Genomic DNA, 57,671 nt, shown 5'->3' on the forward strand with positions numbered 1-57,671 from the left:
AGGTCGCGATAAGACTTTTGAGGAGCAATTAAGGTGGAACCACGGTCTAACGTCCTTTTGGGATGTTGGGCTTTTTTTATTGTTTAGGTTTCGCTGTATCCACTAAGATATTGTGGAATATATTGGAGGAGAAAATGATAGTAAGATTACCAGATGGTTCAGAAAGAAAATATGATTCAGAAAAAACTGTAAAAGAATTAATTCTTGATATTTCAGAAGGACTTGAAAGAGCAGCAGTTGGTGCAGTTGTAAATGGCGAAGTTAGAGGAAAACTTGAAGTTGTAAATGAAGATTGTGATTTTAAAGTTGTAAAATTTGAAGATAAAGAGGGAAAACAAATTTTCTGGCACACAACTTCTCACGTTATGGCTTATGCAATACAAAGATTGTATCCGGATTCAAAATTTGCAATAGGACCTGCAATAGACAATGGATTCTACTATGATATAGATGTTGAGCATAGATTTGTACCTGAAGATTTAGAAAAAATAGAAGCTGAAATGAAGAAGATTGTAAAAGAAGCTTACGAAGTTGAAAAATTGTCATTGCCAAGAGCAGAAGCAATTGAAATGTTCGAAAAAGCTGGACAAGATTACAAACTTGAATTAATTGAAGGCTTAGAAGATGAAAATATAACTCTTTACAAAATAGGAGATTTCTACGACCTATGTAAAGGACCACACCTTGATACAGTAAAGAATATCAAGGCTATAAAATTAAATTCAATTGCCGGTGCATACTGGAGAGGCGACGAGAACAATAAGATGCTTCAAAGAATTTATGGTATTTCATTTGAAAAGAAAAAACAACTTGATGAATACATTGAGAGAATGGAAGAAGCTGAAAAGAGAGATCACAGAAAGCTTGGAAAAGAGCTTGAACTTTTCACAATGCACGAAGAAGGTCCAGGATTCCCATTTTTCCACCCAAATGGAATGTTAGTTAGAAATATACTTTTGAACTGGTGGAGAGATGAACTTCTACAAAATGGATATGGAGAAATTTTGACTCCAATAATTCTAAATGAAGAATTGTGGCACAAGAGCGGACATTGGGATCACTACAAAGAAAATATGTACTTTACTAAAATAGATGGTGGCGATTATGCAGTAAAACCTATGAACTGTCCAGGTTCTACAATAGTTTATGCATCAAGTCCACACTCTTACAGAGAACTTCCAATCAGACTTGCAGAGTACGGTCAAGTACACAGACATGAACTTTCAGGAGCGCTACACGGACTATTCAGAGTAAGAACATTTACTCAAGATGATGCCCATGTATACTGTCTGCCATCTCAAATCGAAGAAGAAGTCTTTAAGTTAATTGATTTAGCAGATAAATTATATGGAACTTTTGGATTTAAATACACAGTAGAGCTTTCAACAAGACCTGATGACTTTATGGGTGATATAGAGTCTTGGAACAAAGCAGAAGCAGCTCTTGAAGCAGCTTTGAAAGATAGAGGAATGGAATATACTATAAACGAAGGAGACGGTGCATTCTACGGTCCTAAGATTGACTTCCACCTTGAAGATGCAATTGGAAGAACATGGCAATGTGGTACAATCCAACTTGATTTCCAAATGCCTATTAACTTTGACTTAACTTATATAAATGAAAATGGAGAAAAGGCAAGACCTGTAATGCTACACAGAGCATTATTCGGTTCAATAGAAAGATTCCTTGGAATTTTAATTGAACACTTTGCAGGTAAATTCCCACTATGGCTAGCTCCAGTACAAGTTGCAGTAATACCTGTATCAGACAAATTTGCAGAAGGTGCAAACAAAGTTGCTGATAAGTTAAGAGCAGCCGGATTAAGAGTTAAATTGGATGGAAGAGCAGAAAAGGTAGGCTACAAGATACGTGAAGCACAAGTTAAGAAAATTAACTATATGCTTGTAGTTGGAGAACAAGAAATTCAAAGTGGAAAACTTTCTGTAAGAAAGAGAAACGGAGAAGAAATCAAAGACGTTGAAGTTGAAGATTTCATAGCTGACTTACAAAAAGAAATTGCAGAAAAAACAATAACTGAATAAGATTTCAAACCTACTGTTTTAAGAGTGATTTAGAATAGTAGGTTTTTTGTTGGAAATTTTAAAAAAGTATTTTTTTTTTTTTTTTTTTTGCGGTGATATAATGTATATATAATTTAGTAATTGGGTAACGTAAAACATTGATGGTTTAAAGTAATATCTATAAGGAGAGTGTTGTTAGATGAGTATTATAAAGAGAAAATCAAAATTAATTTTGATTAGTATTGCCGTTGCATTACTTGGAACATTGATTGTTGGATGGAATTTTATAAATCGAGAATATGTTGTTGAATCAAGTCAACTATTGGGGGTAGCATGTCCTAACCCTATTGCAAAAGCAGAGTTTAAATTGATTAGAGACATAGAGGTAAAAAGCTCGGAATTTAACAAAGAAGCAACAATCTATTTTTTAGATAATTATGGAGCAATATTAGGCGAACAGATGGATATAAAGCTAGGGGAAAAGATATTGGCAAAAATGCCAAAAACATATTCCAGCAAGAGTTTTTATGTTAAAGCTACTCCAAAAAACATCATTGATGATTCTATTATGTACAATTTTGAAGTAACTTTTAAGTAAGATATAGAGGGGGAGAATTAAATTTCTTCTCCTTTTTTGTTGACTTAAACAAAGTTTTAAATGAACTAATTTAACTGAATAAGGTTTGTATTTTTATTTGTATTGCGTTAGTATAATAAATATAGAGAAAATATAATATATATTGTAATTGGTGGAGGAGTTATGAGCAAAAAAGTTAAAATTTTCTTTATAGCTTTGATTGTTTTTTTATTATATAGAGGATATTTAAATTTAAAGAATGAAATAATTTCATTGAACGACCAAATAGTAAATAATAATCTTAGATTAAGCGAAATACAATCGCAGTTGCATCAATTAAAAGAAGGAAATAAATCAATTTTAATGAAAAAAGATATTTCATTCAATAATTTGAACATAGAGAATAATACAGTAGAGTGCACAGTTAGTTTGACTTTAAAAAGGAGTTTTAATAATTCAAAAGTTTTGATTAATGTAAATGGTATTGAAAAAAATACTGAATTAGAAAATGGAAGTTATATATATAGGGATGTTTTACCAATAAATAGCAATTTAAAATTAGGTTTACTTAGTATTTACAATGAGTCTGTTAAAGAGGTAGAAAATCTGAATTATGAAGCAAGTGTTTTAAATACTGTTTTAGGTGAATGTTATATTAATGTTCCATGGGAATATAGTTTTTTTGAAGAAAAAGATAAAGGTGATGTTTTTGAAATGGACTTTGATGGTGGAATATATACTACTTTTCAAGGTGAATGGAGAAAAATACCGAAAAAAATTGATTTTGTATTGTTAGTAAATGATAGAGAAAAATATAGGCACTCAATTATACCAACTGATAAGGGAACAAACTATATGAGGGGAGATATAAAGAGTAGAAAGTACAAATTTTTAAAGAATGATAGAGTGCTAGTTAATTTTGAAGTGGAAGATGAGCATGGATATATACACGTTATTCCTAAGCTATATAGGGTCATAGGAGATAAAGATTCTTCAAATAAAATTGAGCTTATACAAACGGTAAAAGATAAAAATGGAAATTTAATTTAAAAACTGTTGCAAAAATATTTTTCATCATTTATAATAAGTAAAAGTTAAAAAATACTGATATGGAAGAGTAGATAAAGTGAGTTTTAAAGAGATGTGTCGGTTGGTGCGAGACACAATACAAGTTTTATTGAAAATCGCCATTGAGTAATGATACTGAAAGAGGAGTAAGTATTGTCGGGATCTCCCGTTATAGAGATATTCATTGTTGAATTGAGAGCATCATTTTAAAGATGAAGAAGAGTGGTACCGCGGAAAATAGTTTATATATCTTTCGTCTCTTCACAAATGTGAAAGGACGGAAGATTTTTTTATGTCCTTAATTTATAATTTGATATTTACTGATATGGAAGAGTAAATAAAATGAGTCTTAAAGAGATGTGTCGGTTGGTGCGAGACACAATACAAGTTTTATTGAAAATCGCCATTGAGTAATGATACTGAAAGAGGAGTAAGTATTGTCGGGATCTCCCGTTATAGAGATATTCATTGTTGAATTGAGAGCATCATTTTAAAGATGAAGAAGAGTGGTACCGCGGAAAATAGTTTATATATCTTTCGTCTCTTCACAAATGTGGAAAGACGGAAGATTTTTTTATTTTAGGATTTAGGAGGAGAAAGTTATGGAAACAAAAGTTTATGCAAATTTATTACAAGGTATGGATTCTTTTTTGAGAATCGCAATGACACTCAGACGAAGAGAGTTAAAGCTTAAATCACTAAGTATGTCGACTGATTGTAATGAGATGGTGATAGTTTTGAATGAACAGGAAACTTCTTCTCAATCTGTGCTAAATCATATGCAAAAGTTATGTGATGTTGGAAATGTAAGAGTTGTAGTAGGATAAATTTTTAGTAGGAGGAATAAAATGGCAAAGATGTATTATGATAAGGATGTAAATTTAGATTCGTTAAAGAGCAAGAAAGTGGCAGTGGTTGGTTATGGTAGCCAAGGTCATGCTCATGCTCAAAATTTAAGAGATAGTGGCTGTGATGTTGTAATAGCACTATATGAAGGAAGCAAGTCTGCTGAAGTTGCAAAGGCAGATGGCTTTGATGTACTTAGCGTTGCAGACGCAACTAAGCAAGCTGATGTTTTGGTTATGCTAATCCCTGATGAAAAACAAAAAAAGGTATATGAAAATGAAATTGAACCTAATTTGAGAGAAGGTCAAACTTTGGTGTTTGCACATGGATTCAATATTCACTTTGGACAAATAAAACCTCCTACGAATGTCAATGTTATTATGGTAGCGCCTAAAGGACCGGGGCATTTAGTTAGAAGAGTGTTTGTTGATAACAGCGGTGTTCCGGCTGTGTTCGCAGTTGAAAATAATTACACAGGGGATGCTGAGAGTTTAGTTTTACAATATGCAAAAGGAATTGGAGCGACAAGAGCAGGTGTGCTTGAAACAAGTTTTAAAGAGGAAACTGAAACAGATTTATTTGGAGAACAAGCGGTCTTGTGTGGTGGGGTTAATGCTTTGATGAAAGCTGGTTTTGAAATTCTTGTTGCAGCTGGATATCAAAAGGAAGTAGCATATTTTGAATGTCTTCATGAAATGAAATTGGTCGTAGATTTACTCTATGCCGGCGGATTTGAAGGGATGAGATACAGCATAAGTGACACAGCTGAATATGGAGATTATGTTTCTGGTGGAAGAATTATAGATGATCACGTAAAAAACTCAATGAAAGAAGTTTTAAGTGATATACAAAGTGGAAAATTTGCAAAAGAATGGATTGCAGAAAATGAAAATGGCAGAGTGAACTTCAATAAGTATAGAGAAGATGCAAAGAATAGTGAAGTTACAGAAGTTGGTAAAAATCTAAGAAGCATGATGAGCTTTTTAAAGAATTAAGGGGATTGAAAATGAAAAGTGAATTAGCTAAGTCAGGACTTACCAAAGCCCCTCACAGAGCATTATTAAAAGCAACGGGTCTTACTGATGAAGAAATTTCAAAGCCATTTGTCGGAATAGTGAATTCATTTAATGAAATTGTTCCGGGACACGTTGGACTAAGAGAAATATCTGAAGCTGTCAAAAGAGGTGTACTAGCAGAAGGTGGCACCCCACTTGAATTTCCGGCAATAGCTGTTTGCGATGGGATATCTATGAATCACGAAGGAATGAAGTATTCTCTTGTGAGCAGAGAAGTTATTTGCGACAGTATAGAAATAATGGCAAGAGCTCATTCACTTGATGCTCTTGTATTGATACCAAGTTGTGATAAAGTTGTTCCAGCCATGTTGATGGCGGCCGCAAGAGTTAATATTCCATCAATAATTATAAGTGGAGGTCCAATGTTGGCAGGTAAATTCAATGGAGAAAATGCCGATATAACTACAGTTTTTGAAGCTGTTGGGAAAGTTGCTAACAATAAAATGAATTGTGATGATTTAAAATGTTTGGAAGAGTCAGCTTGTCCAACTTGTGGCTCGTGTTCAGGAATGTTCACTGCAAATTCAATGAACTGTATGACAGAGGCTCTTGGAATGGCACTCAATGGAAATGCTTCAATACCGGCAGTTTATGCAGATAGAAAAAGACTTGCAAAATACGCCGGAATGAAGATTATGGAACTACTTAAAAAAGATTTAAAACCAAGAGATATAATGACAAAAAAAGCGTTCCACAATGCCTTGACAGTGGATATGGCGCTTGGTTGTTCAACGAATACAGTATTGCATTTAACAGCAATAGCACACGAAGCAGGAGTTGATATAAATTTAGATTTAATAAATGAAATCAGCTCAAAGACACCAAATTTGTGTAAACTAAGTCCGGCTGGAAATCACTATATGGAAGATTTGCACCTTTCAGGCGGTGTAAAAGCTGTAATGAACGAACTCAGCAAGATGGATTTAATAAATTTAGACACAAAGACAGTGTACGGAACAGATATGAGAAGCACATTAGTCGAAAAGAAAAATAGTGAAGTGATTAGGGATTTCACAAACCCATATTCAAATGAAGGTGGAATAAAAGTTTTAAGAGGAAATTTAGCTCCAGACGGGGCCGTTATAAAAAAATCGGCAGTTGATGCGAGCGTAAAAGTTTTTGAGGGAAGTGCTAAAGTATATAACTCAGAAGATGAAGCAGTGAGTGCAATCCTTTCAGGAAAGATAGTTGCAGGAGATGTTGTTGTTATAAGATACGAAGGTCCAAAAGGTGGGCCGGGTATGAGAGAAATGCTAACGCCTACTGCCGCGCTTTCAGGAATGAATTTAGATAAAGATGTATGCCTTTTGACAGACGGAAGATTTTCAGGGGGCACAAGAGGATTTTGTATAGGACACATTTCACCGGAAGCATACGAAGGTGGAATGATGGGTTTAATTGAAGATGGAGATACAATAAAAATTGATTTAGAAAAATCAACACTTGATGTAGTGATGGACGAAGTTGAATACACAAAGAGAAGAGAAAACTTTGAGCCATTGAAAAAACAAGTTGATGGATATTTATCTAAGTATGTCAAGTTGGTATCTTCAGCAGATAAGGGAGCAATTTGCAGTTAGGAGTAGGTTATGAACGGAGCTGAATTAGTTTTAGAGTGTTTAAAAAAAGAGGGAGTAGATACCTTGTTTGGTTATCCCGGAGGAGCAGTAATCCCTCTGTATGACGCTTTATACGATTATAAAAAAGATTTTTTACACATTAGAACTTCTCACGAACAAGGACTTGTGCACGCAGCTGATGGATATGCAAGAAGTACCGGCAAAACGGGAGTATGTATAACTACATCAGGTCCTGGGGCGACAAATGCAATAACGGGAATAGCTACAGCATATATGGATTCAACTCCAATGGTAATAATAACAGGTCAAGTTCCAACTTCAATGCTTGGAAAAGATTCTTTCCAAGAGATAGACATAACTGGAATGACACTTTCAGTTACAAAACACAGCTATCTATTGAGAGATACTAAAGACATAGTGCCTACCATAAAAGAAGCATTTAAAATTGCGCAAAGCGGTAGAAAAGGACCTGTGTTAATAGACATACCTAAAAACCTATTTGTAGAAGAAATAGACTTTGAACCATTTCAAAATCTAAAAGAAGAAATCGCAGAAGAATTTGTTGAAAAAACTGAAGAAACTGATGTAGATGAACTTGTAGAACTTATAAGAGAGTCAAAAAGGCCGGTGATATATGCCGGCGGAGGGATAAAAACTCAAGACTCAATCAATGAATTAGTTGAGTTTGCAAAAAAAATGGACATTCCAGTTTTAAATACATTAATGGGATTGGGAAGCATAGATAGAAATGAAGAATTGTCACTTGGACTTATGGGAATGCATGGATTTAGAGAGGCAAACTTTGCAATTTCAAAAGCTGATTTAGTTATTGCAATAGGCACGAGATTTAGCGACAGAGGTACGGGAGTTTGCAGTGCCTTTGCTGCGAATGCAAAGATAGTTCACATAGAAATAGACAAGAGTGAACTTGGAAAAAACATCACACCGTATTTGAAAGTCTTGGGATATAGTAGAGAAGTTTTGAAAAAATTAGTTGAAACTATGGAGCCAATGGAACATAGCGAGTGGAGAGATGAAATAAATTCATATAAGAACACAGATAAATTAGATGAAAATTTATTCCACCCTCAAAATATTCTAAGAGTTGCCAATGAAGTTTTGGAAGATAAAAATGGTACAATAGTGACAACAGATGTAGGACAACATCAGATGTGGACAGCACAACACTGGAAATTCAAACAAGGTAGAAACTTTGTAACATCAGGCGGACTTGGAACTATGGGCTTTGGACTTGGAGCAGCAATAGGCTCAGCAGTTGGAAATCCAAACAAGAGAGTAGTCCTTGTGACAGGAGATGGAAGTTTTAGAATGAATTTAAATGAGTTGGCAACAGTAAGAGATTATAATCTACCGATTGTAATTTTGTTGTTTAATAATCATTCACTGGGTATGGTTAGACAGTGGCAAAAACTTTTTTCTAACGAAAGATATTCAGAAACGGATATATCATTTAACATAGACTATCTAAAATTGTGCGAGTCATTTAGTATAAAAAGCTATGAAGTGGAAAATTTAAATGAGTTACAGAGAATCTTAAAAGAAGCCGACACAAATGAACCGTTATTTGTTCAATGTAATATAGACAAAGACTTTGATGTATATCCAATAGTTCCACCAAATGAGGTCTTGGAAAATTTAATAATTGGATAAAAAATCCCCTTGTTCACAAAAGAATTAAGGGGTTTCTCAATATGTTTAAATATTAGTTTTTCGGAAATATATTTTCAATAGTATTTTTTAATTTTTTAAAGTATAAAATTCCATTTTTGTTTTCCATACTCAAATTACCTGTGTATAATAAGTGCTCAGCGTGTGACATGGTTTCTCCGGTTGCAAACCACTTTTGTGGCTTTGGAAACTCATTCCAATTATCAGCCCTTATCTTCCAAGTAATCATAGAAGAAAGGTCTTTAATAGTGTATTCTTTTTCATTATCCATTACATCTAAAATCTCTTGCAATCTGTTTTTGTGATGGATAAATAATTCTTCGATTCGTTCTTTATGGTTGTCTATTATTCTTCTATGAGAAGAAAAGATATATTTTAAATCCATTTTATTCAACTTAGAGAGAGTTTTAAAATAAGTTCCAAGAATATCAGGATATTCAAAACCCCAAAAAGTTATATTTGGTGTTATCGGGTCTAGAACGGTATCGGCACCAAATAATATTTTGTGATTTTTATCATAAAGTCCTATGTGCCCGGGGGTATGACCTTTCAAATTCAAAACTTCAAATTCATAATCATCAATTTTTAAAGTGTCTCCAAATTTGAGTTCAATAAATTCAACAGGATGGTCGAGTTTAAAATTATAACCTGGGTTGTCAGCTATGGTCATTTCATCTTCATCGACACCATATAGATGTTTAAAACCATCCATCATATTCCAATAAGTGTCATTACTCATTGAATTTATAAATTTTCCATCAACTTTACTTGCATATATTTTGCAATTGGAATCACTGAATAAATTTACAAGTCCACTGTGGTCGGCGTGTAGATGAGTGATAACCAAGTCCACATCTTTTATCTCAAGTCCAAGCTCGCTAAGGCCGTCTAATAAATCGGTCTTTGATTCAGGTTTGTTATATCCAGTGTCAACCAATAAATTTCTGTCTACTCCCTTGATGACATAAGAATTTATAGCCTTTAAAGGGCTTTTAGGCAAAGTAACTTCAAACGTATATATATTTTTAAAAACTTCTTTCATAAGCAACTCCTTTATGATTTTAATATACCCAAAGTATAAAAACACAAAGAATAAAATTTGTAAAAAGCAAATAAAAGTATACTGTTTTTAGTTGCTTTGAAATATTTAGAGAGAATTTTTATAAGTTTAGAAAATTTAAAATTCAAGCCATTTAAAGACATAAAATAATTTTAATTTTAATGCAAACCAATTTATTTAAATTTAATATTAATACTGTTGTTTTGTGCTATAATTTTCTTAGTTTGTGAGGATATTAAGATGGATAAAAAGATTTTTAAAAATGATATTTATCTAGTTTTTGATAAATTGTTAAAGACGAGAAACTTAAAACTAGAAGAATTTGAATTGCTAATAGAAAATAGAGATATGATATTAGATGAAGTATATCTTTCGGCAAAAGCAATTACAAAAAGATTTTTCAATAAAGAAATATATGTTAGAGGGCTTATAGAAATTTCAAATTGTTGCAAAAATGATTGCTACTACTGTGGAATAAGAGCTTCAAATCGTGATGTAAATAGATACAGACTTTCTAGAGAAGAAATATTAGAGAGTGTGAAGCTCGGAACGGAAATAGGATTTAAAACTTTTGTATTACAAGGTGGAGAAGATAAAGGTTTTAAAGATGAAGAACTGATAGAGATAATTAGAGAGATTAAAAAAATCAATCCTGAAACGGCGATAACTCTGTCAGTTGGCGAAAAAGAATTTGATGTTTTGGAGAAATATAGATTGGCGGGAGCTGATAGATTTCTATTGAGACACGAAACCAAAAATCAAGAACATTACTATAAACTCCATCCAAAATCTATGAGCCAAGAGCATAGGTTACAAGCTTTAAGTAATTTAAAAAAGCTTGGGTTTCAAACAGGCTCAGGAATTATGGTTGGGTCACCAGGGCAGACAGTATCAAACATAGCAGAGGACTTAGTCTATCTATCGGAGTTAAATCCTGAAATGGTTGGGATAGGACCTTTTATACCGGCTAAAGGGACACCATTTGAAAATGAAGATAGTGGGTCGGTGGAACTTACGGTGTTTTTACTATGCATTTTGAGAATTATGTTCCCAAGGGCAAATATACCGGCTACGACTTCACTTGCGACACTGTCAAAAGAGTGGAGAGATAAGGCGATAGAATACGCGGCGAATGTATATATGCCGAATATGACACCAACTTACAGAAGAAAAGATTATGCATTGTACAAAGATAAAGCTTGTTTCAAAATAGAAGCGGCAGAGAATTTAGAAGAATTGAAAAATATGTTTGGGGAATTAGGTTACCATATTGTTATGAATAGAGGAGATTTTAAAGATGTACAACGTAAAAAGTAAGTTAGCTACTGAATTTATAGATAATGATGAAATTTTAGAATCATTAAAATACGGGGAAAAAAATAAAGATAACTATGAATTACATAGACAACTTTTAGAAAAAGCCAGAAGTTTAAAGGGACTTGCACATAGAGAAGCTGCTATTTTATTAAACTGTGAAGATGAAAAAATCATAGAAGAGATGAAGTCCATAGCAAGAGAGATAAAAGAAAAGTTTTATGGAAATAGAATCGTACTCTTTGCACCACTTTATTTATCAAACTATTGTGTGAATGGTTGTGTGTACTGCCCTTATCATAGCAAAAATAAGAGTATTCCAAGAATAAAACTTACACAAGAAGAGATAAGACAAGAAGTAATCGCGTTGCAAGATATGGGACATAAGAGAATAGCAGTTGAGCTGGGGGAAGACCCAGTAAACAATCCGTTAGATTATGTGTTGGAAAGTATAAAGACAATTTACGATACAAAGCATAAAAATGGTTCAATCAGAAGAATCAATGTAAACATAGCCGCTACAGACGTTGAAAGCTATAAAAAATTAAAAGAAGCCGGAATAGGAACGTATATACTTTTCCAAGAGACATATAACAAAGAAAATTACGAAGCACTTCATCCAACAGGACCAAAATCAAACTACGCATACCATACAGAAGCAATGGATAGAGCAATGGAAGCGGGAATAGATGATGTTGGGATTGGTGTACTATACGGACTTGAAAACTATAAATATGAGCTCATAGGCCTATTAATGCACGCAGAACATTTAGAAGCCACATTTGGAGTCGGTCCACACACAATTTCAGTGCCGAGAATTTGCCCGGCTGATGACATAGATACAGAAGATTTTAAAAACGCATTAGACGATGAAACATTTGAAAAATTAATAGCCCTCATTAGAATAGCAGTTCCATACACAGGAATGATAATCTCCACAAGAGAATCTATGGAAATGAGAAGAAAGGCTCTTGACCTTGGGGTAAGTCAAATATCGGGGGGCTCAAGAACAGCTGTCGGAGGATATATAAAAGATATAGAATCTGAGTCGGCACAATTTGATGTATCAGATAGAAGGTCATTGCAAGAAGTAGTTAACTGGCTTTTAGAACTTGGACACATACCAAGTTTTTGTACAGCTTGTTACAGAGAAGGAAGGACAGGAGATAGATTTATGAGTCTTTTAAAGAGCGGACAAATCGTGAACTGTTGCCATCCAAATGCATTGATAACCCTTGAAGAATATATGTGCGACTATGGAAATGAAAAGACTCTTGAAGAGGGAAATAGAATAATAGAAGAAAATTTGAGAGTAATAAAGAATGAAAAAGTTAGAGAGAGAACTAAAGAATACTTGGAGAAAATAAAAAGTGGAGAAAGAGATTTTAGATTCTAAAGGAATTAAAGTTCCAAAGGGAAACAGAATTCATATAGGGATTTTTGGAAGCACAAATGCAGGAAAATCGACATTGGTAAATTTGTTGACAGGGCAGGAAACATCACTCGTGTCGAGTGTTTCAGGAACTACTACAGATCCGGTTTATAAACCGATGGAGATTCAAGGCGTTGGTGCTACAACGCTAATAGATACCGCGGGATTCGACGACTATTCAGAACTTGGAGAAAAGAGAGTCGAGCGTACAAAAAAAGTATTAGAAGAGTGTGATATTTTAATATATATTGAAAGGAATCAGACTAATGATGAACTTTTGGAAATATTAAAGAGCATAAAAAAACCTCTTATAAAGATAAATAACTCCGGCTCAGAAAAAAAAGGATACACCAAATTTGTCAAAGAAGAAATTTTAGCAAAGATAAGAGAAGTCGCAAAAGAATTGATAGGCGAAAGGCCATTGCTAGAAGGACTTTTAGTAGGTGGAGAAACTGTTGTGTTGGTAATGCCACAAGACTTGCAAGCCCCTAAGGGCAGATTGATTTTGCCACAGGTTCAAGCTATTAGATCCCTTCTAGATTTAGGATGTTCTGTTTTTTCTTGTAAAACAGATGATTTAGAGAGGACTTTAAACCTTTTAAAACACGAGCCGGATATGATAATAACAGATTCGCAAGTCTTTGCAGAGGTATATAAACTAAAACCTAAAAACTCTAAGATAACTTCATTTTCTATACTAATGGCAAGAGCCAAGGGTGATATAACAGAACTTGTAAAAGGCGCAGAAAAAATAGATAAGTTAGATGAAAACTCTAAAATTTTAATTTCAGAAGCTTGTACACACGCTCCACTTGAAGAAGACATAGGGAGAATTAAAATTCCAAAGATGCTAAGAGCAAAGTATGGAGATATGCAAATAGATTTTTCAAGAGGACTAGATTTCCCGAAAGAACTAGATTATGACTTGATAATTATGTGTGGAAGTTGTATGTTTAATAGAGCGAGGGTAATGAATCGAATAGAAAAGGCAAAAAACGCTAGAGTCCCAGTTACAAACTATGGACTAACAATATCAAAATTAAAAGGGATTTTAGATAAAGTGGAGTACTAGTCTTTATGAGGAGAATATGGATTGAAAGATTTTATTATTGGATTGATAATTTTATTGATAGGTCTTGTATTTTATTTTACTAATTTATTCAGTAGATGTACTCAAATAATTTTTGGGTTTGTGGTTCTTATATATTTGAGTTATTCAGGTTATAAAAATTTTAAGGAATTAAATAGCTCAAAAAAGTGAATTTTAATAGCTTTTTTCTTGCAAAACACAAGCCTTTGTGTTAACATACCAAGAGTAACCGCACGAACTAGGTTTAAAATTTAATTACCTATTAGGCGAGTCTTGAAAATGAGGAGGTGCTACAGTGTACGCAGTAATCGAAACAGGTGGTAAACAATACCAAGTTAAAGTTGGAGACAAGGTTAAGGTTGAAAAGTTAGACGTTGAAGAAGGTTCTAACATAAGTTTTGACAAAGTCCTTTTAGTTGGTGGAGAATCTACTAAGATTGGTAAGCCTTATGTTGAAGGAGCTAAAGTAGAAGCTAAAGTTCTTGCACAAGCTAAGGATAAGAAAATTGTTGTTTTCAAATACAAATCTAAGAAGAACGAAAGAAAGAGAAGAGGACACAGACAACCATACACGTTAGTAGAAATCAGTGCTATTAACTAATGGTTGAGGTAACTCTTTATAGGGAAGATGATTTATATTTCGGATTTAGCTCTAAGGGGCATGCTGATTATGGAGATTCTGAGTATGATATTGTGTGTGCAGGGGTTTCAATTCTCACTCAAACACTTTATTTTCAAGCAATAAACAATTTGGGTATTGCTGAAGGGGATATCTATGATGAACAAGATTCGGGATATTTAAAGGTAGTTTTCAAAAATAAATCTGATTATATAAAGTTACAAGATAGTTTCTTATTTTTAATTGAGGGACTAAGCTTGTTGGAAAAAAATTACTCGGAGCATGTGATGCTTAAAGTAGATAACAACTCACAGGAGGTGGGATAATGATAAAGTTTGATTTACAGTTATTCTCTTCTAAGAAGGGTGTAGGTTCATCAAAGAACGGTCGTGATTCTAATTCTAAGAGACTTGGAGTTAAGAGAAGTGACGGACAACCTGTACTTAGCGGTAACATTATTGTAAGACAAAGAGGTACTAAGTTCCATCCGGGACTAAACGTTATGCGTGGTAACGATGATACACTGTTTGCAACTGCAGATGGAGTAGTTAAATTCGAAACTAAGGGCAGAGGTAACAAAAAGATAGTTAGCGTTTACGCTTAAACACAAAAGTCGTAGAAACCTACGGCTTTTTTTCTTAGAAATATTATAGAAATCTTAGCTTTACTTTAATAAGTTTGGCAGGATTTAAATGATATAATTAAAGAGTGATGAAATATGTTTATAGATAGAGCTGAGATAAAATTACAAGCGGGTCATGGCGGAGATGGAGCCGTGGCTTGGAGAAGAGAAAAATATGAGCCGGCTGGCGGTCCTGCAGGTGGAAACGGAGGACGTGGCGGAGATATTATCATAAAGACTGATTCAGGTTTGCATACTCTTATGGATTTTAGATATAAAAGGGTTTATAAGGCTGAGAGTGGCGGAAATGGAATGAACAAGCTAAAGTTTGGCAAAGACGGCGAAGATATAGTGTTGCGTGTTCCTGTGGGAACTCTTGTAAAAGATGCTAAGTCTGGCGGAGTTATAGTTGATTTAAAGAGTGTTGATGATGAGTTTGTCATCTGCAAAGGTGGACGTGGTGGAAAGGGAAATGCGAAGTATACTACTTCTACTAGACAAGCACCTTCTTTTGCACAGGCTGGTACTCGTGGTCAAGAAAGGGAAGTTATTCTTGAGTTAAAGATGCTTGCGGATGTAGGACTTGTAGGTTTTCCTAATGTTGGTAAGTCTACTATGCTTTCTGTTGTAACTGCGGCTAAGCCTAAGATTGCAAATTATCATTTCACAACTTTGACGCCTAATCTTGGTGTTGTAAGTCTTGGAAATGAGATGAGTTTTGTGCTTGCAGATATTCCTGGTCTTATTGAGGGAGCAAGTGAGGGAATTGGCCTTGGTGATGAATTTTTAAAACACGTTGAGAGAACCAAGGTTTTGATTCACGTAATTGATGCTTCTGGACAAGAGGGTAGGGACCCAATTGAGGATTTCTACAAAATCAATGAGGAATTGAAGAATTACAATGAAAGGCTTTCTCAAAAAAGGCAAGTTATATTTTTAAATAAGACTGATATACCTGGGAGTGAGGAGAATGTTGAAAGGGTAAAGAAAGAGTTATCTAATTATAAGATATTTACTGGTTCAGCGGCCACTACTGAAAATTTAAATGAGCTCATGAAGGCTGTTTATACTGAACTTCAAAGTGTTGAAGAGCAGGAATATGAAACTTATGACGAAATCCACGTTGAAGAGGAAGTTCGTGAAGATGGAATCAAGGTATATACAGAAAATGATGAGTTTATTGTAGATGGACCTTATATTGACAAATTGTTGAGGTCTACTAATTTTGAAGATAGAGATTCACTTCGTTATTTCCAAGAGAATTTGAGAAAGAACGGAGTTGTGGAAAAACTTAAGGAACTTGGCGTAGGAGAAGGTGACTCAGTGTTTATCGGAGACTACGAGTTTGAGTTCTTTGAATAGGAGTAAAATGTTAACAGGAAAGCAAAGATCATATTTAAAGTCAATTGCCAACACTTTAAATCCATTGATTCAAGTTGGCAAAGGTGGTATTGGAGATGGAGTGCTATCTCAAATAGATAAGAGTTTGGAAGACCATGAGTTGGTCAAGATAACTGTTCTAAAGAATTCACCTGTAGAAGCAAGAGAGATTGTAGAAGAGATATTAGATGCTACAAATGCTGAGTTTGTACAACAAATAGGAAATAAACTTACTATTTATAGAGAATCTAAGGAAAATAAAAAAATAGAGCTGTAAGGTTTAAATAATGAAAAAGTATGGCATAATGGGTGGGACTTTCAATCCTATTCATCTTGGACATTTGATGATAAGTGAATATATTAGAGTGGACATGGAACTTGATGAGATAATTTTTGTTCCAACTGGAAATCCACCTCATAAGAAAACTACTGATGCAAGTCTTAGATATGAGATGGTTGAGTTGGCAGTTCAGGAAAATGAGTATTTTTCTATTTCAGATATTGAAGTGAAAAATAGTGACATAAGCTACACTGTGGACACTATTTCTAATTTAGAAGGTAAGCTTGACGGAAAATTTTATTTTATAATTGGTTCAGACACTCTTTTTCAATTAAAGACCTGGAAAAAGATAGATCTTTTATTTAAAAAGGTTGAGTTTATTTGTGCTATTAGACCTGAATATGTGTCTACTCAAATTTTGGCTCTTGAGCTGAAGTATTTAAAGCAAAAGTATGATGCCAAGATTCACATAATTGAAACTCCGCTTTATGAAATTTCGTCTACTGATTTGAGAAATAGAATTTCTAAGGATAAATCAGTTAAGTATCTCATTCCAGATGTTGTTATAGATTTTATAAAAGAGAAGGAATTGTACAAGTGATAGAAAAATATAGAGAGGAAATAATCTTCTTAATAGGAGAAAAGAGATTTGAACACACTTTAAGAGTGGCAGATGAAGCTCAAAAACTTGCTAATAGATATGGTGTTGATATTGAAAAAGCTAAGATAGCGGGCCTTTTTCACGACTGTGCAAAGATAAGAAATTTGAGTTTGCTACTAGAAAAATGCAGGGAATATAATCTTGAGCTCACTCATGATATGCATTTTTCACCACAGATAATTCATTCTTTTTTGGGCGCTGAAATAGCGAAGCAAAGATACGGAATAGATGATGAAGAAATTTTAAATGCTATAAGATTTCATACTACTGGCAGAGCTAACATGACTATGTTGGACAAGGTTATATACTTGGCTGATTATATAGAGCCTATGAGAAACTTTAATGGTGTTGAGAGGGCTCGTAAGTTGAGTTATGAGGACATTGATTTAGCTATGCTTGAAAGTTTAAATAATACAATTTTATTTTTGGCAAAAGATATGAATTATATTGCGAGATATACTTTTGATGCCAGAAATTATTTATTGGAGATGAAGAATGGGAAGGTTTTTTAAGGCGTTTTTTGCTACATTATTAATTCTTATTGTAGTGTTTGTAGGGTCTATAGGATATTTTTTATTAAAAAACCATATTGAAAATCCTAGTGATTTCTTTAATGAAGTGTTTAATGATAGTACTAAAAGAGAAACTTTTATAGTTATGGGAGTGGACGTAAAGGACGTTAAGAATATTGAAAATGGCACACGTTCAGATACTATGATGATTGTAAGTATTGATACCGGGACTGGAAAGACTGATATAATTTCTGTGCCGCGTGATACTTATGCTAAGATTGAGGGACATGGAAGACAAAAATTAAATCATTCTTTCAATTTTGGTGGTCCTGAGTTGACTTTAAAGACTATTAATGATACGCTGGGAACAAATATAAAGAATTATGTTGTAGTGGACTACGGCTTTGTAAAAAAGGTAACTGATGTAGTTGATGGAGTGGAAGTGGACGTTCCTATGGATATGAAATATAATGATGAGTATTCTGATCCTCCTCTACATATAGATCTTAAAAAGGGTGTCCAAACTTTAAATGGCGAAGAGGCTATACAGTTTTTAAGATTTAGAAAGGGCTATGTCAATCAAGATTTAGGTAGGGTTGAAGCTCAGCAACAATTTGCCGGAGCTTTTTTGTCGAAGTTGAAGGAGCCTAAAACTTGGCTTAAGGCACCACTTTTACTGCAGGCGTATGAGCAATATACTGATACCAATATGCCTTTTTCAACTGTTATGAAGCTTGGAAAGAATGTTGGTGGGTTTAGAATGGAAAATATAGAAAAGCATACTTTACCTGGTAGAGCTGGATACAAGAATAAGATTTCTTATTTTTTTCTAGATGAAAAGGCGACGGATAAATTGCTTAGAGAATTGGATTTAAAGCAAGGAGAGTAAATGGTAAATAAAAAACTTGAGATTATAAAAAACGCATGTGAAGATAAAAAGGGCATGGATATTCAAGTTTTGGATATTCAAGAGATGTCAGGTATTGCAGAATATTTTGTCATAGTTAGTGGCAATTCATCAACTCAAGTTTCTGCTATAGCAGATGAAGTTGAAGAAAAGATGGCAGAGGCTGGATTTGAACCTACTAATAAAGAAGGCCGAAATTCAATGAGATGGATTCTATTGGATTTTGATGATATAATAGTACATGTATTCCATAAAGATGAAAGGGAATACTATAATATTGAGAGACTTTGGTCTAATAGAGACAATTTTAGTGACAAGGGGGAAATATGAAAATAATTCAAACAGAAAAGGCACCTGCAGCAGTAGGTCCATATTCACAAGGTACGATAGTTGGTAATTTAGTATTTACTTCAGGACAACTTCCGTTAGTTCCAGAAACTGGGGAATTAGTAACTGATGATATCAAAAAAGCTACTCAACAAAGTTTAGATAATGTAAAGGCTATTGTTGAAGAAGCTGGTTCAAGCGTTGATAAAATTGTAAAAGTAAATATCTTTTTAGATAACATAGCCGATTTTGCAGCAGTAAATGAAGTTTATACTGAATTTTTCGGGGACCACAAACCAGCAAGATCTTGTGTAGAAGTTGGAAAACTTCCTAAAAATGGTCTTCTTGAAATAGAAGCAATTGCTGAATTATAATTTACTTAAGTAGAGCCTTTGAAAGGCTCTATTTTTGGCTCTATGTCAAACATTGGGGAGGCTCATAAAATCGAGCCTCTCATTTTATGTAAAAATCAACACATAGCAGCTAATATTATTATCCTATTAAATATAGATATACAACCAATCCCTATTGGTGATACTTTTAACCATCTCTTTTGTTAATTTATTTATCGTTTCACACAACCTATCCACTACGTCTGATAATGTGTGGAAAAATTCATTTTTAAATCCCATAGTCCTAATTTGTTTCCAAATCTGTTCTATGGGGTTCATTTCTGGTGTATATGGTGGTATATGCATTATTTCTATGTTTTCCGGTATTCTTAATCCTTTGGATTTATGCCATGTTGCTCCATCACATACTAGTAGTATCATATCATTCTTATAGGTTTTGGAGAGTTCTTTTAAAAATATGTTCGTACAGTCTGTATTACAATACGGCAATATTAAAAAGAAGTTTTCTCCTGTTGTTGGTTCTACTGCTCCATAAGTATATCTGTATTCTCTTAAATGATGATAAGGTACTGATGGTCTTATTTTATGGTTACCCCAACAGTATTTCGGCTTATTTATGCGACTGAATCCTACTTCATCTTGGAACATTATTCTTACTTTTTTATCCGGGTTAACGTTTCTAAGTTCTTTTGCTCTGCTGTTAATTTTTTTGAGGTCTCTATGACCTCTTTACTTGCTTTCTTAGGATGTTTACTTCTTGGCATTATTTTTCTAAATCCGTGTCTTTTTAGTACTCTATATATTTGACCCGTTCCTATGGAATGTCCTACAAGCTTTACATATGCTTTTTCTATTTCTTTGGCTGTTACTATTTGTCCACTTTCTGCTTTTTCTTCAAATTGCTTTAGGAATTCTTTTTCTTCTTCAAAGCAGAGATTTCTATGATTGCCTTGTCTTTTTTTATTTTTTAATGCGTTTACAGAATCTTCTCTATATGCTTTTAACCATGCGAACACTGTAGATTTTCCAACATCTAATTTTTCAGATATGGATTTGGCACTGTTGCCTTTAAGTTTTAGTATTATGGCTTTAATCCTTATATATTCTCTTTTGTTATTAGTTTTTTTGAGTTCTACTTCTAATTCTTGAATTTGTTTTTGTATATCTTTCATAATATTATTATACTACATTAAATCACACAATTGTATCTATTGTTTAACGGATATTAGTATAAGTAGGCATATTGGGCAAGATTATCTTCATATATCAGAAGAATACAGGTATACAAAAGTAGGAAAAGAAGAGTATAAAAGAAGAAAAGAAACTATTGAACGTCAATTTGGAAGTGCAAAAGAATTTCATGGATTTAGATATACCAACATGAAAGGTATACAAAAAATGAGAATGAAAGCAGCACTTACATTTGCGTGTCTAAATATGAAAAAATTAGCAAAAATACTTTGGAAGATAGACCTAAATGGAGGTCTTTTACTGGAAAAATTATCAAGATTTTATACGAATCTAAAAAAATACTTTAAAAAGCTAATAATTACAAAACAAACCCAGGAAAAACCTGGGTTTGTCTTCATTCTGATTCTCGGTTATTACCGAGGATTTTTTTGTTTATTCAAAGAATTCAGAAGGATTTGTTTTTTCATCGTGTGTCTTGATTGGCTTGAAAGTTATACGTGCTATGTTGAATGCGTGGTCCCCAATTCTTTCAAGTGTACCGATGATGTCTACAAAAAGAGAAGTTTCTACAGTTGCTTTTACGTGTTTTGTAGTAAGTCTATTGAAATGAGATTCTCTCAACTGATATTCTAACTGATTTAATTTGTTTTCATCATCTTTCATTGTATCGTAAAGAGTTATATCATTAGTTTTAAAAACTTCCACAGCATTTACATAGATGTTGCTTATAAGGTCATATACATCTTTTAATTCTTCCATTGCATCTTCGCTTATCTTTTCTCCTGAATCATAAATCATTGCATAGTATTCTGCTAAATTTTGAGCCAAGTCTGAAATTCTTTCGAAGTTTTTTTGAACTTGTAAATCTACTGAGTATTCCAAAATCATATCTGAAGATAGATTCTCTTTTGAAATTTTTAGTAGGTAAGTTGCTATTTCTGTGTCTTGTGAGTTTACTATCTCTTCTATTTGGTTTACTTTGTCAAAGTATTTTTTATCTCCAGTTTCAAGATATTGTTGTGAAGTTTGAAGAGTTTGAAGAGCTAGCGCAGAAGCAGATTCGATAGCGAGTCTTGCTTGTTTTAAAGCACCGGCTGGGAAATTTTTAATCATTTGTTCATCAAATTCGACTTTACCATAATCAATTGCAAGTTCATCTTTACCAGGTATTAGCTTATCAAGTATTTCACCAAATTTAGAAATGAATGGTAAAAATATTAACATACCTAAGAAGTTGAACATAAAGTGTCCAACAGCTATTGTCATCATTCTATTTAGTGCAAATTTTTCTGATACTAATAGTAGTAAATGATAATATGGTGTTAGCAGTATTAGGAATATTATAGAGACGCCAACGTTGAATATTATATGGAACATAGATGTTTTTTTAGCTGATATTGTTCCTCCAATTGATGCCAAAAGAGCTGTTACTGTAGTACCTATATTGGCACCAAATACTAATCCAAGAGATGCTTTTAGTGTTAGTGCATCTGTTTGGTATAGTGATTGTACAATACCTACGATGGCACTTGAAGATTGTATTACTCCTGTCACTATTGCACCAACTATAGCTCCAAGGACAGGTGTAGTTGACATTTTAACAACAAAAGTTTCAAAGCCTTCAATGTTTTTTAAATCTTTAAGGGCGCCACCCATCATATTCAGTCCAATGAATAAAAGTCCAAATCCTATTATTATTTCACCGGCATAAGTACTTCTCTTTTTGTCAGAGAGCATATATATTAAAACACCAACTAATATAATAAAGTATGCTAAATAATCTAAATCAAAACCTATTAAGATTGCTGTAACTGTAGTACCTATATTGGCACCAAGTGTTATACCTATAGCTTGTTTAAGGTTCATAAGACCTGCTCTAACTAAGCTTATGGCGATTACTGTAGTGGCTGATGATGATTGCATTATACCCGTCATGAGTATACCTACAAATATTGCACTGATTGGAGAAGATGTATATTTTTCTATATAACTTCTAATCTTAGTGCCGGCAAAATTTGTCAAACTATCTCCCATAAGTTTAATACCGTATAGGAAAAGTGCTAAACCTCCTGCTATAAATTGCCAATTAATTTCAGCAAGAGTAATTGTTTGGTCCATTAATTTCCTCCGTATAATTTATTATATAAATAACATCTCTAATTATAACAAATTTTATAATTATGAACCATTTTAAAATTAAAATTTGAGGTTTACTTTTAAAGTTTTTTATGTTATTTTATTAACAAGAAAAACATTTTCATATTTCTTCAGGGCGAGGTGTAATTCCTCACCGGTGGTGATAGTCCACGAGTCGAAAGATTGAATCGGTGAAATTCCGATACCGACGGTTATAGTCCGGATGGGAGAAGAGTATTTATGCAGGATAATTTTATTTTGCTATGATTTGACGTCCATCCGGAGCTCTGTGAGCTTCGGTTTTTTTATGTAAGAAAATATGATTTTGTTTCATTTGTAAGGAGGCGGTACTTATACTTTCTGAAGAAGATAAATTTATGAAGAGAGCTCTTGAACTGGCAGAACTTGGAAGAGGATTTACAAAGACCAATCCATTGGTTGGGGCAGTTGTGGTTAAAAATAACAAGATAATAGCTGAAGGTTATCATCACAGATTTGGCGATAATCATGCGGAAGTGGATGCACTTAACAAAGTGAGTAAAATGGCAGAAGGGGCAACTATGTATGTAACTTTAGAGCCATGTTCACATTATGGGAAGACGCCGCCTTGTGTTGATAGGATTATAAAAGAAAAGTTAAAAAGAGTTGTGGTTGCGATAAAAGACCCTGACGAGAGAGTTTCTGGCAGAGGGATAGAGATTTTAAAAAAAGAGGGAATTGATGTAGAAGTTGGAATGCTTGAAGAGGAAGCAAAGTTTCAAAACAGAGTTTTTTTATTGAATAAATCTAAGAAGAGACCATTTATAACACTTAAGTTTGCAACAACTCTTGATGGAAAAATAGCGACGAGCTCTGGAGAAAGCAAGTGGATTACAAATTCTACTTCAAGGAAAGATTCACACATCTTAAGAGGCAAGGTAGACGGAATATTGGTGGGAAAAAATACAGCGAGTAAAGATAATCCATTCTTAACTAACAGAAGTGGTGAGGGAGACAATCCAATTAGAATTTTATTAGACAGTGAACTTGAAATAAATTCTAACTACAATATTTATAATTCGGAAGCTAAGACAATTGTTTTTACAAGCTCATCTGATTTTGAAAAGCGTGAGAAATTAATTGAGAGTTGTGAAGTAGTAAGAGTTTCGAGAGATGAGAAAGGTTTAAATTTAAATGAAATTTGTGATGAACTATTAAAAAGAGATATCGCTCACATTTTAGTTGAGGGGGGTTCTGAAGTTCACTCTTCGTTTATAAGGGCTGGATTGGTAGATGAAATTTATCATTATATAGCTCCAAAGTTGTTGGGCGGCGGAAAATCTGTGGACGATGGAGAGGGAATATTAAATTTATCTGATAGTTTGAATTTTAATATTATAAGCACAAAAAATTTAGATGGAGACATTTTAATACATGGAGTGAGAGATGTTTACGGGGATAGTTGAGGAAATAGGAACACTTAGAAAAATTGAAAAGAGAGGCGACAGGCTAACTATTTATGTTGATTCAAAATTGGTATTAGAAGATGTGAAACTTGGCGATAGTATTGCAACTAATGGGGTGTGTTTAACGGTTACAAGTTTTGGAGCTGATTTTTTTACAGCTGATATGATGCGTGTTACGGCTGAAAAATCAGCATTAAATAGTTTGGTTTCTGGGAGTAAATTGAATTTGGAACGAGCTGTAAGACCAATGGACAGATTAGGGGGACATATTCTTCAAGGGCATGTTGATACGGTTGGAAAAGTCATTTCCAAAACGCCAAATAAAGATGGATATTTACTTGAAATAAGTGTTGATGATGAATTTAAAACGCAGTTTGTTGCACAGGGCTCCATAGGATTAAATGGTGTGAGTTTGACTTTAGCTAATGTGAGTAGAAATTCTTTTACGGTATCTCTTATTCCTGAGACGTTGGCAAGGACAAATTTAGGAAATTTAGATTTAGGAGATGGCATAAACGTAGAGTTTGACGTACTGGGAAAATATATAAATAGATATTTTGAATTTGAAAATGAAAGTAGTAAGTCTAAGATAGATATGGAATTTTTGAGAAAATATGGTTTTTAGGAGGTAATTATGTGGAATACAGTTGATGAAGCATTGGAAGCGTTAAGACGAGGTGAAATAATATTTGTTTTGGATGCCGAGGATAGAGAGAATGAAGGGGATATGATTTTAGCGGCAGAGTTTGCAACGACTGAAACTTTAAATAGAATGGCGTCTATGGCAAAGGGGCTTATCTGTATGCCGATGAGCTCAAAGGAATCGGCAAGGCTTCGTTTAGAGCCAATGGTGAGTAAAAATACTGATAATCATGAAACTGCATTTACTGTTTCAATAGACCACGTTGAAACAACTACGGGGATTTCAGCAGAGGAGAGAGCTTTTACGGCGAGAATGTGTTGTGATGAGAACGTAAGGCCAATTGATTTTAGAAGACCGGGGCATATGTTTCCTCTAATAGCTAAAGACGGCGGTGTTTTAGAACGTGAAGGACATACAGAGGGAACTGTAGACTTGTTAAGACTTGCGGGTTTAAAAGAAATAGGATTGTGTTGTGAAATAATGGAAGAAGACGGCACAATGATGAAGAGAGATAGACTAAAGGAAATGGCTGATAGTTTGGGAGCTGTGTTTATTCACATAGACCAAATTAAAAAATATAGAAAGACAAATGAAAAGTTAGTAGAAAGAGTTACAAAGTGCAAACTTCCAACAAAGCATGGAATATTTACAGCTTATGGTTATATAAACAAATTGAATGGAGAGCACCATGTTGCAATGGTAAAAGGTGATGTATCAGATGGCAATGATGTATTGTGCCGAGTGCATTCTGAGTGTTTGACGGGAGATGCTTTTGGTTCTGCGAGATGTGATTGTGGGGACCAATTAGCTGAAGCTATGAGAAGAGTTGAAAAAGAAGGCAGAGGAATAGTCTTGTATATGAGACAAGAGGGCAGGGGAATAGGCCTTATAAATAAATTGAGAGCTTATGAACTACAAGATAAAGGAATGGATACTGTAGAGGCTAATCTAGCTTTGGGATTTCCTGAAGATGCAAGGGAGTACTATATAGGGGCTCAAATTTTAAAGGATTTAGGAGTTAAGAAGTTACAACTTATGACAAATAATCCTGATAAAGTATATGATCTTGAAGAGTATGGAATGGAAATTACTAAGAGAGTGCCAATAGAAATACATTCAAATGAAACGGATAGATTTTATTTAGAAACGAAAGCTAAAAAGATGAGTCACATTTTACAAGAGTTTAAAACTGAGGAGGTTATGTAGTGAGAATTATTGAGGGAAATTATTCAGCAAGGGGAAGTAAGGTAGCGATTGTTGTGAGTAGGTTTAATGAATTTATAACATCTAAGTTACTTGGTGGCGCTATAGACTGTTTGAAAAGACATGAGATAGAAGATGACAACATAACAGTATGTTGGGTTCCGGGAGCTTTTGAAATACCTTTTTTTGCACAGAAATTGGCAAATACACAAAATTATGATGGAGTGATTTGTTTGGGAGCTGTTATAAGGGGGAGTACACCTCATTTTGATTACGTATGTAGTGAAGTTTCAAAAGGTGTGGCAAAAATTTCATTGGACACTAATTTACCTGTGGCTTTTGGAGTTTTGACTACGGAATCTATAGAACAAGCTATAGAAAGAGCTGGTACAAAAGCAGGTAATAAAGGTTATGATGCTGCAATGACGGTAATAGAATCTATTAATCTTATGAAAGAGATAAAAAATATTTAAAGTATACAAAAAGAGCTTTGGATTAATGGCAAATTAGATTTGCTAAAAATCCTAAAGCTCTTATATTTCTAATAATATCACTTGATTATGTTCGAGTGATTTTTTTATATCTATTATTCTCTGATTAGATGAACCTCTAAATTTTAAACTCAAGTCCTTAAGGCTGTTTATAAATAATCCATCAACAAGGACATCGCAGAGCTTTAAAAGTTCAAGTTTTTTATTGTCTTCTAATATTTGCTCGAAAGTATATCCCGAATAAACCCAAATAGATTTAGACGTATGACTTCTGATTTCTCTGACTACTAATGTTAAATCAGGAACGTTCTGAAATGGTTCACCACCAAGGATAGTTAGTCCGTTATTTACAGATTCACTCAAGTGTTCTATAACTTCAGCAGTTTGAGTATCAGTCCACAATTCCCCGAACATAAAGTCTTGATATTCTTGATTGAAACATTCTTCACAGTGGTGAGTGCATCCTGTTACAAAGAGACTAGTTCTTATTCCAGGGCCATTTGCAACATCGTATCTTCTTATTTGTCCATATCTCATTAGATATGCAACACCCTATCATTGATTTCCTTAGTCCTACCTTCATTCCAGAAGTTTTCTCCAAGGTACCCACAAGTACGTCTTACAACTGTAAGTGTAGATTTATCTTTATTGTGGCATTGAGGACATTCCCATTCATTATCAGAATTTAATTTAATTTCTCCGTCATAACCACATTCAGCGCAATAATCACTTTTAGTGTTGAACTCAGCATATTGAATATTGTCGTAGATGTATCTAACTATTGTTTCAAGTGCTTCTAAGTTATGAGACATATTAGGTATTTCAACGTAAGAAATACATCCGCCAGTAGACCTATCTTGGAATTTAGATTCAAATGCAAATTTTTCAAATGCAGAAATTTTTTCTCTTACATCAACATGGAAAGAGTTAGTATAGTAGCCTTTGTCTGTTACATTTTCAATGACACCAAATCTATTTCTATCTATACTTGCAAATCTGTTAGTAAGTGATTCGGCAGGAGTTGCGTATAGAGTGAATTTTATTCCTGTTTCTTCAGTCCATTTCTTAACGGCATCGTTTAAACTATCCATGATTTTCATAGCGAAATCATAGCCTTTAGGGTCAGTGTGAGACACACCTTTTGTTAGGTAAGTTGCTTCATATATACCTATATAGCCCATTGAAACAGTTGAATAACCATTTTCAAGAAGAGATGCTATGGATTCATGCTTTCCAAGTCTTGCAATAGCTCCATGTTGCCAATGGATAGGCGATGAATCGGAGTTAACTTTTTTTAGATGTTCATATCTTAAAAGACCAACTCTTTTAACTAATTCTAGTCTTTTATCAAGAATTTCAAAGAATTTTGACTCGTCGCCTCCGGCAAGGATTGCAATTTGAGGCAGGTTAAGAGAACAAGCTCCCATATTGAATCTACCTTCGAATTGATATTGTCCTTTGCTATTTTTCCAAGGTGGCAAAAATGCACGACAACCCATAGGACTAAATACATTGCCTTCATAATTTGCTTTCATTTTTTTAGCTGAAATATAGTCAGGATACATTCTCTTAGCAGTACATCTGATTGCAAGAGAAGTCAAATAATAGTATTTAGATTCAGGTTTTACATTATTTTCATCAAGTACATATATTAGCTTAGGGAATGCAGGAGTTACATATACTCCGGCATCATTTTTAATACCTTGAATTCTTTGTTTTAAAATTTCTTCGATTATTTGAGCAATTTCATCTATATAAGGATCATTATCTTCAAGTTGCATAAATAAAGTTACAAAAGGAGCTTGACCGTTAGAAGTCATCAAAGTATTTATTTGATATTGAATGGTCTGTATACCACTTTCCAAATCTTTTTGAGTCATCTTGGCTGCCATTTTTTCTGCAAGTTTGACATCGCCAAGAGTATCTATAGCAAGAGTTAGATTTTTATCGTAAGAACGTCTTAGGTATTTACCTAAACATGCAATGTTAATACTTTGACCGCCATATTGATTAGATGCAATTTGGGCTATTATTTGAGTCATAACATTACAAGCTACTTGGAAGGACTTAGGAGTTTCAATCATTTTTCCGTTTACCACAGTCCCGTTATCTAGCATATCCTTAATATTAACCAAACAACAGTTGAAAATAGGTTGAATTATATAATCCATATCATGAATATGAATTGCTCCACATTCATGAGCATCTACTAAGTCGGCAGGAATCATTTTACGTTTCGCAATATCTTTTGAAACTTCTCCTGCAATTAAATCACGTTGAGTGGATGCAATTATGGCATTTTTATTTGAATTTTCATCCATTATATCAACATTTGTTTGATTTAATAGGCCTAAAATTTCTTTATCTGTTGTGTTTTGTTCTCTCTTATAAGATTGAACTGCTTTATAATTTTCATAAGCTCTTGCAGTTGCAGGGTTATTGTTTTCAATTAATTTATAATATACAAGCTCTTCTATGGCTGATATGGAAATTGGTTCCATATTTAACATAGCTTGCTCTTCAATTTCAGCAGCTATTTTTCTAGCTTGACCTTCTATGTATACACCACTCATCGAATTCATTGCTTTTTCAATTGCAATTTCTATTTTTTTACAGTCAAAATCTGCTCTTTTACCGTTTCTCTTTATAACTTCTAACATTGCCATAAAATCCTCTCCTTCTTTATTTTTATAATTATACTATATGTAGTGTACAATATCAATTAATAAGATTAATAAGTACTATATACAGAAGAGGGATAGAGATAATGATAAACGTGTATATTAAGGGGCTGTAAGAATAAAAATAAAAATATAAAGTATAAATTGAGTGAATAATAAAAAATAAAAGTCGAATTTTTAATAGTTTTATAATATTTAAACTATAAATTTAATCAAGATATTTATAAATAATGAATTGCAAATAACGTTAAAGCTTGATTTCATTTCAACAAATGTTGCTAAGCATCCTTTGATTTTTCCCCTAGATGATACAACTGTATCTAATTTCCAATGACCAAAACATTTTATTTCCTTTACTTATTTCGGTCTTTTTCTTATAAAAGTTTCAATATTAAACTTTTTTCTAGTCTCTTGAGAGTTTTGACTAGCCTTTTCTTCTAAGTTTTGTAATATAAAAATTTATAATAATTTAATAAAGTAAATTATAAATTTTAAGGCAAATAATACTTTTAAATATAGTATAAACTATTTGTTCCGCTGACCATTTAGAGTTTAGTTTATCTAGTATTATATTTTTAAGATATCAGTAGATTTAGTTTTATTCCTTTAAATGATGATTTATATCTCTTACCTTTATCTAGTATTATATTTTTAAGATATCAGTAGATTTAGTTTTATTCCTTTAAATGATGATTTATATCTCTTACCTTTATCTACATCTATAGCTTTATAAGTTACTCTAATCCATTAAGTTCTCTTGAAATTGTAGAATGGTAACAGTCTAAAATTTTTGCTATTCCTACAGAAAAATAACCCTCTTTATTTAATAACTCTATCTTATTTCTATAATTCTAGTGTAAGATATTTATGATTTATATTGACATGTGTGTTTGTAGTTATTAACATTTTACACAAAGTTAGTTAGTATGAGTTTTATCTTTTATTTGGGATATCTTTTAATTTTACAATTTATCACATAAAAATATTATTTATGATATACTTAATTTATATAAACTATAAAGAAAGTGAGAAGAGTATAAAAAAGGCTTAGTATTCAAGAATATTATTTATAGTACAATAAAAAAATAAACAATGTTATGTAGTTGGAAGAAAAACCTTTTCAGAGCAAGAGATAAATTATGTAATTCTTATAAATAAAATTTTTAAGTAAGTGTGGGGTGTAAATTTGAAGATATATATTTTTTCTGATGTAGTGTGTACTTGGTCATGGGGAGAAGAAAAAGTTTTAAGGGCAATAGATTATTTATTTGATGGGAAAGTTGAGTTTGAAAATATAATGGGGGGGATGATTTCTGATTACCATGATATACTTCCAATGAATATGAAAGACAAAGATTCTGATGAAACTGCAAATGCAATTTTAAGACAAATTTGGACAGCTGGTTCTATAATACATAAAATGCCTGTGTCGAGCAAATTACCGAATTTGCTTTCTAGAAAAAATCCTAGTACAAATAAGTTAGATAAATTTTTTATATCTGTTAGGGAAATAGCTCCAGAAAAGGCGAATATTTTTTTAAGAAGATTGAGAGAAGATACCATACTCTATGGAGTAAACACAATGGAGATTGAAAATATTATTCCTATTTTAAAGGAAATAGGAATAAATGAGAATCAATTTATAGAGATATTTGAACGAGACTCTTCTCAAATTTTTTTAGAGGATAGAATGAGCACATTTGATAGAAGATTTGATAATTTTCCAAATTTTATGTATGTGGATAATAAGGGAAAGGAATTTATAACTAAGGGATACAAGACAAAAGAGGAATTATTAAATTTTATATATGAACATTCTGATTTAAGAGAAATGGAAATAGAGGAAGATGAAGTAAATATCTTAAATTTTATAAAAAAATATAAAAAAGTATTTTTACATGAGTTTTATGAATTGTTTATAGATGAAGAGTTTGTAAAAAATTCATTGAGCAGTTTGAAATCTAAAAATTTAATTGAAATTAGACCTATAGAAAGTACAGAGGAAATATATTTACTATAAGAGGTATAATATGAAAATTTTAGTAGTTGTGGATATGCAAAACGATTTTATAAATGGAAGCTTGGGAACTAAAGAAGCAGTTGATATAGTATCAAATGTAAAAGATAAAATTGATAGTTTTGATGGGAAAATATATTATACAAGGGACACTCATGGAGAAGATTATCTTGAAACTGAGGAGGGGAAGAATTTACCGGTTAAACATTGTATTAAGGGAACTGATGGTTGGGAAATTCATCCTGATTTGGCAATAAAAGGTAAGATTTTTGATAAGGGCTCATTTGGAGCTGTTGAATTAGCTGAGGAGTTAAGGGAATTGGATAGAGAAGATAAAATTGACAGTATAACTTTAGTTGGACTTTGTACAGATATTTGTGTAGTATCAAATGCGCTTCTAATAAAATCATATCTGCCTAATATACCTATAAAAGTTGATGAGAGTTGTTGTGCGGGTGTGACTTTAGAAAGTCATGAAAGTGCAATTAAGACTATGAAGATGAATCATATACAAATCATATAGTTAAAATAGTATTAAAGAAGAGGTTGTTGCAAAAGTCTCAAAATGAAAAAAGACGAGGAAACTAAAAAATCCTCGTCTTTTCTCAATGCAAAGTATTTAAGTAACCCGGCAACAATATTTGAAATACTAATATTTTGCTATTCAGAAGGAATATTTTTATCAAGAGAAATAGAAAAATCTTGTAAATATGATTTAAGAATTAAGTATCTGCTAGATACAGAAAAAGTACCTAACCATAGCACAATAAATAGATTTAGGCAAAAAATCATGGAGTTAACACCAAGTATACTCAATCAAATGGTAGAGATACCAATAGAAGAAAATCAAATAGACCTATCAAGTATATATAGACGGAACAAAGATAGAAGCCTATGCCAACAGATATAGCTTTGAATAAAGAAGGATCATAGAAAAATATCAAGAAAAACTAAAAATAAAAATCATAAAATACTTAGGACTTAATGAAAATTTGAGCTCAGAAGAAGACTTAGAAGCAGTAATAATAGTATTTGACCGGTATTCAAAAGAATGTAAAGAAAAAAACATAGAATTTGCATACAGACAATGAAAAAGAAAAGATAATTTCCAACGAAAGGACCAAAAGCTAAAATACCGGAAAGAAAAACTCGAAAAATACAAAGAACATCTAAAAACAATATGAGAGCATAGAAACTCGTACTCAAAAACAGATCATGACGTAACCTTCAAGTGAGTGAAAGAAGACCATATTAAAAACGGACAACTAAAACCAGTATATAACGTATAACTAACAAGTGCATCAGGATTTACCATAGGAGAAAACATATCCCATCATCCAAGGGACATGTACAACCAATAGATTTCATCACAAATGAAAGTCAAATGCAATAAGTGAAATAAATCTCTTATCAATAGCCTAAAACCTAAATAAATTAGCATCAAAAACAAAAAAAGAACTTAGAAATCATAAAATACTAAGCTACTTAAGAAAAAATTTTTTCAAAAGTATAGCTCTATTTAGTTTACTCATTTTTAAAGGAAATTGACTAAATTCATCTAAAAGAAAATTTTCAATCAAAAAATATAATGTATAAATTCAGTTATTTAATTAAAAAGTGATGTGCAAAATAGAATTGTCTATCTTTGCAACATCACTTTTAAGATTCTAAATATTGAATTACATTCATGTAAAATTCTTCCGGATTTTTTTTGAATCTGTTACAGATGCCTATGGCATATTGCTCAGAAGGGACTTCAAGGTTTAAATTAAAGATGTCTACTTCATATTCAATTATGGCCAGGTTTACAAAGAATCTTTCATTTTCTTTTGTATAGTTAGCTATTATAGAATTTTCGTAGTCAGTAGGTTCTTTTAGATTTTCAATCTCTTTATCTATTGAAATTACAATATTTTCAGGTAAACGATCATTGAACATTTCAAGAGCGATTTGACCTTCTTCAGTCAATTGGATGTAATGGTCAATAATTTCAACAAAGCCATTGTCGTATAACTCTCCTAAATATTGTTTATAAAAAAAATAATTTAAAAATTCATTTTTTAATATGAAGGAAGTTAAATCATCTTCATGAAAAGTGTTAGAAGATTTTTGAATTGTATACAAAATAATTAATTTATTTTGAGCTAATTCTTGTATATTAAAAGTCTCCATATAATCCCTCCTAACTTATTATATCATTTAGTATGAAAGTTTTAAATATTTATTCAATTTGATATAATTAGGAATAATGATTGATATGAAATACAAATTTTTAGGGGTTGTTATATTTTATTAGTGGCCAAATTACATTGAGTAAAATATTGGCAATAATGAAAGATATAAGTTTAAAATTAGATATTATGTTGAGGCAAAAAATGAAGATAAATTTAAAGCGTAGAAAATATAAAAAGAAAAATTTAAATGTTTTGAGTGTAAATACATTTACTCTTTTACTTTCTATATTATTTTTATTGATAGGAAATTACATACAGAGCAAAGATTTTTTTAGAGGAACATTTATAAATGAAATTTTTATAATTTTAATACCAGCATTATTTATTGCAGGTACGGGAAAGTTTACTCATGTTTTGAGAATTAAATACATAAGTTTAAAAAATATATTTAGAGTCATTTTAATGACAATTTTATCATATCCAATAATTTTATTAGTAAACGGATTATTTTTAAGTATATTTTCTAATATAACAGAGTTAAATAATTTTTCTATGGATATAGTAACTAGGGATATGAACTTAGGTGGATATTTATTCTATATGTGTTTAGTGCCGGCTATATGTGAAGAAATATTTTTTAGAGGGGCTCTTATAAATTCATATGATATTTACGGACCAAGGTTTGCGATTTTTATGAGTGCTTTAGTTTTTGCACTATTTCATTTCGATATTCAAAATTTTTTAGCGCCGCTTCTTTTAGGAATAATGTTTGGTAATTTTTTAGAGTTAACAGGTTCTATTTTTGCATGTATGATTGCTCATTTTGTAAATAATGTCATAGCTCTAATCTCATCAAGATATATAAATGACTCTCTCTTTAGCTATTTACAAAGCACTTCGCTGGCTCGCGATATAGGCTCTTTACAACTATATATAATAACTTTATTGATTATCTTATCTGGAATATCAATTTTTATTTTAAAGAATATGTATAGAAAAATGTATTTTGAGAAGAAAAGGGAAGATGAATTTTATGGACTAAGACAGAGAATTAGAGCAGCTCAAACTTTTGACTTTTTTAATTTTGTGCCGATAATAGCGTTATTTATTTTGTATTTTATTTATTATAAAGTTGTTTTTTATTAAAAGGAGTTAAGGTTATGGAAAATATTAAAAAGGCGGCTGAGCTTATAAAAAATAGTAAGAAAGTATTTGCTTTAACAGGAGCTGGAATAAGTACGGAGTCTGGTATACCTGATTTTAGGTCAAGTAGTGGATATTATAAAAAATTCGACCCTATAAGAGCTCTTTCTGTTGATACAATGCTTGGAGACCCTGAAAGATTTTATTCTGAAGGATATTTAATTTTAAAAGATTTAAATGACAGAAAACCAAACAATGGTCATATTGCATTGGCAAAACTTGAAGAAGCGGGATATCTTTCAGGAATAATAACTCAAAACATAGATAATCTACATTTTGAAGCGGGTAGCAAGAATGTGTATGAAGTTCATGGCGAGACTAGAGGAGTGCACTGTATGAAATGTGGCACTAAGTATTACTTTAATTATTTGAAAGATAAAGTTGAAGACGGAGAAATTCCACCAAAATGTGAAAAATGTGGTGGAGTAGTTAGGTCAAATGTTGTAATGTTTGGTGATATGATGCCAGATGATTACACAAAAGGTACTTATGAGTTGCAGGATACAGACTTGTTAATTGTAATAGGTTCGAGCTTGACAGTAAGTCCTGTAAATTTTTTGCCAAGATATGTGGAGAATTTAATAATAATAAATAATACTCCTACTCCAGAAGATGGAAGAGCTAAGTTTGTTTTTAGAGAGAATTCTGGAGAAGTATTAATGAATATTTATAATGAGGTAATGAATGGATAATTATAAAGATTTTGCAGCTGTGTATGATGAATTAATGTGGGATTTTGATTATGAAAAAGTTTATAAGTTTATAAAAGATACGGTTGGGCAAAATGGAAATCTTAAAGGTAAGTGTTTAGAATTAGGCTGTGGAACAGGAAATTTAACAGAATTTTTGGTGAATGACTTTGATGTGGACGCAATAGACTTGTCTGATGAGATGCTTGCCGTTGCATCTAATAAGCTTGTAAATAAGAGTGTTCATTTTTACAAACAAAATATGCAAAATTTAATGTTCGATGGAAAATATGACTTAGTTGTATCAAGTTGTGATTCCATAAATTATATTTTGAAAGAAGAAGAACTAGAAAAATTATTTAAATGGGTTTATGAGCATTTAAATGAGGGTGGATTATTTATTTTTGATATGAATTCAATATATAAGTTCGAAACAATGAAAGAGACATATGTTGATGAAAATGAAGGAGTATTTTATATTTGGGAAAATTTTTATGATGAAAAAGAATGTTTAAATACTTATTCTGTCAACTTTTTTAAAGAAGTAGGCGATTTATATGATAGATTTTATGAAGAGCATATTCAAAAAGCATATTCAACAGATTATATTATAGATAAATTAAAAGAAATAGGGTATAATGTAAAAACTTTTGATAATTATAGCAATGGAGTTGATTTAGCTAAATGTAGCAGATTGACTTTTGTTGCTGGGAGGTAAAATGGATTATTTAGTAAGAGCAATTGATAAAGACGCACAAGTTAGAATTTTTGCTTGTAGTTCTAAAAATATGGTTGAAAAGTCAAGAGAGATACACAATACTTCAAAAACGGCAACTGCTGCATTGGGTAGGAGTTTAACGGCAGCAGCATTGATGTCTGAAAATTTAAAAAATGAAGCAGATACACTTACTCTAAATATAAAGGGTGATGGAGATATAGGGCAGATAGTAGTAACTGCAAAGGCGAATGGAATTGTAAAAGGATATGTCAACAATCCTATGGCTGATGCAGACATAAGAGAATCTGATGGGAAATTAGACGTTGGTAAAATTGTGGGGAAAGGAACTCTTACAGTTGTTGCTGACCAAGGACTTAAAGAACCTTATATTGGGAAAGTTGAACTTATAAGTGGCGAGATAGCTGAGGATTTGGCAAATTACTTCTATAGATCAGATCAAGTACCATCTGTTGTATCATTAGGTGTGCTTGTAGATGTGGACTATTCAGTAAAAGCTGCTGGAGGATTTATTCTACAATTGATGCCTGGAGCTGATGATGAGTGTATATCAAAAATTGAACAGAATATTTCTAAGATAAAATCAATAACATCTATGTTAGATGAGGGAATGACTCCTGAACAAATAGTTGAGGCCGTAATGAGTGGTTTTGAAATAAAAATTTTAGATAAGAAGGGAATAGGATTTAATTGTGATTGTTCTTTTGAAAAAGTAGAAGATTCTTTAATTTCGTTGGGAAAAGGTGAATTAAAGGCAATCATAGAAGAGGATGGAAGAGCTGAAGTAATGTGCCATTTTTGTAATAGCAAGTACAACTTTAGTAAAGAGGAACTTACAAGTATTTTAGAAAGTATGGAATAAAAAATTTATAGCATATAAAAATAAACCCGATTCTCAAAAAGAATTGGGTTTTTAGCTAATTGAATATAAGACCTAAACAAGATCTCTGGTGCCCAGAGCCGGAATCGAACCAGCGACACGAGGATTTTCAGTCCTCTGCTCTACCGACTGAGCTATCTGGGCTTAGTACTTAAGTACTTAAATAAATGAAGATAGAAAGGACTGCAAGAACAGTCCTGAAATTTTAAATGGCTCTTTCAACTTTTCCAGATCTAAGACATCTTGTACAAACATTGATTTTCTTAGGTTGACCATTAACAAGTGCTCTAACTCTTCTTATATTAGGAGACCAAGTTCTGTTACCTCTTTTGTGAGAAAAAGAAATAGTATTACCAAATGATTTAGTCTTTCCGCATATTTCACATCTCTTTGACATAATCGCACCTCCTCAGGTTTCTCATTCCTCGACCATACCGTCGGGTTTTATAACTCATTTATTTTAACATACAATGTATGTAAATTGCAAATAAAATAATAAATAGTTGGAATTTGTTTGTAGTATTACAATGATATAACTGTATGAAGAGCTTAAGTTTAAGATAGGATATAAAAGACATCCTCGTTCCTTGTTGGGCGTATTAAGAAAGCTTAGATCTTTTAAAGATAATGAAAAAGTAAAAAAGCATTATATCCTTAAGTATTAAGACAAACCTAAAGAGTTTGTTAAAAAATGGCAATTAGATGTTAAATATGTTCCTGAAAATGTTATATTGGTGAAATTACTGATAAATGTACAGATATATGCTAATAGATTAGCAGATGGTATATTATTTTTTCCTTTTGGCATTACATTATTTATAAGTGTACAAGAGGCAAAAATAAATCAGAATTTTAAAAGGTATTAGAATATTTATAGAGTAGAATATGTATGAATAGGACCATATTGACCTTGGTAAAATGGAATAATGGAAAGAATCCACGAGATATATAATGAATTATTTTAGAGAAAAAGAGGATTTAAAAGAGAAAAAGACATGTATAAAGCCTTTCAAAGATATAGAGTAAGAACAAATAATATAGCAAGAAGAGTGCTAGGTTTTAAGGCGCCAAATGAGATGGTTGAGAACTATTTCAAAGGGATTGTATAAGATTATAAACAATTCATACGCCAGCCAAGGTATGCTTCGTTTTTCATCTTGAGAAATAGAATTGTTTTTAGAAGACAAGTATGCCCTTTGAAAAATTTTATTAGATTGATTTCTTGTCATATATGTTTGACAACTATAGAAGCAGCATGATATTTCGTATCTAAAAGGTTAATTGTAAAATGAAAATGAACTAAAAAAATTCCATAGTAAATCACATTTGGTATAATTGATTCACCAAAAACAAAAAACCAAAAGGTGATGACTATGGAATATAATAATACTACAACAAATTCAAGAAAAAATAAACATTAAAATGATTTAGAAAGAAGACAAATTCAGCTTTTACACAATAAAGGCTATTCTGCGTACAAGATAGCTAAAGAACTCAATAGATCTTCAAATACAATCAGAAATGAATTAAAACGAGGAACAGTCCCCCAAATTAAAAACGATAAAGAAGTAGAAGTATATTATCCCGATACAAGAAAGAGAGTCTATGAGAAACATAGAAAAAATTCTAAAAAACCATATAAAACTTTGGAATGTAGTAAATTTTTAGAATTTGTTCATACTAAATTTACCAAAGATAAATGGCCTTTAGATGTAATTTGTGGATATGCAAAGAGACATAAACTTTTTTCTGGTGAAATGCTCTGTACAAGAACCTTATATAACTATGTAGACCTAGGTCTTTTAAAAATAAAATCTATAGACTTGCCCCTGAAATTAAGAAGAAAAACATCTATTAAAAGAACTATAAAAAGTAAAAGAAAACTTGGAAAAAGCATAGAAGAAAGACCATTAGAAATAGAAGAAAGGTCAAGCTTTGGCAATTGGGAAATAGACACAGTAGTACCAAAGAAAAATAAAGAAGAACCAGCTTTAATTACTATAAACAGAAAGAAAAACAAGGATGGAAATAATACTAAAAATTGCAACAAAAAATTCATCATCAGTTAATGAAAAATTAGAAAAATTACTATCAAAACTAGAAAACTCCACAGCAATATTCAAAAGCATAACAAGTGATAATGGATTAGAATTTGCTAACTTAACAAAACTAGAAAATAGCTTAGTTAGAGATATATACTATTGCCATCCAAATAACCCACAAGAAAGAGGAAGTAACGAAAAACATAATAGCCTAATAAGAAGATTCCTTCCAAAAGGAAAATCCTTATTAAACTACGATGAAGACCACTATTTAAAAATAATGAACTGGATGAACAATTTACCAAGAAAAATCCTAAATTACCGAACGCCTCTAGAGGTGTTCATAAAAGAACTAAATAAATTAGGGTTAGTTGATATTTTGGGAGAAATAGTTCAATTTGATATTGCAATTTAGGTAAAAAAATATTAAATATATTAATCATTATATTATTGAATTAGAAAAGTCAGTGTAGTATATTAAACAGTAATACTATTCGGAGGGAAGAATGAGAAATTTTAGTAATAAATTGGAAAAAATAGTTATAAAAATAGGGTCATCCTCAATAACTCATAAAAATGGAGCAGTTAATATTGAAAGAATAGAAGAGTTAGCTAAGGAGATTTCAAATATACAAGATAAGGGAATAAATGTTGTATTAGTTTCATCAGGAGCAATTGCGTGTGGAGCGAAACAACTTGGAATGGGAAAAAGGCCAAGAGATACAATAGGAAAGCAAGCTACTTCAGCAGTTGGACAAGTTGCGCTTATGAATACATATAACAGAGCTTTTGGCGAATACGGTTATAAAGTAGGTCAAGTATTACTTACAAAGGTAATAGAAACAGATGAGAAAATGAGTGAAAACGCACGTAATACATTTGATCAGTTGATGAAGATGGATGTAGTTCCAATTGTAAATGAAAATGATACGATCTCAACGTTTGAAATTATGTTTGGAGATAATGACACTTTATCAGCTGTAGTGGCTAGACTTATAGATGCTGATTTATTAATTTTATTATCTGATATAGATGGATTATATACAGATGACCCAAACAAAAATAGTGATGTAGAATTAATTAAAGAAGTAAATATAATCGATGAAAATTTAAAATCTATGGCTAAAGATTCAGATTCAAGTGTCGGAACGGGTGGTATGGCAACAAAGATAAAAGCTTGCACAATGTGTATGGAAAAGGGAATAGATGTTGTAATAGCTAATTCTGATGATTTAAAAAATGTTAGAAAGATAGTTAGGGGAGATGAAATTGGAACAATCTTTAAGAGATAAATTAATAGAAATTGCAAGAGATACAAAAAAAGCTGGAAGAGAGCTTGGAAAATTATCTACGGTAGAAAAAAATAATATTTTAAATTCAATTAAAAATAGCCTATTAAAAAATTCTGAAAAAATATTAAATGCAAATTCCATTGATATAAAAAATGGCAAAGCTAACGAAATGAGCGATGGATTATTAGATAGACTATTGTTAACGGAAGATAGAATAAAAGCTATGGTAGATTCTGTTGATGTAATTATAAAGCTTGACGACCCGGTTGGGAATATGGACCAAGTAAATAAATTACCTAATGGAATTCAAGTTGGAAAGAAAATAGTGCCTATAGGCGTGTTGGCAGTTATATATGAATCAAGACCAAATGTCACTTTAGATGCTGCTATATTGGCGATTAAATCTTCAAATTCCATAATCTTAAGGGGTGGAAAAGAAGCTATTAATTCAAATAAGGCTATTGCAGACTCGATAAGAGAGGGTATAAAAGATGCCGGATTTGATGAAAATATGGTTAGCTTGATTGAAAATACTGAGAGAGAATCTTCAATTGAACTTATGAAACTAAGGGGATATGTAGACCTTTTAATCCCAAGAGGAAGTCAAAGGTTGATAAGCTCGGTAGTTGAAAATGCGAAAGTACCTACTTTAGAAACTGGAGTTGGAAATTGTCATCTATATGTAGATGATTCATCAGATATAGAAAAAGCACTTAGCATTTTTGAAAATGGCAAGACTCAGAGAATAGGAGTGTGTAATGCTCTTGAATCTTTGCTAGTGAGCGAAAATGTATCGGATGAATTTTATAAAGGACTACAAGATATTATAAATAGGTATAATTTAAAAGTTCATGGTTGCAAAAAAAGTGCTAAAAAAATAAAAAATGTTATTGAAGCTACCGATGAAGATTATGGAAAAGAGTATTTAGATTATGAATTTTCCATGAAGATTGTGTCAGGAATTGATGAGGCAATAGACCATATATATAAATATTCAACTCATCATTCGGAAGCTATAGTTACTGAAAATTTAAAAAATGCTACTAAGTTTACAGATGAAGTAGATGCAGCTTGTGTCTATGTAAATGCAAGCACTCGTTTTACAGATGGCTCTGAATTTGGGTTTGGAGCTGAGATAGGCATTTCAACTCAAAGAATGCACGCTCGTGGCCCGGTTGGGTTAAAGGAGCTCACAACTTATAAATATATTTTACTTGGGGATGGACAGATAAGAGGTTAGATATGAAATATTACAGTACAAGAGGAAATAGTTTTGTAGATTCAACTTCAGAAGCTCTCTTAAAAGGGTTAGCTGATGATGGGGGACTTTTTATTCCTGAAGAAATAAGAAAAGTAAATTTTACAGATGAAGAGATAGAGAGATTAGATTATACAGAATTTGTATACAAAGTAATATCTGCTATATTTGATGACTTAGATGGAGAAAAATTAAAAATAGAAATAGAGAAAGCTTATTCAAAATTTCCAAAAGATATACTCCCAATAAAAAATGTAGGCAATTTATATTTTATGGAGTTGTTTCACGGAGAGACAAGAGCATTTAAAGATTTTGCACTTTCACTACTTCCAAGATTAATTAAAATAGCTAAAGAAGAAAATAATATTGAAGAAAAGACTTTGATACTTACTGCAACTTCTGGTGATACTGGCTCTGCTGCTATAAGTGGTTTTTCGGGAGTAGATAATACAAATATAATTGTATTCTATCCAACAGATGGAATAAGTTTGATTCAAAGGGCACAGATGATTAATTCAGGCTCTAAAAATGCAACAGCTGTAGCTATAGATGGAAATTTTGATGATGCACAGTCTGCGTTAAAGAAAATATTTAATGATTTAGAGTTTAAAAAAGAACTTAGAGAAGCAGGACACATATTAACTTCTGCAAATTCAATTAACATTGGAAGACTGGTGCCTCAAATAGCTTATTATTTTTATTCTTACTATAAATTAGTTAAAGAAGGAATTATAGAGAATGGAGAGAAAATATCTGTAGCAGTTCCTACTGGAAATTTTGGGAATATACTGGCGGCGTATTTTTCAAAACTTATGGGACTTTCAATAGAAGACTTTATATGCGCTTCAAATAAAAATAATATACTTGAAGATTTTATAAAGACTGGAGTTTATGATACAAACAGAGAGTTTTATAAGACAAATTCTCCGTCTATGGATATTTTAGTTTCGAGCAATTTAGAACGCTATCTTTCATTAAAATCAGGTGACTCAAATGAAATTTATAGTTTGATGAAGAATTTAAATGAAACAGGTAAATTTGAGTATAAAAATGATTTAGAAATGTTTGGCTTTTCATGTGAAGAGGAAGAAACGCTTAAAGTTATAGATAAGATATATAGAAAATCTGGCTACGTCATAGATACTCACACAGCGGTTGCTGTAAAAGCTGCAGAGAAATATTTGGACGGCAAAGATAAAAAGATATTGATTGCTGCTACAGCGTCTCCTGTAAAATTTGCAATGGAAATTTCAAAGGCTATAGGCTTGGATGTAGACGATGAAGCAAAAGCAATAGAAGAAGTTGCTAAACTTTCAAATGATGTTGAATTTTTAGAAAAAGTAAATACTGATTCTATGCAAGAATTAGTGATTGATAAGGAAGATATTAAAGAATTTGTAAGGGAGAGGATAATGTGTTAGTAAGAGTTCCGGCAACTTCTGCTAATATAGGTCCTGGTTTTGATAGCTTTGGAATAGCTTTTAATATTTACAATGAATTTGAATTTAAATTGGGAAAGGCCAAAGAAAATAATTTAATTTTGAAATCATTTAAATATTATTTTGAAAAACTCGGAATAGATTGCCCTGAAGTTGAAATAAATGTTGTATCCAATGTTCCACGTAGTCGTGGTCTTGGTTCATCAGCTACGTGTATAGTTGCGGGATTAATGGCGGCTAATGAGTACAAGGGGAATAAATTTGATAAATACAAAATTTTAGAGCTTGCCACTGATATAGAAGGTCATCCTGATAATGTTGCTGCGGCAATTTTTGGAGGACATACTATTGCTTTTGGAAGTACAGTTACAAAAGTAGAAGTAGCTAAGAATTTAAAGTTCTATGCTTTAGTTCCGAGTTTTGAAATGTCTACTGAAGAGTCGAGAAATTTAGTTCCAGAATTTATGGATAGACAAAGTGCCGTACAAAATATAGCTGGGGCTGCTATGATAACTAATGCCTTGAGGACAGGGGATTTAAATTTAATCATTAATGCTCCGGAAGATACCATTCATGAAAAGAAAAGATTTAAAATAATAGATGAATATGACAAGATAAAGGAAATATTTAAAGATAGTCATTCAAAATTGTTTTTGAGCGGTTCAGGTTCAACTATATTATTGGTTTCAAATGCAGATGTAGATTTTTCGAATGAATTTGATGAGATGGATAAACTAAAAAATGAATGGAAAATTTTAAGTTGTAAAGTTGATAACGAAGGAGCTACTGTTTATGGAACTATTTAAAAACAAAAGAAGTGCGATATTTATATCGTTATTTTGTATGTTTTTATGGGGTTCGGCCATTCCTATGATAAAAATGCAATATGAAATTTTATCTATTGAAAGTGGTGATATAGGCTCAAGACTTTTAGTGGCTGGCTTAAGATTTTTTGTTGCCGGAATTATAACAATATTCTATTTTAAAATTTTTAATAGAGAGGATAGAGTTGATTTTAAGAGTTTAAATTATAAATTTTTAATAAAGATAGCTCTTTTGCAGATAACTCTTCACTACCTTTTCTATTATACAGGATTGTTTTATACCGAGGGAGTTAAGGCTTCAGTTATACAATCTTTTAATGCTTTTATAATTGTTGTTTTTTCAGCTCTATTAATTAAAGGAGATAGACTTACAAAGAGAAAAATAGTAGCTTTAGTTATTGGAACAATTGGGATTATATTTATAAATTCAGGTGGAAATATAAGTACATCTTTCTCGTTTCTTGGTGAAGGTTCAATAATAATGGCTATAACACTAAATGGACTTGCAACAGTTCTCGTTAAAAAAGAAGGAAACAGTGTTAGTCCATTTATAATATCAGCATTTCAATTTTGCATAGGATGTATACCTCTTATAATTATAGGCATCATATTAAAACAAACAATTTGGACTGTTAATTTTAAAGCTGTTTTACTAATATTGTATGGTGGATTTATATCGGCAACGGCATTTACATTATGGTATATGGTTTTAAAAAATCAATCTACAGGAGAGTTTGGCATATATAAATTATTTGTGCCAATTTTTGGTTCAATATTATCTGTAGTTATTTTAGGAGAAACATTTAGTATAAGACTTTTAATTGGATTTGCAATGGTAATAATAGGCACTTTAGTGTTAAATAACAAAATATGAAAAATATTATACAAATCAAAAAGAGCTGTTACAAAAGTCCTAAAATAAAAAAGGCGAGGAAATAAAAAATTCTTGTCTTTTTTGATACAATGTAATCATGAAAAAACAAAAAGACACATTTTCATTAACTAATTTTATACTAATTAATGATACAATACAATTAAAAAGGCTCTAAAATATCTGTTAGAGATTTACTTCCCAACAGATATTTTAGAGCCATAAAAAAATTATGTCACAGAGTAGAATCATCTATTCTGCACATCACCTTTAGTTAATTTTTTATATTTAGTAGAAAAGATTCCATAACTGTGGCTAAATTTTGAGTATTTACAGTACCTTCTACTTCATACATATTTCCAGAACTTTTTAGGAATAGTTTTGGGTTTATTTTTTCTAAAATATTTTTTAAATCTATATTTAAGTTTTTAGAACGAGTTACATAGAAATTTGAAACATCACCTAGTGGAAAACCTAATATGGAAATGTAGTTAGGTACATTAGAAATTTCTTTTGCACCTTGAATTATCTCTTGAATGTTTTTGTTTCTAAAAACTTTATAGATAAAGTGTATGCCGTCAACATCTGTTGTAAATTTTGTGAGATTAAAAGCTTTTTCTGATAATTTATTTTTTATAGAGGTGTCTTTTGATATCTCATTTACTTTTTCAACTAAATTTCTGACTTCGGCAGTTTGTTCCACAACTTTTTCTTCTAATTTTTCAGATATTATATATTTATCTTTAGACACTTCTGTTGTATCTTTATATTTTTTAGAATTTTCAGAGTCCTTTTTAGATGAAGGTAAAGTTGAAGTCTTTATTTCATAAGTATCGTCTAATGTAACTTCTTTTTGATTATTTTCATCTATAAAGTTATCGGATTTATTTAAAGTGTCTAATTCTAAGTTAGATTCTATTTTAGGAGCTACATTAGATTTACTAAATTTCAATTCTTTTATTTTTTTTAATATTTCAGATTGATTTACATTTAGTATGCTTTGCAGATTATCAATTATTTTTGATTTTTCAAAATAATCATCAATTGCTCTTTTACCACTGACTATGTGTATGGATATTTTATCATCTTTTTTAGAAGCTGACTTTATCTTCAACAAACCAAGTTCGCCTATTCTTTCGCACACTGGTCCAACTGACTCAATACTACCATATCCACGAATCATCAAAATATTACCTGTGTTATTAGTTGATAGGTTACTCAAAATTAGATGGTTTGCTGTGGATTCAATTTGTTCTATTTGCATAAAGCTTATATCGTTTGAGTCGATTACTATTTGGTTGTCTACAGAATTTATGTAGTAGTTTTCAACTTTTAAATTTGTAGCTTTATTGATTATAATTCTGACTATGGCATTTGCTGTTATTTGTTGAATCAAGTCAAGTCTGTTAGTATAGTCAATTTCAAATTTTAAGTTATTTGAATTTGTTTTAAAATAAATTTTATTGGAAATTTCTTTTGGTTCTGGTTTTTCGTCATTGACCTTAAATTTATCTCCAACTATGTTTTCAGTACCAAAAAACACATTTGTACTCTTTGGTAGGGCATATTTTACACCATTGATTTCTTCTATACCTTCAATGTCTGAAGTATGAACTTTTTCATAAGCTAATTTAATATATCTTTCTTCCATAATTACCTCTTTCCATACTATTTTATCATAGATTATTGTAAAATATAATTAGGATTTAAAAATGAGGTGTAGTATGGAAATTGGATTCTTAGGCATTTTATTTGGATATTTTTTACCAATGTCAAAATATGTAATAGGTATTTCAATTTTAATATTATTATTTGACATTTTAAAGGATTTAAACAAATTGAGTAAGTACATTTTTATATTTATTCTGTTTTATATGATTGTGGGATTTAATGTTAAGACATCTGATATATCTTTTCCTAAAAATATTTCCACAAAGGGAGTAGTAGTTGATGATTATGCAAATGATGAGCTTAAATATGTAGTAAAGATTTCAAATAGAACAAATATAATTTTATATTCAAAACAAAATTTAAGAATAGGTGATGTAATAGATTTTTCAGGGAAGGTTAATAAGCCAGTAGGAAAAATGAACTCTACAGATTTTGACTATAAGGCATACTTGCTCAGTAAAAATATAAAGGCAAATGTATTTTCCAATGGTGAGAAATTAATTGGAGAAAATAAAGTTTTAGGATTTAGAGAAAAATTCAAGTCTCATGTAAATAATAGTTTTTATGGAATTTCAGAAAAACATGGAGAATTTTTAAAGTCTGTAATTTTATCTGATTCGAATTATATTGACGAACAAAATTTAGCGGTTTATAGAAATTTGGGAATAATGCATTTAATTGCCATGTCAGGTTTTCATATAGGAATAGTTCTCGAGGCGTTAGAAATTGTATTTAAGTCTATTAAAATTCCAAAAATCATAAGAAGAGTGACAGCTATTGTTTTGACTTTTATATATATTTGGTTAGTGGGTATGCCTGTAGCTGCATTGAGGGCTTTTGTAATGGCGAGTTGTCAACTGTTAGCTTTTTTAATGAAGAAAAAGTATAGTGCTTTAAGTAGTTTGAAGTTAAGTGCTTTAATAATATTAGCTTTGAATCCATACAATATAGTTTCAAGTTCGTTTTGGATGAGTTATATGGCAGTTTTGGGAATTTTATTATTCTATAAGAGATACGATTATATTTTTAAAAGAAATTTTTTGACGAAGTCATTTGGAGTTTCAGTTGGTGTTTTTGTTGCACTAGCTCCTGTAATGGCATATTTTTTCTATGAAATAAATTTTTTATCAATAGTATCAAATGTAGTCTTGGTGCCAATTTATTCAATTGCTATAATTTTAGCTTTTGTCAATGTATTTACACCTCTCGGGATTTTAGTGAAACCATCCATTGAAGTTCTATTGATGTTTACGGATTTCACTTCTAATTTAATAGAATTAAATTTAAAGATCCCTGTTCCAAAACCAAGTTTGACATACATATTTATTTTATATTTAGGATTGTTCTTTATAGTAAATGATATAAGATTTAAAAAACATGAATTAAATAAATTTGCATTTGTATCAATAGTTTGTTTTTTAATCTTTTTAGGGGCGAAGTCTGTGATAGAAAGTAATACATTGCAAATAAATTCCATATATGTGGGGCAAGGGGATAGCACACATATAAGTTATAAGGGGAAAAATTATATAATAGATACAGGTGGGTCTCATGGTGATTTTAGGCCGGGGAAGATTTATTTATTAAATTATCTCAAGGGTAAGGGGATTAATAAAATTGATAAATTATTTATATCACATTTTGATGAGGACCATGTAGATGGTGTACTTGACCTAATTGGTAATATAAAAATCAAAAATTCTTATGTTCCATATTTAGCTGACAACAAATATGTAAGAGTATTGAAGAAAAATAGTGATTTGCATATATTTACCAAGAATAGTTATTTGAAAACCAACGGCTTAAAATTTGAAAGTTTAAATGATTATTCACCTTATAGAGAAGAAAATGAAAATTCTATGGTGATGCTTATGAATTTTAATGGATTTAATGCTTTATTTACAGGTGATTCAAATTGTATAAAAGAATTTGATAGTAATGTAGATTTTTTAAAGGTAGCTCATCATGGCTCGAAAAATTCCACGTCGGAAATATTTTTGAATTCGACAAGTCCTAAATTTGCCACAATATCTGCAGGTATAGGTAATTCTTATGGACATCCTCATATAGAAGTTATTAAGATGTTAAATTCAATTGGGACAAATTATAAAGTAACAGCAAGTGTAGGCGAAATAAATTTTGAACTAGGAAAAGAAATTAAGTTCAAAGGGTTTTTAGAAAAAAATAATTATATACATGAAGCATTAGCAATTGTAATAGATTTAATTACAATTATATTATTCTTAAAGAAAAATGAAAAAGTGTTAAAGGAGAATTATGGTTTATCAAGAACTTTATAATACTGAAATAAATGGAGCATATTTATTCTACGGCAGCGAACAGCTAATGATGGATAGGATGGTAAATGAGATAATTGAAAGCCAAACTTCGGAAAATTTTAGAAATTTTAATTTACAATATATAGATGGAAAGAACTTGGAAGTTAGTACATTGATTTCAGCGGTTGAGACTTTGCCGGTATTTGACTCTAAAAAAATTGTAATTGTGAAAAATTTTAATGATTTTATAAAAAATATACAAGATGAGACTATTGAAATAATGCAGTATATGAGTGAACATTCTATCCTTATATTTTTAGACTATGAAGATGAAGTTTTAAAGACAACTAAGTTTTATAAATATTTTTCTAAATTGAAGAGAAATGTTGAGTTTCCTAAACTAAGAGAAAATGAATTTAGAAAATTTTTAAATGAATATATTTCTGAAAGAGGATTTAAAATATCTCCTGCTGATGTGAGTTATTTGGCACAGAAGTCTGGATATAATTCTAAAAATTTAAATGTAGTTTTATATGATGTCAAAAATGAGGTTGATAAGATACTTGCGACCGCAAAAGACGAAGTCAATAGACAGATGATAGATGAAGTTTATATTTCTAACATTGATACGAATATCTTTAATTTTTTAGATGCTATGATGAATAAAAATATTTCGGTAATTCTGCTGGAGCTGAATAATCTATACCAAGTGGGGGAGCCGATACAAAAGATTTTTTATATGGTGGCAAGGCAATTTAGATTGTTGCTATCATACAAAAATTTGAAGGAACAAGGCTATCAAGATATGAAAATTATGGAGAAATTAAAAATCAAACAGTATGAATTTTCAAAATTAAAAGTTGCCTCAAATAAATTTGAAAAGGATAAGTTAAAAGAAATTTATATTTCATTGTTGGAGTATGACCACACAATAAAAACGAGAACAGTAGACGAGAGAGCATTATTTGAAAGTTTATTGGTAAAAATATCTATATAAAATAAAAAACCCAGGAATTTCCTGGGTTAATCTATCTGATTTAATTAATTATTTTGCAGAGTTTAATTTTTTAGCAAGTTTAGATATTTTTCTTGATGCATTGTTCTTATGAAAAACATTCTTAGAAACAGCTCTCTTAAGTTTCTTATCAGTAAGTTTTAAAAGTTCTCTTGCTTCTTCAACTTTTCCACTATTAATAGCTGATTCAAACTTTTTAATATAATTTTTAATTTCAGTTTTAACAGACTTATTACGTGCTGCATTTCTTTTTGCAACGTCTATTCTTTTTATTGCTGATTTTATATTTGCCATGAAATTCACCTCCACACTCAATTTGCGCTCTTGTTATTTTAACATTATTATCTTGTAATTGCAAGATTTAATTACAAGGAATCCTTGTAAAGTCTAATTCTACCACATTTGAAATATCTTTTCCAATAGTTGTGAGCTGTATTTTTCCATTATTTAAAGTGATTAATTTATTGTCTAAATTTTTTTTAATTTGAGTTTTGTATTCTTTTTCAAAGTCTATATTAAATTTAAAGTTTATATCTTCTATATCTATTCCTTCATTTAGTCTTAAACCCAACATAGTATATTCATTTAATCTCTCTATCTTATTTAAATTTTCAAATGTATAGCTATAATTTTGATTTAAATAATTTTTCAAAGATGTTACATTTGAATACCTTATATTAGATATATTTGATTGAGCCGAACAACCTAATCCGATATAGTCTTTTAATTTCCAGTATCTCAAGTTGTGTTGGCATTCAAAACCTCTTTTTGAAAAATTGGAAATTTCATATTGGTTTAAATTATTTAAACTGAAAGCATCTACAATTTTTCTGTACATTTTTCTATCCAATATTTCATCAGGGAATTGGTAAGAGTCCATATTATCATAAAGTGGCGTTCCTTCTTCAAGAATTAAAGAATAGTATGATACATGTGGAATGTCATATCTTTTTACAATTTCAAGTGATTCATCTATATCTTCGATAGTTTGGTTGGGAAGGGCTAACATTAAATCTATATTAAAGTTTTTAATTCCGTTTTTTTGAATAGATTCTATAGTATTATAGATTTGTTCAGGAGAATGGATTCTGCCAATAGTTTTTAAAATTTTTTCGTTGAAGCTTTGAGCTCCCATAGAAATTCTATTTATTCCACTTTCAATATAAATCTTTATTGCTTCATCAGTGAGCGAGTTTGGGTTACTCTCAGTAGTAATTTCACAATCGTCTGATAGTTTACATATAGATTGTAGATACTCCATAAATTTCTTTATAAGTTTTGGATTTATTGCGCTTGGAGTTCCGCCACCGATAAAAATTGATTTAATTTCTTTAGAAGATAGATATTCTTTGTAATTTGATAGTTCATAGATTAATGAGTCAATGTATTTTTCGTGAGCCTCTGTAGAAGAAACTTGTGAGTAAAAATCGCAGTAAAGACATTTTTGTTCACAAAAAGGAATGTGTATATAAATTGAAATATCATCTGAACTATGGATGTTTAAAAAGTCCCAAAATTTTTGGGACTTAAAATCTAAAGTATTCATTATTTTTCCTCGTCATATTTTAGAACGGCTAAGAATGCTTCTTGAGGAACTTCAACATCGCCAACCATTCTCATACGTTTTTTACCTTCTTTTTGCTTTTCAAGAAGTTTTCTCTTTCTTGAGATGTCTCCACCATAGCATTTAGAAAGTACGTCTTTACGAAGAGCTCTTATTGTTTCACGAGCAATTACCTTATTTCCTATAGCAGCTTGAATAGGCACAGCAAATTGATGTCTAGGGATTACTTCAGTAAGCTTTTCGCAAATTTTTCTTCCTTTATTGTAAGCTGTAGATTCGTGAACTATTATTGAGAAGGCATCTACAAGGTTAGAGTTAATTAAAATATCAAGTTTAACTAAGTTGCTTTCTTTATATCCTGTCAATTCATAATCGTATGAAGCATATCCTCTAGTCTTAGATTTAAGAGCATCAAAGAAATCATATATTACTTCGTTTAATGGTAAATCATATTTTATAAGAGCGCGAGTTTCTTCAAGATATGTCATATCTATAAATGTACCACGTCTATTTTGACATAAATCCATAACAGCACCAACATAGTCTGTAGGAGTCATAATTTCTGCTCTCACAATTGGTTCTTTAATAGAAGAAATTTCAGTAACAGGAGGAAGATTAGTTGGGTTTTGTATATCTAAATGCTCTCCACTAGTAGTTTCTACTTTATATATTACTGATGGGGAAGTGGTTACGATATTTAAATCAAATTCTCTTTCCAATCTCTCTTGAATTATTTCCATGTGTAGTAGGCCTAAGAAACCACATCTAAAACCAAAGCCAAGAGCAACTGAAGTCTCAGCTTCAAAATCAAGAGCTGCATCATTTACTTGAAGTTTTTCAAGAGCATCTCTTATTTCAGTATATTCTTCGCCTTCTCCTGGATAGATACCACAATATACCATAGGTACTACTTTTTTATAACCGGGGAAAGGAGTTTCGGTTGGTTTGTTTTTATGAGTGATAGTATCTCCAACTGTTGCTTCTTTAACGTTTTTTATGCTTGCTGTTATATAACCTACATCTCCAGCTTGAAGAGAGTTTAAGGCAATATGTGAAGAAGTTACCACACCAACTTCAACAACTTCGAATGTTTTGCCGGTAGCCATCATCTTGATTTCATCACCAGGTTTTACTGATCCGTCATGCACTCTTACATAACAAACAACGCCTTTGTATGAATCATAATAAGAGTCGAAGATTAAAGCTTTTAAAGGCTTGTCTTCAGAACCTTGTGGGGCAGGAATTTCTTCAATTATTTTTTTGAAAACTTGGTCTATTCCAATTCCTTTTTTAGCAGAAACAAGGGGAGCATCTTCAGTATCAATCCCTATGATATCTTCAATTTCTTTTTTTACCTCATCAATTCTTGCGCTTGGCAAATCTATTTTATTTATAACAGGTACAAGTTCTAAGTTTTGGTCCAATGCAAGATATACATTTGCCAAAGTTTGAGCTTCAACACCTTGACTTGCATCGACAACTACAATAGCTCCTTCGCAAGCAGCCAAAGACCTTGAAACTTCATAGTTGAAATCGACATGGCCGGGAGTATCTATTAAATTGAATATATACTCTTCGTTGTTTTCATCTTTATATATAAGTCTAACAGCCTTTAACTTAATAGTTATACCTCTTTCGCGTTCAAGGTCCATTGAGTCTAAAACTTGAGCCTCCATTTCTCTTGAAGTGAGCATTCCCGTCATCTCTATAAGTCTATCTGCCAAAGTTGATTTTCCATGGTCAATGTGTGCGATTATAGAAAAATTTCTAATATTTTTTTGTCTAGACAAATTTAACCTCCAATTGTGCCAAAATCACTAAATGGCCAAAATCTAAATTTAACAATGCCTCTTATATCATCTTTTTTAACTGGACCAAAAAATCTTGAATCCAAACTCTTACCTGGGTTTCTGTTATCCCCCATTACAAAAAATTCTCCATCTCCAAGAGTCCATGAAGATTGGTCATATATTTCTGTATAAACACTTGAGTCAATATAAGTTTCTTCAAGTTTATTTCCATTTACATAAACAACACCATCTTTAATTTCGACAGTATCTCCTGGTTTGCCGATTAGTCTTTTAATATATTCTTTTCCTTTTTCATCAGGAGCATTTATTATTACTATATCGAACCTTTCAGGGTCTTTGAAATGTAATGGAAGTATCATGGCGATTAGTCTATCATTTTCATGAAGAGTTGGTTGCATAGATTCACCAACAACCATATTGGAACTAAAAATAAAAGTTTTAATAAGTAAAGCAAGTATTATCGCAAATGCAAAAGTACTTATGTAACTTAGAAACACATTTTCTTTTTTTTCATTTTTCATTTTATTAACTCCTTTGTTTGCTATTTAAAGCATTTATAGCATTAAAATATTTTACCATATATTATTAAATTTTAAAATTAGAACCGTATTAAACAACGATTAGAACTACAATTTTATTACATAGAAAGTTTCTTAAAGAAAGAAAGTAAAAAACTTTTTTGAAATCTATTGACATTCTTTGACTAAAGGTTTAATATTTAACCATAAGCTTTAGCACTCGAAGAAAAAGAGTGCTAACAAAAGGGTGATGATATGGAATCGAGAAAGGTAGAAATTTTAAACGCGATTGTAAATTCCTATATAAATTCTCCGAGTCCGGTTGGTTCTAGGACTATATCAAAAGATTTTAATTTAGGTGTAAGTTCTGCGACTATAAGAAATGAAATGGCGGATTTAGAAGATTTAGGATATTTAAATAAACCACACACCTCAGCTGGAAGAATTCCATCTGTTAAAGCTTATAGATTTTTTGTGAATGAGCTAAGAAAAAACTTAGATGATGATTTTGAAGTGAGAGATAACTTATTAGATTTGATGCTTGACCAGGCAGAGAGTTTAAATGATGTGTTTAAAAATGCAGCTAAAATTTTATCTGAGAAATCAAATTATATTTCTTATGTTATAGCTTTAAAAAAAGCTGATTCAAGGATAAGACTTGTACAGTTAGTATTAATAGATTCGTTCACAATATTACTTTTAGTAGTAGGAGATAAGGGGGTTGTTGAAAAACATTTCTTTAAGTCTGATATTAAAATAGGTGAAAAAGAATTAGCTGATATAAATTCTTTGCTCAATGAGAATTTAGTAGGTATAAATTTATTGGAAGTTGATAGCTTAGATATAACAGTTACGGGGTCTTTGACAAAATGGACAGCTTTTATAACTCATGTCATAAGAACTATAGCTGAATTCAATGAGGATTCTAATAAGATAGATTTCTTTTATGATGGCATAAAGAATGTGTTCAATTTCCAAGATGAAATAAATAAGAGTCAAGTTATAGATATAATGAATTTGATGGAGAGCAGTCATTTAGTTAATACATTGAATGATTTTGAAGAAGATTTAACGGTTGTAATAGGGAATGAAAATGAAATAGACATAATAAAAGAAAATTCAATAATTGTGTCATCATTTTATGATAGAAAAAGAGAAATAACAGGTAAAGTTGGTATCTTGGGACCTATCAGAATGGACTATAGAACTCAAATTCAAAATGTTAAATTGGTAAGCGATAACTTGAAATTAGCTATAGATAAGATGTTGAGGTGAGATGGTGAACGATAAAGATTTAGAAAATACAGAAGAAAATTTAGAAATTGAAGTAAACGAAGAAGTAGTTACAGAAGAATCTATAGTTGAAGAAGAGATTTCTGAAGAAAATATTGAAGAACAACAATCAGAAAGAGAAACTCAATTAAAAGATCAACTTATAAGATTGCAGGCAGATTTTACAAATTACAGGAGAAGGTCTGAAAATGAAAAGAAAGATTATCTTTCTCTAGGTGCTCAAAAAGTTATTTTGGATTTACTTAGTGTTATAGATAATTTTGAAAGAGCTTTATCTCAAGTTTCAGAAAAAGATAGTTTTTCTGAAGGAATTGAGCTGATACATGGACAATTGATTGAGTTAATAAAGAAATATGATGTAGAAGAAATAAGTGAAACAAATGTAAAATTCGACCCTAATATGCACCATGGGGTGCTTGTCGAAGAAAGAGAAGGCGTTGAAGAAGGCCTTATAATAGAAGTTTTGCAAAAAGGATATAAGATGAATGATAAAGTGCTTAGACCAGCAATGGTTAAGGTTTCACAATAACTAGGAGGAAATTAAATGGGGAAAATTATAGGAATTGATTTAGGAACAACAAACTCAGCAGTAGCAGTTATGGAGGGTAGCGAATCAGTTATTATTCCAAACATTGAAGGGAACAGAACTACACCATCTGTTGTAGCTTTTACAAAAGATGGCGAAAGATTAGTTGGAGAAACAGCTAAACGTCAAGCAATTACAAACCCTGATAGAACAATTCAATCTATTAAGAGACATATGGGAACTGATTATAAAGTTTCAATAGATGGAAAAGATTATACACCTCAAGAAATTTCAGCTATGATTTTACAAAAATTAAAATCAGATGCAGAAAGTTATTTAGGAGAAAAAATCACTGAAGCTGTAATTACAGTTCCAGCATACTTCACAGACGCTCAAAGACAAGCTACAAAAGATGCAGGTAAAATAGCTGGTCTTGAAGTTAAGAGAATAGTTAATGAGCCTACAGCAGCAGCTTTAGCTTATGGTGAAGATAAAGATGAAGATTCACAAACAGTTATGGTATATGACCTTGGTGGTGGTACATTCGACGTATCTATCTTAGAATTATCTGATGGAGTATTCGAAGTACATGCTACAAGAGGTAATAACAAACTTGGTGGAGATGACTTCGACGCTAAGATTATAGATTTTATAGCAGCTTCATTCCAAAAAGAACATGGAGTAGATTTAAAATCTGATAAGATGAGTCTTCAAAGATTAAAAGAAGCAGCTGAAAAAGCTAAGAAAGAACTTTCGTCAACTATGTCAACAAACATCAACTTACCATTTATAACTGCAACAGCAGAAGGTCCTTTACATTTGAATATGGACTTGACAAGAGCAAGATTCGATGAATTGACTAAAGATTTAGTAAAAGCTACAGAACAACCAGTTTTAGATGCTATGAAAGATGCGGGAATGAGCCCATCCGATATAGACAAAATACTTTTAGTTGGTGGTTCTACAAGAATTCCAGCAGTGCAAAGTTTTATAAAAAATCTAGTTGGAAAAGACCCTCAAAGAGATATCAACCCAGATGAATGTGTTGCTTTAGGTGCAGCAATCCAAGGAGGAGTTCTTTCAGGAGATGTTAAAGACCTTCTATTATTAGACGTAACACCTCTATCTCTAGGGATTGAAACAATGGGTGGAGTTACAACTAGATTGATTGAAAGAAATACTACGATCCCTACAAAGAAGAGTCAAACATTCACTACAGCTTCTGACAACCAAACATCAGTAGATATTCACGTACTACAAGGTGAAAGACAAATGGCTGGAGACAATGTAACTCTTGGAAGATTCCAATTAGATGGTATTGCACCGGCAAGACGTGGTATACCTCAAATTGAAGTAACATTTGATATAGATGCAAACGGAATTGTAAATGTTTCAGCAAAAGATCTTGGAACAGGTAAAGAACAACATATTACAATTACATCATCTACAAACTTATCAGATGAAGAAATTGAAAAGAAAGTAAAAGAAGCTGAAATGTATGCTCAAGATGATGCTAAAAAGAAAGAATTAATAGAAGCTAAGAACACTGCAGATTCAATGATTTATCAATCTGAGTCAACTTTAGAAGAAGTTAAAGATAAGATAAAACCAGAAGATAAAGAAAATATAGAAAAAGCAATTGAAGAATTGAAAACAGTTAAAGATTCTGAAAATCTAGATGAGATAAAAGCTAAAACTGAAGCTCTTACAAAAGCTTTCTATGCAGTATCTGAAGAAATCTATAAAAATGCAAATTCTGAAGCAGGACAATCTGATGCACAAAAAGAAGATGTTGTAGATGCTGACTATGAAGTTGTGGATGAAGATGAAGAATAATTAATATCTTAAAGCTAAATCATACACGATTTAGCTTTATTTTTTTTGTTAAAAAGGTTAAAATATTATTTTAGAAATGTGGTGGAAATTTGAGAGACTTTTATGAAATTTTAGAAGTTGGGAGAAGAGCTTCTCAAGATGAAATTAAAAGAGCATATAAAAAACTTGCAAAAAAATATCATCCGGATTTAAATCCTGGAAATGAAGAAGCAGAAATTAAATTTAAAGAAATAAATTTGGCATATGAAGTTTTGTCAGATGAAAATAAAAGACAAAACTATGATATGTATGGAGAAGATGGAATAAATGGTGGAGGATTTGAATCTTCAGGATTTGGTGGTTTTTCAGATATATTCGGAGATATCTTCGATATGTTTGGAGGATCTGGTGGGTTTAGAACCTCTACACAATATAAAGGACCTATGAAAGGCGATGATATAAGATATGACATAACTCTAGACTTTAAAGAAGCTGTATTTGGAGTTGAAAAAGAAATAAGCTTAAGAGTTAGAGAAAAATGTCACGTTTG

58 protein-coding genes, 1 tRNA gene, 1 pseudogene, 1 riboswitch and 2 other annotated features (1 of these 63 running past the window's edge) are annotated in these 57,671 nt (G+C 31.5%); of the genes and pseudogenes, 46 read left to right on the top strand and 14 right to left on the bottom strand.

Annotated elements, in window-relative coordinates:
* The first annotated feature begins 134 nt into the window (after window positions 1-134).
* From thrS to ilvB, 7 genes are all read left to right on the top strand, one after another.
* Entirely contained in the window at window positions 135-2,042 is a 1,908-nt protein-coding gene (gene thrS, locus DYE58_RS08560; RefSeq protein ID WP_040552373.1) for a threonine--tRNA ligase, read from the top strand.
* Window positions 2,043-2,220: 178 nt separating this feature from the next.
* Window positions 2,221-2,619: a hypothetical protein gene (locus DYE58_RS08565; protein WP_004821412.1), complete on the top strand. Its 399-nt coding sequence runs from the start codon at window positions 2,221-2,223 to the stop codon at window positions 2,617-2,619.
* A 162-nt stretch (window positions 2,620-2,781) separates the two neighbouring features.
* Window positions 2,782-3,648, top strand: coding sequence for a hypothetical protein (locus DYE58_RS08570; RefSeq protein ID WP_115312208.1), 867 nt, complete (start codon window positions 2,782-2,784; stop codon window positions 3,646-3,648).
* A gap of 45 nt (window positions 3,649-3,693) precedes the next feature.
* Window positions 3,694-3,930: a binding site (T-box leader), on the top strand.
* Between the two features lie 49 nt (window positions 3,931-3,979).
* Window positions 3,980-4,214 (top strand) — a binding site (T-box leader).
* Window positions 4,215-4,268: 54 nt separating this feature from the next.
* A complete protein-coding gene (locus DYE58_RS08575) occupies window positions 4,269-4,493 on the top strand; it encodes an ACT domain-containing protein (protein ID WP_004821420.1) in 225 nt (74 codons plus the stop codon).
* 21 nt (window positions 4,494-4,514) lie between these two features.
* A complete protein-coding gene (ilvC, locus tag DYE58_RS08580; protein WP_004821421.1) occupies window positions 4,515-5,507 on the top strand; it encodes a ketol-acid reductoisomerase in 993 nt (330 codons plus the stop codon).
* 11 nt (window positions 5,508-5,518) lie between these two features.
* Window positions 5,519-7,168 carry a dihydroxy-acid dehydratase gene (gene ilvD, locus DYE58_RS08585; RefSeq protein ID WP_004821423.1) on the top strand — a complete coding sequence of 550 codons (1,650 nt, stop codon included), beginning with the start codon at window positions 5,519-5,521 and terminating at the stop codon, window positions 7,166-7,168.
* A gap of 9 nt (window positions 7,169-7,177) precedes the next feature.
* Window positions 7,178-8,839 carry a biosynthetic-type acetolactate synthase large subunit gene (gene ilvB, locus DYE58_RS08590; RefSeq protein WP_004821425.1) on the top strand — a complete coding sequence of 554 codons (1,662 nt, stop codon included), beginning with the start codon at window positions 7,178-7,180 and terminating at the stop codon, window positions 8,837-8,839.
* A 52-nt stretch (window positions 8,840-8,891) separates the two neighbouring features.
* Here ilvB and DYE58_RS08595 read toward each other — a convergent pair whose 3' ends face one another.
* Window positions 8,892-9,899 carry an MBL fold metallo-hydrolase gene (locus tag DYE58_RS08595; RefSeq protein ID WP_004821427.1) on the bottom strand — a complete coding sequence of 336 codons (1,008 nt, stop codon included), beginning with the start codon at window positions 9,897-9,899 and terminating at the stop codon, window positions 8,892-8,894.
* Between the two features lie 258 nt (window positions 9,900-10,157).
* Between DYE58_RS08595 and hydE the strand changes: the two genes are divergently transcribed.
* The 14 genes from hydE to DYE58_RS08660 all read left to right on the top strand — a co-directional run bounded on the left by hydE (window position 10,158) and on the right by DYE58_RS08660 (window position 19,435).
* A complete protein-coding gene (gene hydE / locus DYE58_RS08600) occupies window positions 10,158-11,234 on the top strand; it encodes a [FeFe] hydrogenase H-cluster radical SAM maturase HydE (RefSeq protein ID WP_050794623.1) in 1,077 nt (358 codons plus the stop codon).
* Window positions 11,215-12,627 carry a [FeFe] hydrogenase H-cluster radical SAM maturase HydG gene (gene hydG, locus DYE58_RS08605; protein WP_004821433.1) on the top strand — a complete coding sequence of 471 codons (1,413 nt, stop codon included), beginning with the start codon at window positions 11,215-11,217 and terminating at the stop codon, window positions 12,625-12,627. The genes hydE and hydG overlap by 20 nt, the downstream gene beginning before the upstream one ends.
* Window positions 12,602-13,735 (top strand): GTPase, encoded by a 1,134-nt coding sequence (locus DYE58_RS08610; protein WP_004821435.1) that lies wholly within the window; start codon window positions 12,602-12,604, stop codon window positions 13,733-13,735. The genes hydG and DYE58_RS08610 overlap by 26 nt, the downstream gene beginning before the upstream one ends.
* 21 nt (window positions 13,736-13,756) lie before the next feature.
* A complete protein-coding gene (locus tag DYE58_RS11075; RefSeq protein WP_004821437.1) occupies window positions 13,757-13,924 on the top strand; it encodes a hypothetical protein in 168 nt (55 codons plus the stop codon).
* 124 nt (window positions 13,925-14,048) lie between these two features.
* Window positions 14,049-14,354, top strand: coding sequence for a 50S ribosomal protein L21 (rplU, locus tag DYE58_RS08615; RefSeq protein WP_004821439.1), 306 nt, complete (start codon window positions 14,049-14,051; stop codon window positions 14,352-14,354).
* Window positions 14,354-14,698: a ribosomal-processing cysteine protease Prp gene (locus tag DYE58_RS08620; protein ID WP_004821441.1), complete on the top strand. Its 345-nt coding sequence runs from the start codon at window positions 14,354-14,356 to the stop codon at window positions 14,696-14,698. The genes rplU and DYE58_RS08620 overlap by 1 nt, the downstream gene beginning before the upstream one ends.
* Window positions 14,698-14,976, top strand: coding sequence for a 50S ribosomal protein L27 (gene rpmA / locus DYE58_RS08625; RefSeq protein WP_004821442.1), 279 nt, complete (start codon window positions 14,698-14,700; stop codon window positions 14,974-14,976). The genes DYE58_RS08620 and rpmA overlap by 1 nt, the downstream gene beginning before the upstream one ends.
* Window positions 14,977-15,090: 114 nt before the next feature.
* Window positions 15,091-16,356, top strand: coding sequence for a GTPase ObgE (gene obgE, locus DYE58_RS08630; RefSeq protein WP_004821444.1), 1,266 nt, complete (start codon window positions 15,091-15,093; stop codon window positions 16,354-16,356).
* A 7-nt stretch (window positions 16,357-16,363) separates the two neighbouring features.
* Window positions 16,364-16,651, top strand: coding sequence for a ribosome assembly RNA-binding protein YhbY (yhbY, locus tag DYE58_RS08635; RefSeq protein ID WP_004821446.1), 288 nt, complete (start codon window positions 16,364-16,366; stop codon window positions 16,649-16,651).
* A gap of 10 nt (window positions 16,652-16,661) precedes the next feature.
* Window positions 16,662-17,255 (top strand): nicotinate-nucleotide adenylyltransferase, encoded by a 594-nt coding sequence (gene nadD, locus DYE58_RS08640; RefSeq protein WP_004821448.1) that lies wholly within the window; start codon window positions 16,662-16,664, stop codon window positions 17,253-17,255.
* Window positions 17,252-17,827: a bis(5'-nucleosyl)-tetraphosphatase (symmetrical) YqeK gene (gene yqeK, locus DYE58_RS08645; RefSeq protein ID WP_004821451.1), complete on the top strand. Its 576-nt coding sequence runs from the start codon at window positions 17,252-17,254 to the stop codon at window positions 17,825-17,827. The genes nadD and yqeK overlap by 4 nt, the downstream gene beginning before the upstream one ends.
* Window positions 17,811-18,716 (top strand): LCP family protein, encoded by a 906-nt coding sequence (locus DYE58_RS08650; protein WP_004821453.1) that lies wholly within the window; start codon window positions 17,811-17,813, stop codon window positions 18,714-18,716. The genes yqeK and DYE58_RS08650 overlap by 17 nt, the downstream gene beginning before the upstream one ends.
* On the top strand, window positions 18,717-19,064 hold the full coding sequence (rsfS, locus tag DYE58_RS08655) for a ribosome silencing factor (protein ID WP_004821456.1): 348 nt from the start codon (window positions 18,717-18,719) through the stop codon (window positions 19,062-19,064).
* Complete coding sequence (locus DYE58_RS08660) at window positions 19,061-19,435, top strand: RidA family protein (protein WP_004821457.1); 375 nt, start codon at window positions 19,061-19,063, stop codon at window positions 19,433-19,435. The genes rsfS and DYE58_RS08660 overlap by 4 nt, the downstream gene beginning before the upstream one ends.
* A gap of 126 nt (window positions 19,436-19,561) precedes the next feature.
* Here the strand turns inward: DYE58_RS08660 and DYE58_RS08665 are convergent, their stop codons facing one another.
* Both DYE58_RS08665 and DYE58_RS08670 read right to left on the bottom strand, forming a co-directional pair.
* Complete coding sequence (locus DYE58_RS08665; protein ID WP_115312210.1) at window positions 19,562-20,062, bottom strand: IS630 family transposase; 501 nt, start codon at window positions 20,060-20,062, stop codon at window positions 19,562-19,564.
* A gap of 5 nt (window positions 20,063-20,067) precedes the next feature.
* Complete coding sequence (locus DYE58_RS08670) at window positions 20,068-20,586, bottom strand: helix-turn-helix domain-containing protein (RefSeq protein WP_115312211.1); 519 nt, start codon at window positions 20,584-20,586, stop codon at window positions 20,068-20,070.
* Window positions 20,587-20,656: 70 nt separating this feature from the next.
* On the opposite strand from DYE58_RS08670, the pseudogene DYE58_RS11205 reads away from it, so the two are divergent.
* Window positions 20,657-20,872, top strand: a pseudogene (locus tag DYE58_RS11205) (transposase); the annotation flags it as partial.
* A gap of 165 nt (window positions 20,873-21,037) precedes the next feature.
* Here the strand turns inward: DYE58_RS11205 and DYE58_RS08680 are convergent.
* Window positions 21,038-22,723, bottom strand: coding sequence for a Na/Pi cotransporter family protein (locus DYE58_RS08680; RefSeq protein WP_004821460.1), 1,686 nt, complete (start codon window positions 22,721-22,723; stop codon window positions 21,038-21,040).
* A 141-nt stretch (window positions 22,724-22,864) separates the two neighbouring features.
* Window positions 22,865-22,980, top strand: a riboswitch (FMN riboswitch).
* A 114-nt stretch (window positions 22,981-23,094) separates the two neighbouring features.
* Between DYE58_RS08680 and ribD the strand changes: the two genes are divergently transcribed.
* The 4 genes from ribD to ribH are packed head-to-tail and all read left to right on the top strand — an operon-like array spanning window position 23,095 to window position 26,505.
* Entirely contained in the window at window positions 23,095-24,186 is a 1,092-nt protein-coding gene (gene ribD, locus DYE58_RS08685; RefSeq protein WP_281269845.1) for a bifunctional diaminohydroxyphosphoribosylaminopyrimidine deaminase/5-amino-6-(5-phosphoribosylamino)uracil reductase RibD, read from the top strand.
* Window positions 24,167-24,811 carry a riboflavin synthase gene (locus DYE58_RS08690; protein ID WP_004821464.1) on the top strand — a complete coding sequence of 215 codons (645 nt, stop codon included), beginning with the start codon at window positions 24,167-24,169 and terminating at the stop codon, window positions 24,809-24,811. Before ribD ends, DYE58_RS08690 begins: the two co-directional genes overlap by 20 nt.
* Before the next feature lie 9 nt (window positions 24,812-24,820).
* Window positions 24,821-26,035 (top strand): bifunctional 3,4-dihydroxy-2-butanone-4-phosphate synthase/GTP cyclohydrolase II, encoded by a 1,215-nt coding sequence (locus tag DYE58_RS08695; RefSeq protein ID WP_004821466.1) that lies wholly within the window; start codon window positions 24,821-24,823, stop codon window positions 26,033-26,035.
* Window positions 26,035-26,505: a 6,7-dimethyl-8-ribityllumazine synthase gene (gene ribH, locus DYE58_RS08700; protein ID WP_004821467.1), complete on the top strand. Its 471-nt coding sequence runs from the start codon at window positions 26,035-26,037 to the stop codon at window positions 26,503-26,505. The genes DYE58_RS08695 and ribH overlap by 1 nt, the downstream gene beginning before the upstream one ends.
* A gap of 60 nt (window positions 26,506-26,565) precedes the next feature.
* Here ribH and nrdG read toward each other — a convergent pair whose 3' ends face one another.
* Both nrdG and nrdD read right to left on the bottom strand, forming a co-directional pair.
* On the bottom strand, window positions 26,566-27,060 hold the full coding sequence (gene nrdG, locus DYE58_RS08705) for an anaerobic ribonucleoside-triphosphate reductase activating protein (protein WP_004821468.1): 495 nt from the start codon (window positions 27,058-27,060) through the stop codon (window positions 26,566-26,568).
* A complete protein-coding gene (gene nrdD, locus DYE58_RS08710; protein ID WP_040552596.1) occupies window positions 27,060-29,183 on the bottom strand; it encodes an anaerobic ribonucleoside-triphosphate reductase in 2,124 nt (707 codons plus the stop codon). The genes nrdG and nrdD overlap by 1 nt, the downstream gene beginning before the upstream one ends.
* 1,207 nt (window positions 29,184-30,390) lie before the next feature.
* Between nrdD and DYE58_RS08720 the strand changes: the two genes are divergently transcribed.
* From DYE58_RS08720 to DYE58_RS08730, 3 genes are read left to right on the top strand one after another with little or no spacing between them, the layout of a single operon-like run.
* Complete coding sequence (locus tag DYE58_RS08720; protein ID WP_115312213.1) at window positions 30,391-31,224, top strand: thioredoxin domain-containing protein; 834 nt, start codon at window positions 30,391-30,393, stop codon at window positions 31,222-31,224.
* A gap of 10 nt (window positions 31,225-31,234) precedes the next feature.
* Window positions 31,235-31,744, top strand: coding sequence for a cysteine hydrolase family protein (locus tag DYE58_RS08725; protein ID WP_004823441.1), 510 nt, complete (start codon window positions 31,235-31,237; stop codon window positions 31,742-31,744).
* 42 nt (window positions 31,745-31,786) lie between these two features.
* Window positions 31,787-32,131: a transposase gene (locus DYE58_RS08730; protein WP_115312214.1), complete on the top strand. Its 345-nt coding sequence runs from the start codon at window positions 31,787-31,789 to the stop codon at window positions 32,129-32,131.
* A 749-nt stretch (window positions 32,132-32,880) separates the two neighbouring features.
* On the opposite strand, the gene DYE58_RS08735 is transcribed toward DYE58_RS08730, so the two are convergent.
* Complete coding sequence (locus DYE58_RS08735) at window positions 32,881-33,393, bottom strand: DUF4364 family protein (protein ID WP_115312215.1); 513 nt, start codon at window positions 33,391-33,393, stop codon at window positions 32,881-32,883.
* A gap of 203 nt (window positions 33,394-33,596) precedes the next feature.
* Here DYE58_RS08735 and DYE58_RS08740 point away from each other — a divergent pair, with 203 nt between their 5' ends.
* From DYE58_RS08740 to hslO, 4 genes are read left to right on the top strand one after another with little or no spacing between them, the layout of a single operon-like run.
* Complete coding sequence (locus tag DYE58_RS08740) at window positions 33,597-34,541, top strand: CPBP family intramembrane glutamic endopeptidase (RefSeq protein ID WP_172463342.1); 945 nt, start codon at window positions 33,597-33,599, stop codon at window positions 34,539-34,541.
* Between the two features lie 14 nt (window positions 34,542-34,555).
* A complete protein-coding gene (locus DYE58_RS08745) occupies window positions 34,556-35,290 on the top strand; it encodes an SIR2 family NAD-dependent protein deacylase (protein ID WP_004821231.1) in 735 nt (244 codons plus the stop codon).
* The gene (locus DYE58_RS08750) at window positions 35,283-36,005 is read left to right on the top strand and encodes a class I SAM-dependent DNA methyltransferase (RefSeq protein ID WP_004821233.1); all 723 of its coding nucleotides are present in this window, start codon (window positions 35,283-35,285) and stop codon (window positions 36,003-36,005) included. The genes DYE58_RS08745 and DYE58_RS08750 overlap by 8 nt, the downstream gene beginning before the upstream one ends.
* A gap of 1 nt (window position 36,006) precedes the next feature.
* Window positions 36,007-36,885 (top strand): Hsp33 family molecular chaperone HslO, encoded by an 879-nt coding sequence (gene hslO / locus DYE58_RS08755; protein WP_004821235.1) that lies wholly within the window; start codon window positions 36,007-36,009, stop codon window positions 36,883-36,885.
* Window positions 36,886-36,971: 86 nt separating this feature from the next.
* Here hslO and DYE58_RS08760 read toward each other — a convergent pair.
* Window positions 36,972-37,047: transfer RNA gene (locus DYE58_RS08760), tRNA-Phe, on the bottom strand.
* Between the two features lie 61 nt (window positions 37,048-37,108).
* Window positions 37,109-37,300: a 50S ribosomal protein L28 gene (rpmB, locus tag DYE58_RS08765; protein ID WP_004821237.1), complete on the bottom strand. Its 192-nt coding sequence runs from the start codon at window positions 37,298-37,300 to the stop codon at window positions 37,109-37,111.
* Window positions 37,301-38,345: 1,045 nt separating this feature from the next.
* Between rpmB and DYE58_RS11570 the strand changes: the two genes are divergently transcribed.
* The 7 genes from DYE58_RS11570 (at window position 38,346) to DYE58_RS08795 (ending at window position 44,632) form a co-directional block, all read left to right on the top strand.
* The gene (locus DYE58_RS11570; RefSeq protein ID WP_218563723.1) at window positions 38,346-38,972 is read left to right on the top strand and encodes an IS30 family transposase; all 627 of its coding nucleotides are present in this window, start codon (window positions 38,346-38,348) and stop codon (window positions 38,970-38,972) included.
* Window positions 38,926-39,360 carry an IS30 family transposase gene (locus DYE58_RS11575; protein ID WP_004821243.1) on the top strand — a complete coding sequence of 145 codons (435 nt, stop codon included), beginning with the start codon at window positions 38,926-38,928 and terminating at the stop codon, window positions 39,358-39,360. The genes DYE58_RS11570 and DYE58_RS11575 overlap by 47 nt, the downstream gene beginning before the upstream one ends.
* A gap of 91 nt (window positions 39,361-39,451) precedes the next feature.
* The gene (gene proB, locus DYE58_RS08775) at window positions 39,452-40,237 is read left to right on the top strand and encodes a glutamate 5-kinase (protein WP_004823443.1); all 786 of its coding nucleotides are present in this window, start codon (window positions 39,452-39,454) and stop codon (window positions 40,235-40,237) included.
* Entirely contained in the window at window positions 40,215-41,477 is a 1,263-nt protein-coding gene (locus tag DYE58_RS08780) for a glutamate-5-semialdehyde dehydrogenase (RefSeq protein WP_115312216.1), read from the top strand. Before proB ends, DYE58_RS08780 begins: the two co-directional genes overlap by 23 nt.
* A 2-nt stretch (window positions 41,478-41,479) precedes the next feature.
* Window positions 41,480-42,916, top strand: coding sequence for a threonine synthase (gene thrC, locus DYE58_RS08785; RefSeq protein ID WP_115312217.1), 1,437 nt, complete (start codon window positions 41,480-41,482; stop codon window positions 42,914-42,916).
* A complete protein-coding gene (gene thrB, locus DYE58_RS08790) occupies window positions 42,910-43,740 on the top strand; it encodes a homoserine kinase (RefSeq protein WP_004821797.1) in 831 nt (276 codons plus the stop codon). Before thrC ends, thrB begins: the two co-directional genes overlap by 7 nt.
* Window positions 43,727-44,632: a DMT family transporter gene (locus tag DYE58_RS08795; protein WP_004821799.1), complete on the top strand. Its 906-nt coding sequence runs from the start codon at window positions 43,727-43,729 to the stop codon at window positions 44,630-44,632. Before thrB ends, DYE58_RS08795 begins: the two co-directional genes overlap by 14 nt.
* Window positions 44,633-44,903: 271 nt before the next feature.
* Here DYE58_RS08795 and DYE58_RS08800 read toward each other — a convergent pair whose 3' ends face one another.
* Window positions 44,904-46,280 carry a hypothetical protein gene (locus DYE58_RS08800; RefSeq protein WP_115312218.1) on the bottom strand — a complete coding sequence of 459 codons (1,377 nt, stop codon included), beginning with the start codon at window positions 46,278-46,280 and terminating at the stop codon, window positions 44,904-44,906.
* Window positions 46,281-46,353: 73 nt separating this feature from the next.
* Here DYE58_RS08800 and DYE58_RS08805 point away from each other — a divergent pair, with 73 nt between their 5' ends.
* Together DYE58_RS08805 and holA are read left to right on the top strand one after the other, a co-directional pair.
* Window positions 46,354-48,600: a DNA internalization-related competence protein ComEC/Rec2 gene (locus DYE58_RS08805; RefSeq protein ID WP_172463329.1), complete on the top strand. Its 2,247-nt coding sequence runs from the start codon at window positions 46,354-46,356 to the stop codon at window positions 48,598-48,600.
* Window positions 48,578-49,576 carry a DNA polymerase III subunit delta gene (holA, locus tag DYE58_RS08810; protein ID WP_115312220.1) on the top strand — a complete coding sequence of 333 codons (999 nt, stop codon included), beginning with the start codon at window positions 48,578-48,580 and terminating at the stop codon, window positions 49,574-49,576. Before DYE58_RS08805 ends, holA begins: the two co-directional genes overlap by 23 nt.
* Window positions 49,577-49,624: 48 nt before the next feature.
* Here holA and rpsT read toward each other — a convergent pair whose 3' ends face one another.
* The 4 genes from rpsT to lepB all read right to left on the bottom strand — a co-directional run bounded on the left by rpsT (window position 49,625) and on the right by lepB (window position 53,490).
* Complete coding sequence (gene rpsT / locus DYE58_RS08815) at window positions 49,625-49,888, bottom strand: 30S ribosomal protein S20 (protein ID WP_115312221.1); 264 nt, start codon at window positions 49,886-49,888, stop codon at window positions 49,625-49,627.
* A gap of 67 nt (window positions 49,889-49,955) precedes the next feature.
* A complete protein-coding gene (gene hemW / locus DYE58_RS08820) occupies window positions 49,956-51,140 on the bottom strand; it encodes a radical SAM family heme chaperone HemW (protein ID WP_004821818.1) in 1,185 nt (394 codons plus the stop codon).
* Window positions 51,140-52,948, bottom strand: coding sequence for a translation elongation factor 4 (lepA, locus tag DYE58_RS08825; RefSeq protein WP_115312222.1), 1,809 nt, complete (start codon window positions 52,946-52,948; stop codon window positions 51,140-51,142). The genes hemW and lepA overlap by 1 nt, the downstream gene beginning before the upstream one ends.
* A gap of 2 nt (window positions 52,949-52,950) precedes the next feature.
* Window positions 52,951-53,490, bottom strand: a complete 540-nt coding sequence (gene lepB, locus DYE58_RS08830; RefSeq protein ID WP_115312223.1) for a signal peptidase I — start codon at window positions 53,488-53,490, stop codon at window positions 52,951-52,953.
* Between the two features lie 252 nt (window positions 53,491-53,742).
* Here lepB and hrcA point away from each other — a divergent pair, with 252 nt between their 5' ends.
* The 4 genes from hrcA to dnaJ form a co-directional block, all read left to right on the top strand.
* Window positions 53,743-54,762, top strand: coding sequence for a heat-inducible transcriptional repressor HrcA (gene hrcA, locus DYE58_RS08835; RefSeq protein ID WP_004821825.1), 1,020 nt, complete (start codon window positions 53,743-53,745; stop codon window positions 54,760-54,762).
* 1 nt (window position 54,763) lies between these two features.
* Complete coding sequence (gene grpE / locus DYE58_RS08840; RefSeq protein ID WP_004821827.1) at window positions 54,764-55,309, top strand: nucleotide exchange factor GrpE; 546 nt, start codon at window positions 54,764-54,766, stop codon at window positions 55,307-55,309.
* 15 nt (window positions 55,310-55,324) lie between these two features.
* Window positions 55,325-57,142 carry a molecular chaperone DnaK gene (gene dnaK, locus DYE58_RS08845; RefSeq protein ID WP_004821828.1) on the top strand — a complete coding sequence of 606 codons (1,818 nt, stop codon included), beginning with the start codon at window positions 55,325-55,327 and terminating at the stop codon, window positions 57,140-57,142.
* Window positions 57,143-57,231: 89 nt separating this feature from the next.
* A protein-coding gene (dnaJ, locus tag DYE58_RS08850; RefSeq protein WP_004821830.1) for a molecular chaperone DnaJ crosses the window boundary here: on the top strand, window positions 57,232-57,671 show its start. Its footprint extends 676 nt past the window's final position; only the first 440 of its 1,116 coding nucleotides appear in the window; its start codon is at window positions 57,232-57,234; the stop codon falls past the right edge of the window.

This window comes from Peptoniphilus indolicus (assembly GCF_900454665.1).
In the GTDB taxonomy this organism is placed as follows: Bacteria; Bacillota; Clostridia; order Tissierellales; family Peptoniphilaceae; genus Peptoniphilus; species Peptoniphilus indolicus.

Excerpts from the sequence above, each read along its gene's own strand:
- thrS (WP_040552373.1), top strand. The coding sequence starts at position 135 with ATGATAGTAAGATTACCAGATGGTTCAGAAAGAAAATATGATTCAGAA.
- DYE58_RS08565 (WP_004821412.1), top strand. The coding sequence starts at position 2,221 with ATGAGTATTATAAAGAGAAAATCAAAATTAATTTTGATTAGTATTGCC.
- DYE58_RS08570 (WP_115312208.1), top strand. The coding sequence starts at position 2,782 with ATGAGCAAAAAAGTTAAAATTTTCTTTATAGCTTTGATTGTTTTTTTA.
- DYE58_RS08575 (WP_004821420.1), top strand. The coding sequence starts at position 4,269 with ATGGAAACAAAAGTTTATGCAAATTTATTACAAGGTATGGATTCTTTT.
- ilvC (WP_004821421.1), top strand. The coding sequence starts at position 4,515 with ATGGCAAAGATGTATTATGATAAGGATGTAAATTTAGATTCGTTAAAG.
- ilvD (WP_004821423.1), top strand. The coding sequence starts at position 5,519 with ATGAAAAGTGAATTAGCTAAGTCAGGACTTACCAAAGCCCCTCACAGA.
- ilvB (WP_004821425.1), top strand. The coding sequence starts at position 7,178 with ATGAACGGAGCTGAATTAGTTTTAGAGTGTTTAAAAAAAGAGGGAGTA.
- DYE58_RS08595 (WP_004821427.1), bottom strand. The coding sequence starts at position 9,899 with ATGAAAGAAGTTTTTAAAAATATATATACGTTTGAAGTTACTTTGCCT.
- hydE (WP_050794623.1), top strand. The coding sequence starts at position 10,158 with ATGGATAAAAAGATTTTTAAAAATGATATTTATCTAGTTTTTGATAAA.
- hydG (WP_004821433.1), top strand. The coding sequence starts at position 11,215 with ATGTACAACGTAAAAAGTAAGTTAGCTACTGAATTTATAGATAATGAT.
- DYE58_RS08620 (WP_004821441.1), top strand. The coding sequence starts at position 14,354 with ATGGTTGAGGTAACTCTTTATAGGGAAGATGATTTATATTTCGGATTT.
- rpmA (WP_004821442.1), top strand. The coding sequence starts at position 14,698 with ATGATAAAGTTTGATTTACAGTTATTCTCTTCTAAGAAGGGTGTAGGT.
- obgE (WP_004821444.1), top strand. The coding sequence starts at position 15,091 with ATGTTTATAGATAGAGCTGAGATAAAATTACAAGCGGGTCATGGCGGA.
- yhbY (WP_004821446.1), top strand. The coding sequence starts at position 16,364 with ATGTTAACAGGAAAGCAAAGATCATATTTAAAGTCAATTGCCAACACT.
- nadD (WP_004821448.1), top strand. The coding sequence starts at position 16,662 with ATGAAAAAGTATGGCATAATGGGTGGGACTTTCAATCCTATTCATCTT.
- DYE58_RS08650 (WP_004821453.1), top strand. The coding sequence starts at position 17,811 with ATGGGAAGGTTTTTTAAGGCGTTTTTTGCTACATTATTAATTCTTATT.
- rsfS (WP_004821456.1), top strand. The coding sequence starts at position 18,717 with ATGGTAAATAAAAAACTTGAGATTATAAAAAACGCATGTGAAGATAAA.
- DYE58_RS08660 (WP_004821457.1), top strand. The coding sequence starts at position 19,061 with ATGAAAATAATTCAAACAGAAAAGGCACCTGCAGCAGTAGGTCCATAT.
- DYE58_RS08665 (WP_115312210.1), bottom strand. The coding sequence starts at position 20,062 with ATGTTCCAAGATGAAGTAGGATTCAGTCGCATAAATAAGCCGAAATAC.
- DYE58_RS08670 (WP_115312211.1), bottom strand. The coding sequence starts at position 20,586 with ATGAAAGATATACAAAAACAAATTCAAGAATTAGAAGTAGAACTCAAA.
- DYE58_RS08680 (WP_004821460.1), bottom strand. The coding sequence starts at position 22,723 with ATGGACCAAACAATTACTCTTGCTGAAATTAATTGGCAATTTATAGCA.
- DYE58_RS08690 (WP_004821464.1), top strand. The coding sequence starts at position 24,167 with ATGTTTACGGGGATAGTTGAGGAAATAGGAACACTTAGAAAAATTGAA.
- DYE58_RS08695 (WP_004821466.1), top strand. The coding sequence starts at position 24,821 with ATGTGGAATACAGTTGATGAAGCATTGGAAGCGTTAAGACGAGGTGAA.
- nrdG (WP_004821468.1), bottom strand. The coding sequence starts at position 27,060 with ATGAGATATGGACAAATAAGAAGATACGATGTTGCAAATGGCCCTGGA.
- nrdD (WP_040552596.1), bottom strand. The coding sequence starts at position 29,183 with ATGTTAGAAGTTATAAAGAGAAACGGTAAAAGAGCAGATTTTGACTGT.
- DYE58_RS08725 (WP_004823441.1), top strand. The coding sequence starts at position 31,235 with ATGAAAATTTTAGTAGTTGTGGATATGCAAAACGATTTTATAAATGGA.
- DYE58_RS08730 (WP_115312214.1), top strand. The coding sequence starts at position 31,787 with ATGAAAAAAGACGAGGAAACTAAAAAATCCTCGTCTTTTCTCAATGCA.
- DYE58_RS08735 (WP_115312215.1), bottom strand. The coding sequence starts at position 33,393 with ATGGAGACTTTTAATATACAAGAATTAGCTCAAAATAAATTAATTATT.
- DYE58_RS08740 (WP_172463342.1), top strand. The coding sequence starts at position 33,597 with ATGAAGATAAATTTAAAGCGTAGAAAATATAAAAAGAAAAATTTAAAT.
- DYE58_RS08745 (WP_004821231.1), top strand. The coding sequence starts at position 34,556 with ATGGAAAATATTAAAAAGGCGGCTGAGCTTATAAAAAATAGTAAGAAA.
- DYE58_RS08750 (WP_004821233.1), top strand. The coding sequence starts at position 35,283 with ATGGATAATTATAAAGATTTTGCAGCTGTGTATGATGAATTAATGTGG.
- hslO (WP_004821235.1), top strand. The coding sequence starts at position 36,007 with ATGGATTATTTAGTAAGAGCAATTGATAAAGACGCACAAGTTAGAATT.
- rpmB (WP_004821237.1), bottom strand. The coding sequence starts at position 37,300 with ATGTCAAAGAGATGTGAAATATGCGGAAAGACTAAATCATTTGGTAAT.
- DYE58_RS11575 (WP_004821243.1), top strand. The coding sequence starts at position 38,926 with ATGGAAATAATACTAAAAATTGCAACAAAAAATTCATCATCAGTTAAT.
- proB (WP_004823443.1), top strand. The coding sequence starts at position 39,452 with ATGAGAAATTTTAGTAATAAATTGGAAAAAATAGTTATAAAAATAGGG.
- thrC (WP_115312217.1), top strand. The coding sequence starts at position 41,480 with ATGAAATATTACAGTACAAGAGGAAATAGTTTTGTAGATTCAACTTCA.
- DYE58_RS08795 (WP_004821799.1), top strand. The coding sequence starts at position 43,727 with ATGGAACTATTTAAAAACAAAAGAAGTGCGATATTTATATCGTTATTT.
- DYE58_RS08800 (WP_115312218.1), bottom strand. The coding sequence starts at position 46,280 with ATGGAAGAAAGATATATTAAATTAGCTTATGAAAAAGTTCATACTTCA.
- DYE58_RS08805 (WP_172463329.1), top strand. The coding sequence starts at position 46,354 with ATGGAAATTGGATTCTTAGGCATTTTATTTGGATATTTTTTACCAATG.
- holA (WP_115312220.1), top strand. The coding sequence starts at position 48,578 with ATGGTTTATCAAGAACTTTATAATACTGAAATAAATGGAGCATATTTA.
- rpsT (WP_115312221.1), bottom strand. The coding sequence starts at position 49,888 with ATGGCAAATATAAAATCAGCAATAAAAAGAATAGACGTTGCAAAAAGA.
- hemW (WP_004821818.1), bottom strand. The coding sequence starts at position 51,140 with ATGAATACTTTAGATTTTAAGTCCCAAAAATTTTGGGACTTTTTAAAC.
- lepB (WP_115312223.1), bottom strand. The coding sequence starts at position 53,490 with ATGAAAAATGAAAAAAAAGAAAATGTGTTTCTAAGTTACATAAGTACT.
- hrcA (WP_004821825.1), top strand. The coding sequence starts at position 53,743 with ATGGAATCGAGAAAGGTAGAAATTTTAAACGCGATTGTAAATTCCTAT.
- grpE (WP_004821827.1), top strand. The coding sequence starts at position 54,764 with ATGGTGAACGATAAAGATTTAGAAAATACAGAAGAAAATTTAGAAATT.
- dnaK (WP_004821828.1), top strand. The coding sequence starts at position 55,325 with ATGGGGAAAATTATAGGAATTGATTTAGGAACAACAAACTCAGCAGTA.